This is a genomic window from Flavobacterium sp. N1719 (assembly GCF_025947045.1).
GTDB classification, from domain to species: domain Bacteria; phylum Bacteroidota; class Bacteroidia; order Flavobacteriales; family Flavobacteriaceae; genus Flavobacterium; species Flavobacterium stagni.
The window spans coordinates 1,845,487-1,903,157 of record NZ_CP109993.1 but is presented as its reverse complement, the minus strand read 5'-3'; the positions used below and the strand labels follow the sequence as shown (position 1 = coordinate 1,903,157).

Genomic DNA, 57,671 nt, shown 5'->3' with positions numbered 1-57,671 from the left:
TGTTACGGAACAACGCACGGTTATCTTCGGTCAAATAAGAGGCCCGAACATTATACCCAATGGCATTGGCGAGTTTTCCTTTTAACCCAAAATAGATATCGTATTTTTGATCGGTGGGAGCCACCACTTGTGTTGGCGACAAAAAGAAATTCTCTTGCACAAAATCGCGATACGTGTTTTGTTTTAAATTTCCTTCTGCCCCAGCATAGGCCACCATAATATCGCCCACAACTTTATAACTCGCTGTAATTTTTGGATACACAAAAAACTTACTGTCGCCGCCCTCTGTGGCCGAACTGTAGAAAAACGCCGCTCCTAAATTCACCGTAAAATCATCGCGATTGATTTGGAACGAAGGCTGCGCCCCAAAGTTGGCAAACCCGTATTTAATTCCGGTTGTGTTGAAATAATCTTTATCAAACGAACCGCCCAAATAGTCCAACACCATATCCAATTTCACTTTCTCGTCCATCACACGAAATTCGAAAGAAGGTTTGGCAACAAAACGGTTTTCTGCAGAGGAATAACTATCCGAAAAATGGGTAAATCGCAAACTGGCTTCTTTGAATGCACTTTCACTCAACTGCAAGCGACCACCCGCATAAATGGTTTGGTAGGCATTCTTGGTTTCTAAAGAATTGAAAAAAGCATCCTGTGCTTCAGGAGTCATTCCCGAATACAAATTGGAATCCAATCCATACCAATTGTAAACTTGGCGTTGATAGCCTAAATCGGCATTCCAAGCCATTTTTTGGGATTTACTGCCGTAGGTTAGGTCCAAACCCGTATTGGAAAAATTATCATCCAACTTAACATCTTTAATGCCGCCTTGCGAAGATAAGTGACGCAACATGACGCCCACATAATCACTATTTTCCAAGGTATGCGTTAGAAACAATTCGCCGTTAATATTGCCGTAATTCCCTGCCGCTAAAGTGGCATAATTATTATACAATTTCGCTTTCGGCTCCTGATCTACTCCGGCCGCTTTTCCTTTGGCTGGGGTAAATGTGGATGCCACAGGAAAAGAAAAAATATTGTATTGAATGGTTTCTCTTTTGGTCGTTTCTTCATCTTCCAAAGAGGGTGTTTCTTTTACTTTAAAAGCATCTGAAATCGTGGGTGTGTACGGCTTGACCACATTCACCACTTCGGTTCCGATGTTTTCATCTTGTTTTTGTGCCCTTAGGGTTGAACTTCCCAAAAGTACCCCTAACGTAACTGCGATATATAGATTTTGCTTTCTCATGTTGTCCCTAATTATTTGCCGTTGTTTTCAATGGAAGAATTGGTTTTCGACTCCTCTCCTTTGATGCGGTCCAATTCCGCTTTGGCTTCATCCACCACATCTTGGTATTCGGCGAAGTTGTCAATCACACTGCCTAAAATGGCGGTGGCTTGGAAACTATCTTTCATTCCATAATAATTTTTAGCCATTACGACCAATCCTTTGGCACCAAAATATTTGTACCCGGAATAGTCTTTGGCCAATTTTTGAACGATTTTATTAGAATCGGCAAATTTGCCGTCTTTGTTTTTAAAATAGGCGTCATAATACAATGCTTCCGCGGCGAGTTCCCCTTTGGCAATTTTCAACAAATTCGCATACGCCACACGGGCTTTGGCTTCATCATTGGCTTTGATGGCCGAACGGGCGATGATAATTTGTGCATCACTTTTTACCTTATTATCCGTCTTGGGATTGTTCAACACTTTATCCGCATAAACTACTGCATTCGGGTAATCTTTGGTTTCGTAATACGCACGCATCAAATTGGCTTGTGCAAAGGTTTTATTTTGTGGAAAATCCGCTTCGGCTTCCAAACGTTGCAATACCGGAGTAGCTTTGGCATAATCGTTTTTCTTCAAATGAATTTCACACAAACGCGCCAAGGATTGTTCCGTGAACTCATTTTTGGGTTGGTCAATCACAAATTCGTACTTGGGAACTGCATTTTGTTCTAATCCATCCGCATAATAGGATTGGGCCAAATAGAAATTCGCTTTCAATGCATGCAATCCATGAGGGAATTTCGCGATATAGCCGTTTAAAGAAGAAATGGCTAACTTCACATTGTTTTGTAAATACTGTTTCTCTGCCGCTTCATATGTATCGTCATCGAGTTCTTTATCGGACACTTCGACAAAACTTAACGAACGTACCCAAGTGGCATATTCATCTACACGACCATTTTCCACATAAATCAATCGGGCAGTTGTCACCGCCTCAATGGATTCAGGTGTTCCAGGAAAATCGGCAGCCACCTTTTTAAATTTGGTTAAAGCCAATTCATCCTTGTTATCGTTGTAATATACCAAGCCTTGGCGTAAAACCGCTTTGGCAGCATAAGTTCCACCTGGAAACTCTTTCAATAAATCATCATAGGTTTTAATCGCCTGATCAATTTTTCGCTCGGCTACATACGTATTTGCCAATTCGAACAAAGCATCATCGCGGTATTGCGAAGATTTGAAGGTTTGTAAAAACTTCACAAAATCTTCAATCTTTCGGTCATTTTTTGCCACAAAACCATAACTAATGGCTTTTTGATAGGCGGCATAATCGGCATCCACCACTTTCATGTCAATTGCCTTATTATAGGCATCCATAGCCGGCCAGTATTTGGAGGTTACAAATCGGCTATCCCCCAAACGCAAATAGGAATCGTTTAAACGAATTCGGTCGTCTTTGACTGCATCGATTTGCTTTTGGAAATAATTCCCCGCCTGATCGTATTCTTTTTGTTTAAAATAACAATAAGCGATGTTGTAATTGATGTTTTTGTACTCGGGAGTACCCTTGGCTTCTGCCATGCCTTCAAACTGTTTGAAACTGAGCAAGGCTTCTTGAAAATTATCAAACAGGTATTCGGTTTCGCCTTTCCAAAACGTAGCACGGGCTGTAAATCGCGCGTCTTTGGGTTCGCGCAACGACGCTTTAAACAGCACTTGTGCTTCTTTGTAATCGCCGTCGGTATACAATTCCAAACCGCGGTAAAAAGCCACTTTTTGGTAAGCACCACGGTTTTCGGGTGATTTGTTCATCTCCAACAAATACAAGGCTTCTTTGTAATTTTTGGAAGTAATATAAGAATTGATCAACAAGCCTTCGATTTCTTTTTTGTTGGGATTGTTGGGGTATTTTTTTATAAATCCGGATAGAATATCGGGCACACTTTGGTACGAGTTCCCAATATCATAACTCAACTTCGCATAATTATAAGCCGCATCTTCCTGAATTTTCACCTCAAAATTCATATCGGCTGCACTCTTAAACGCCGTTAACGCTTGGGGTTTACGATCGGTACGCATATAACTTTCACCCAAATGATAGTAGGCGTTTTGCGCAACATGGTCGTTCCCGTCAATAATTTTATTGAATTGCAAAATGGCGTTTTCGTAATCTTTTTGTTGGTAATAGGTGTACCCCAATTGGTAGTAATCGGTATTGCTCCATTTGCCTTTTTTACCGCGGTATTCTTTCAAATACGGCAAGGCTTCGGCGTAATTTTTTTGGTTAAAATAACTTTCACCAATGATCTTATTCAATTCTGATTTTTCAGCCGCAGAGGACTTCGCCATGGCCGCCTTTCCTTGTTCGATGGCTTTGTCAAAATTCCCCTGACGGAAACTCATGTCGGCTTGAAAGTAGGACAATTTTTCTTTGAACTTTTCATCGCCAGCCACCTGTTCAAAATACTTGGAGGCATCTTTAAAATTATCATTATCGTAGGCCATTACCCCCAAATAATAACGGGCTTGTGAACCGTATTTTTTGGAATTGGCAACCTTGTTGAAGTAGGCCGTAGCTTCTTTGGCTTTTTTCGCACTGAAATACGCGTAGCCTTTTTGGAAATTGAATTGGTCCAATTCTTCATAGGTGAGCGCACTTTCATCCACTTTGTCGAAATACTCCAACGCGTGGGGATAATCGCCTTGCTCGAAGTAATAGTGGGCGACTTCAATGTAAGTCTGGTTTAACTTCGTACTTGTGGGGTACTGCGCAGCAAAATCCTGTACCATGGTCGCCGCATTGGGTTGGTTTAAATGTACCGCACAACTGGCCATGTAAAAAGCACAATCGGCTTGTACTTCTACTTCTTTATTTTGCTGACTGACTTTATCAAATAGTAACTGAGCCGCCAAATATTGTTGGTCTTTATACAAGGCTACAGCACGGTCAAAATCACTCAATTGATGGGTGTATACCGCGGTTTGTTGCGCCGTAGCCACAGAGGTGATTGCCAAGCCGTTAAGCACTAAAAACAATTCTAATTTTCGCATGTTTATCCAATTTTGGTACGTATTCAAAAATACGTGTATCCCTAGTATAACGGGAGGTTAACGGGTTTTATTATAAACATTTTTCTTAACAAAAGTTATACAGCAATTCGTTCATTTAAACCCAATCCATCGCAGCCTTTTGATGGACCGAGTAGGAAATCCCGATGCCTTTAATGCGCTGACTTTTCAAACTGAACTGTAGCTTTTTCAAAATAAAAACAACTTCATTTTAACCCATATCAGCTAACACAAGGTATCCTAATTTTTAATTTAACCAAATTGTACTTCCAACCTATATGACATGTTAAGTTAACCTGAACACTAAATACTGAATACTGTACACTGTTTACTTTTCTTCTAGTTTCCTTCAGGGTTGTGCCACAGTTGTGCCACAGTTGTGCCCCTAATCGATTGGGGAAAAATAACTCGCGTTGCTTCAAAATCGAACAAAACACGAAGGAAAGTGCATGAAAGCTCCTGAGATTCTGAGAAGCTAAGCTTCTAAGCCTTCATTGAGCCGAGGCAACTATGATTATTACCTTTTATTCCCATTTACATTTTTAAACCCCTTCCGCATTTACACCCATACACTTCTACATCCCTTCCAAAAACTTACTTCCTCCAACAACTAACATCTAAAGTCCAACGTCTAACGACTATCACCTATTCCCTAAAATTTATTTTGAAAACCTACGTTAACTTTAGTACTTTTACCCCACTAACAAAATACTCTTATGTCGCAACCCGTCGTATCGTTACAAAATGCAACGATTTATCAAGAAAACCGTGTCATTTTATCCCAAGTGAATCTCGAAGTGAATCCTGGTGATTTCCTTTACATCATTGGAAAAAGTGGTACAGGAAAAAGTAGTTTGATGAAAACATTGTATGGTGATTTATCACTTACGGTGGGTGAAGGATATGTGGTGGACTATGATTTACCATCTTTGAAGGAAAAAGACATTCCGTTTTTACGTCGTAAATTAGGCGTCGTTTTCCAAGATTTTAAATTGCTTCCCGATCGTTCGGTCAACGAAAACATGTTGTTTGTTTTAAAAGCAACGGGATGGACCGACAAAGGGGAAATGCAAGACAAAATTGACGAAGTGTTGGATCACGTTGGTATGAAAGGATTTGCTTCCAAAATGCCACACCAATTGTCGGGTGGTGAACAACAACGAGTGGCCATTGCTCGTGCGTTATTAAACGACCCCGAATTAATTTTGGCCGACGAACCCACAGGTAATCTTGACCCGCAAACCAGTGCCGAAGTATTGGAATTGTTGAAGAAAATTAATGCCAACGGAAAAACCATCATCATGGCAACGCACGATTATGCCTTGTTGTTAAAATACCCTTCCAAAACTTTAAAATGTGAAGACGGAGCCATTTTTGAAGTGGTTCAGAAAACCGTATAATGCTTTCCATCCTGCTGCCAACATACGATAGGGATATGCTTCCGCTCGTGGAAGTACTACACCAACAGTGTATCGAAGCAGCCTATCCCTTTGAAATATTGGTTTTTGATGATGCATCGCATTCCCATTGGAACCCATCCAATGAAAAAATCAACAGTTGGCCCCAATGTCAATTTATTTCTCATACGGAAAACAAAGGTCGTGCAGCCAATCGAAACGCTTTGGCAACAGCGGCAAAAGGAACCCACTTTTTGTTTTTGGATGGCGATATGATGCCGCAACACGCTGATTTTATACTACGGTATTTGAAGGCGATTCAAGAACATCACATTGTATTTGGCGGCATTGCTTACCAAACTGAAAAACCGACGGCTAACTTTCGTCTGCGTTGGATTTATGGCAAAAAAAGGGAAGAAATTCCGGTTGAAAAACGTCAAATCAATCCGTATGCCACTTGCCTAACCTCCAACTTATGCATCGAGAGGAAGGTATTTGAAGCCGTGCAATTCAATCCGACGATTGCCTCTTATGGGTACGAAGATTTGCTATTTGTAAAAGGAATTGCTAGCACAGGGCAAACCATTACACACATTGATAATCCGGCAATTCACCTCGGACTGGAAGAGAACGATGTGTTTTTAGGAAAAACAAAACAAGCCTTGGAAAATGCCAAAAAAATGGTACAAAAAGGATGGATAACTTCTAAAGACATTAAGGCCTTGAAATGGCATAAACGCATTTTGCAATGGCGACTTAAACCGATACTCTACCCTATTCTACTGCTACTTGCCCCACAAATGAAACGCAATTTACGTTCCAGCAAACCCAATATTCGGATTTTCGACTTGTATAAATTATACTATTTGATGCGCAATTAACGAACTCTAAGTTCGGATAACAAATCGAACCAACGTCGCATCACAATGGATAATTCAAACTGCTGCACCGATTCTCGAGCGGCATTCGACATCTCCGCTTTAGCATAGTTGTTCGAAGCAATAGCATTCATTCTCGCTAAAAAAGTAGCATCGTCTTTATCTTGAACAAGAAATCCATTTTTGCCCTGTAATAACGAACGGGGGCCCACAGGACAATCGTAGGCCACACAGGGAATTCCGAATGCTAACGCCTCAATCATGGACATGGGCAGCCCTTCAAATCGGGAAGTCATTAAAAACATTCCGGCTTTTTGGTATACCGCTTCCATTTGATGAACCGGTTCAAAAAATCGGACCGAGGGGGTAATCCCTAATTTCGATGCCAATAATTGGTGATCTGTAGCATCTCCCGATCCATAAATATGCAATTGCCAATCGGGATGTTGCCCGGTAAATTGTTTCCAAATCGCTAAAACACGATCGATTCCTTTTTCATAACTGTGACGGGCCACCACAAGCGCAATGGGAGTGGGTTGATAGGATTGAACCGCTTCTTTAGTCACCCAATTGGGATTGGGAATAACCGTAGAATTGGGCAAATTCCATTCGGAGGCACTTGCTTCAGACAAGACCACAAATCGGGAAAATCGTTTGGCTATATGGCGCTTTACGGCCAATTCTATGCGGTACTGCATATCTTTCACCCAAGATTGATTGGGTTGAAAGACGCGGTTATAATAGGAACCATGTGATTCAAAAACACAAGGGATTTTGCGAATGAAATACGGTAGAAAAAAACCTTTGAATCCATCACAAACCATGACCACATCGGGCTGAATTTGTTGGATTAATCCTTTGACTTGCTTGATATATTGGATAAAATATCCCAACCGATTGCCTTGAAGTTTCATGTAATGCAATCGCACATGAGAATGTAAGGTATAAAAAGAAGGAGTGGGATCGTGTGTCACCAAATGCACTTCAGCCTGATGCTGTTGTACCCAATAGTTGGCTTTCATCGCGATCACACGTTGAACACCTCCCTCGCCCGACATGCGGGGTATGACATAGACGATTCTCATTTTACATGAGCCAGATATTCCTTAAAGGTGCGAATATAATCGGATTCCTCATAGACATCCGAAGCCAAAACTAAACCAACAGCACCCGCGGAGAAACTTTCCATTTCCCGCCAAATATTGTTCCGTATCAAAAGGCCGCGATCGGGACGGTTCAATGTCACTTTATGTGTCGTTCTACCGTCTTTTAAAATCACATCAAAACTCCCTGAAACGGCAATTAAAATTTGCATCAAATTCTTATGCGCATGCCCACCACGTCGCGCTCCCGAGGGAACGTCAAACAAATAGTATACTCTTTTGATTTCAAAGGGAACCACCTCTCCCTCAAGTACAGCAATGTTGCCTTTGGGGTTTTTAATTTTGGGGATATCAATAAATTCTAAATTCATCGGATTTTCGCTAGCATTTCTAACCATTTTGCGCCAATTACCTCCCAAGTAAAGGAGGCGATTGAAGCAGAAGCTTGGTCTTTACATTGTAAATATAAGGCTTTCTCGGAAATCATGCGTTCCATCGCCGTAATAAATGCAGTTTCATCTTGGTCAGGAACCAGTAAGCCATTGATTTCGTGCTGAATAATTTCTGACGGACCTGTGGGACAATCATAAGCAATAACAGGGGTTCCACAAGCCAGTGATTCCAAAAGTACAGAAGGAAATCCTTCATTCTTACTCGTCAGTACGGTAAATAGGGCTTTTTCGTAATACAATCCCGGATTGGAAACTCTACCCGGAAAATGCACGGTATTTTCAATGTTTAATGCTGATGCTAGGGCTTTATATTCAGCCAACTTGTCTCCTTCACCCAATATCACCAATCGAATACCTTGGGAAGGCAACGTGGATTGGGCATACATCGCAAGCAAACGATCGTATTGTTTGATGGCATCGTTCATCCGACCCACGGCTAAAATAAAAGGAGGTAAAAAATGCTGGGGTTCCTGGGGAAATGTGGTCACCGCTACCGGAATCGTCTGAACGTTTTGGAGTTGGTAAACCTCTCGGAGTTGGGTCGAAATTCCTTGGGAAACAGCCACAACAGCAGCGGCTTTTTGATAAATCCAACGCGCCCCCCATTTCCCTTTGGGAAGGTACCATTCGGTTCGCGCACTATGCACCATTAATACATACGGAGCGTTGTAAACCCAACGATGAATCAACCCTTCTTGCCAAAATTTCTTTTTCACACGGGTGTCAATAATCACGTCAAAACGATGGGTGCGAAAATACGACCACAGAGCTTTGAATCGTTGAATTCTCCCCCAAAAACCGGTATGCTTGTTTTTTATTAAGCCTAAATTAAAAATCGTCCCCGCATAATCGTATTCAATAGCATCCAACACCAAGACATGATGCACATCGACTTGTTGTTGGTTCAAAAAAACAGAAAGTTGTGCCGAAAAACGCTCAGCGCCACCGCCTGCCAATTGATCTGACACCAAACATACTGTTAAGTTTTTTGAGGGTACGTTCAAAATTTCCTATTTTAGCCACAACAAATATAACGAAAGTGAGAATACTACTGTTGGGCGAATTTAGTCGGCTGCACAACACCTTAAAAGAAGGACTTCAGGCTTTGGGCCATGAGGTTGTGTTAGTGAATAACGGCGACGGCTTTAAAAATTATCCCGCAGACATTTCCATTAGAGGTCGCTTTTTTAAATCCGTGCCCGGATCACTTATTCGTCGAATTTGGTTCCGACTCTTCAAAAAAGACTTGGTGATTTACGAACACGGCTTTCGCTTTTGGAAACACTTGCCGCAATTGAAAGATTTTGACGTTGTGCAATTCATCAATGAAAAGCCGATACAAACAACACCCAACTGGGAATTTAATTTAATTCAAACAATTGTCGCACAAAACGCGAATTGTTTTCTATTGAGTTGTGGCGTAGATACGCTTAACCTCGAACATATGTTGGCCAAAAAAGAACGGTACTCAATCATGAATCCGTATTTTGAAAACCAACAAACTACGTCCGCAGAATACCTTTTTATGTGGGAATACCAAACGCCGGAACATCAAAAAATTCATGCGTTTTTAATGGAACATTGTAAAGGTATCATCGCTTCTGATTTGGATTATGTGGCGCCTTTACGCAATCATCCGAAGTTCATGGGACTCATTCCGAATCCTGTCAATACCGAAAAGAATACCTTCCAACCCAATCCTGTTCACGATAAAGTGGTTATTTTTTTAGGTATCAATTCAGGAAATTACCACACCAAAGGGATTCGTTTTTTTGAAGAAGCCCTCACTATAGTAAAAGAACGTTGGGGAGATCGAGCCGAAATAATCACAACTACCGATATCCCCTATTGCGAATACCATACCTATTTTGAAAAAGCACATATCCTCTTAGATCAAGTTTTTGCTTTTGACCAAGGTTATAATGCGTTAGAGGCAATGGCCCAAGGTAAAGTGGTTTTCACGGGAGCTGAAACTGAATTTTTGAATCAATACGGATTACAAGAAAATGAAGTAGCTATTAATGCCCTCCCCGATGCCGAATATTTAGCGCAACAACTGGGTGACCTTATTCAACATCCCGAAAAGATTGAACGCATTAGTGCAAATGCACAAGCTTTTATTCGCCAACACCATGATTACATTGCTGTAGCACAACAGTATTTACAAACATGGAATTCCGTAAATTAATAGTACCGCTACTCTGTGTTGCTGCGGCAGTCTTTCTCGCCACCCAAGGAATGGACCTTTGGGACAGTGGTTATATCGTAGGGTACAGTTGGCGCATCCTAAACGGCGAAATTCCCTACCGCGACTTTTATTATAAAGGTCCGCCCGCCACCTTGTACCTTTGGGCTGGCTTGATGAAAATCACACCTTTAGTCGGGCAATTTTATATTTTAAAATTGATCAATTGGTGCCTCTTCTTTTTGCAAATCCGCTTCTGGGTCAAAGGGTTTAAATTCTTTTATCGTTGGGAAAAAACTACGGTAAGCGTACTTGCCTTGGGCGGAATTTGTTTTTCCGTTCAATTTTTCCCCATGTATCCTTGGCCAACCACGGACGGACTCTTATTCGCGTCCATCGCTTTTTATTTGTTGGGTGCATATGCCCATAAAAAAAATGCTTTTCTATGGCCCATCATCGCTTTAATGACGATTCTATCGGCCTTAACCAAACAATCGTTTTATCCCGTTCCCCTATTATTTCTTGTAGCAACGGTAGTGTATTTTGATAGTAAAAAAGGACTTTGGTTGTTTTTGTGGCAACTTTTCTTTCTTGGAATTGGCGTTTTAGCCCTGTACCTCAATCATTTACTCCCTGCTTTTATAGCACATACCACGGGAGAAACAACTTTATCCGACTTGTGGCTTTCCGGAATTCAGAATTATATTTTAGGATACAAAAACCTGGGCTTGGCTTGGATTCCTGTGGGAGTAATGGCCTTACTCATTATTATTTATGCGCTTTATCAAAAACTAACCTTCCGTCAAATGCTGCTTCAAATCGCCATTGCCGGTAGCTTATGGGCTTTGGTCTACGGATTGCTCACCACTTTTCAAGAAGGTGCTCGTTTGCTATGGTGTGTGTTATTAATTGGCATGATATCCTTTTTATCCCTCCAAAAAAAGGATTGGATGAAGTCAACACCTTTAGGGATTATTCTCGGAATCGCTTGGTGTTCGAGCATTAGTTTGGGCTATCCTTTTCCGATTTTTATGGGACTCGGACTCCTACTCGTGTTCTATTTTTTTGTTTTCGAAGGGATGCCCAAAAATTATATGCCTTTGTTCCAATGGACCACCGCTTGTTTTCTCATTACAGGGACTGTATATCACTACCAACCCTATGCGGAACGTCCGTTATCCGAATTGCATTACAATCTCGGTGTGGTCAGTGCAAAATTGGAAGGGATACAAACCAGCAAAGGGCATTTTGAAAAAATGAAAGAACTCAAAACACTGCAAGCCACTTACCCCCATAAAAAATACATTTTCGCTCCCAATATTCCCATGGGTTATTATGCGTTTTCCCTACGTAATCCATTGCCTGCCGACTGGTTATTGAATTGGGAAATTCACCGCGACCCGAAAACACTTCTAAAAATTGCTAGTCAAAAAGAAAACCTTATTTTCGTAGAGAAATCCTTCATCAAAGGGAACGAATTATTCATGCCCAAAGACCGAGCGGATTTCAGTGTGGTCACCGATTATATCGTTCGCCATTTTCACCCCATCAAGGAAACGCAACATTTCATTGTTTATAACGGATCATCGCTCAATGCACCCTTACCTCAAACTTCTAAGACCGGAACAGTACATTAAGAACGCCTTTATTGCGGCGCCGTTGTTCTTTTCGGGTGGAATCACTTGGGAACAAATGGGCAACACCTGTTTGGGCTTTATTGCTTTTTGTGCGATTGCCAGTAGTGTTTATATTTTTAATGACAGTCGGGACATCGTAGAAGATCAAGCGCATCCGGTAAAGAAAAACCGACCGTTGGCCGCTGGTGATGTATCGTTGAGTGCAGCCTATCAATTGGCCGGCATATTACTCGGAATTGGATTCGCCCTTGCCTATTATTGCCAACCCAAAATCGTGGGGGTTTTGGCACTTTACCTTTTTATTAATATTCTTTATAGTATCCGACTCAAACAAATTGCCTTGGTGGATGTGTCGATTATCGCGATCGGATTTTTGTTGCGGTTATGGGTGGGAAGTATAGCCTCATCGACCCATCTTTCGATTTGGATTATTCTGGAAACCTATCTTTTAGCTTTATTTCTGGCTTTAGCCAAACGCCGAACCGATTTCATCTTACATTTGGAAGGCGTGACCACTCGGAAAAACATCGAACATTATAATTTAGCCTTCATCGATACTTGTTTAGGAATACTAAGTGCGTTAATCACGGTGGCGTATTTGATGTATTGCATGAGTCCGGACATCCAAAACCAATACCATTCCGATTACATTTATATCTCTGCCTTTTTTGTTTTGAACGGATTACTGCGGTACTTGAAATTGGCCATAGTCGATCAAACACCTTTGGCTCCGAATACCTTGGTTTTAAAAGACCGTTATTTACAATTCACCCTTTTGGGTTGGCTACTCTTTATGGGCTTACTTTTATACGGACAAGCATGAAAAAAATCGTATTTGTAGATTTTGACGAAACCTTGTACCGCAAAGATAGCATGTTGGTATTTACACGGATTTATTTTGGCCGTTTTCGTTATTTCTTCGGAATGTTGTGTTTAAGTCCAATTTTACTCGGTTATTTGCTTCGATTAGTTTCACCTACTAAAGCCAAAACCTCTTGGTTACGTTTCTTTTTTGGGGGCATGCCAAAAGATAAATTGGCATCCATCGGTCGGCAGTTTGCTTTGCATGAAATTGATAAAGCATTGAATCGTACGCTTTTTGATTCTTTAAAAAAAGAACAAGAGCATGCCACAATTTGTGTTGTGACCGCTTCCGCGAAAGAATGGCTAGAAGCTTGGACAGAACAACAACAATTCGACCTTATTGCGACTCATTTGGAATACAAAAACAACCGACTTACCGGGAATTTACACGGAAAAAATTGCAATGCTGTAGAGAAAGTCAGACGCATTCAAGCCGTATATGATTTAGCTCAATACGATTGCATCGAAGTGCACGGCTATGGTCGCGGCGATCTAGCGATGCACGGGCTTTCCAAATCGGTAAAGCAAGGCGAGTAAGACGAAATAAATTCCGTAATTCAGCGCATAGGCTTTCATAAGTCCGACAACACCTTCGGTTTGTATGCCGTATTGGGCTAAAAAATACAAGCTGGCCAACGAAAACAATTCGGTAAAAAGGAACAATTGGGTTTGGCGATAAGCAAAAAAACGATAGCCTAAAATCAACGCCATTCCTTTTCCAAAATCACCTAGTAACTGCCATAGCAATAGGTCATTTACGGGTTCGAACGCACTGGTAAAAAACAAACGCACTACCCATACTCTGAATAGATAAATTCCAATTAAGCCTACGGTAAATACGGGCATGAGTTGATAAAAATACGATTTCAAAATGGACTTTTCTTCAGCTATTGTAGTGACTTTAGCCAATCGCGGTAAAAAATACAAGCCGATTAACGTGGATAAAAACAAAAAATAATAACTGGAGATTCGACTCAACGCTTCCCAATACCCTGCGGCATCCATCCCCGACGAAAGGATAAGTCGGTTTCGAATGGCAATAAATACCAACGGACCAATCACTGAGGAGGCAATGGCCATCAATGAATAATGGGATAAATTTTGTAAATCACTGTTATGAATTTGGAAACGGAAACCTTGTATTTGTTTTTTTAAATAAAAGACAACCGCAAAAAATTGAAGTGCTGGAGCGGCCACTACTGCTATTAATGCGCCATAGGTTTGCGTGGTTAGTACCAATCCAACGGTAAGTGCCAAACCTGCCAACATGCCAAAAATTTGGGTGTACACCACTTTTTTGTAGGCTTCTAAACCGTTGAGAATGGAGGTTAGCACCACACTCACCAAATACCATGGCAAGGCTAACGCTACATAAAAAAACACGGAGTTATAAGCGGAATCGCCTTCTAAAAGCCATGCATTCCAATACGAAGCAAAGCCGCCTATTCCGAGTGAACACAGCAGCGCCATGATAGGCAGAAACGTAAGCACCGAATTGATAAACTCTTGTTGCCGTTTGGGTTGGTCTTGGTACGAAGCGGTATATTTCACAATGCCGTTGGTGAACCCGAAGGTTGCGATATTCTCTACAGAAGTGAGAAAATTTCGCAAATTTCCCACCAATGCCAATCCGGCAGGTCCGATGTAAACCGCCAATAGCTTGGACGTGATAAATCCGGTGACCAACTTTAACCCAATGGAAAGACTGTTCAGGGACGCAATTTTCCATAAATCTTCTTTCCATATTGAACGTAGTCCGGCCATTAAAACGCGTTTAAAGTTTGGATGATGTACGATACTTCTTCATCGGTGAGGAGCGGACTCATGGGCAAACTCAACACTTCGCGGTGCAATTGTTCAGTAAGGGGTAATTGCAAATGATATAACTCGGGAAACGCACCTTGTTTGTGAGGCGGTATGGGATAATGAATCAACGTTTCAATCCCTTTTTCTAATAAATATTTTTGCAAGGCATCGCGTTGTGCACAACGAACAACATACAAATGAAACACATGACGGTTGTAATCCGCAATGCTTGGGGTTTTTATCAAAGGATGATTAATTTCGGCAGTATACCGTTTGGCAATGGCGCGACGCTGTTCATTTTCAGGTTTGACAAATGGGAGTCGCACCGACAAAAAAGCCGCTTGCAAGGGATCAAGTCGCGAATTCACACCGGGCAATTCGTTGTGGTATTTTTGGTCAGAACCGTAATTTCGGAGCTGTTTAAGTACAGTATAAAGGTTGTCATCATGCGTAATCACCGCCCCTGCATCACCAAGTGCTCCTAAATTTTTCCCAGGATAAAAACTGTAAGTTTGGGTATGATTCCCCACTTTGGGCAAACCATGACCTTGGGCCGCATCTTCAAGGAGTAGCAATTGGTGTTTCTCGGCAAAGGCGATCAATTCCTCCATGGGAGCTAATTGACCGTACAAATGAACGACCATGATTGCTCTGACTTTGGAACTTAAATACTTTTCTAAATCTTTTGTGGAGAGATTATAGGTTTCCGGATCGGGTTCTACCAAAACAGGTACCATTCCTGCTTCCCGAATTCCGATTATCGAAGCGATAAATGTATTGGCGGGCACCAACACATGATCCCCGGGTTGCAATTTTCCTAATTGTTGATACCCGCGTAACGTGAGAGTTATCGCGTCCAAACCATTTCCAACTCCGATGGCATACGGAGCGCCACAAAACTCGGCAAAGGATTTTTCAAAACGAGCTACTTCCTCACCCAATATAAATTGGCCCTGATCCAAGATATGTTGCAAACGCAAATGATAGGCTTCGTGATGCGGAGCATGGAGCGCTTGTAAGTTTAAAAATGGAATCATAGGAGTATCGAATCTAATTGAACATAAGAGGCAGTGGCCAGTTGATAAAAATGTTGAACAACGGGTTGGGCACCATAGGATTCTTTCCAAAACTGCAAGCCACTATTGATATTTTTCCCCTGGTTTTCATTCGAAATTCCAAAATCGAAAACAGCACAATCGGAATACACTTTTGTGATCAAATAATGGTATAAAAAATCCAACGCACCCGTTTCTGAACGACGGTCATCGCCCGCAATATATTGTGGATGGGCTACCCGACCTGTACAAAATACTGTGGTTCCCGCAATTAAATTTTCGCCTTCATAGACATTGAAATGGCGAATGTTTTGAGGAAAACGGCTTTGCAAAAGTGTCATTTCTTCCAGCGTATGCACCGGCTTTGCGGCATGCCGTTGGGCGAGATTCGGAATCAACAATTCGTTCCAAAAAGCGGTTAAATCCGTTTCTTCCCGTACGATCAAACCCTTCTTTTGACCCCGACGAATGCTTTCTTTTCGGGATTTTGAAATCGCCAATGGAAGTGTCAAATCGAGGGTAGAGAGCAAATCAGCTCGGGTAATTTGTGCCTGACATTGGTACAGTATATACGCTAAATCCCCATTGAAACCTTGGCAATAAAAAGAAGGGATTTCTTTTAGATGCAACGATTCAATTTTATTTTGATACAAATAGTTTAAAATGGATTGTAAAATGCCAATTACTTCGGAAACATGGGTATAAACGGGCAATACCAAGCCGCCATACGTGAGACCCCAATGGGAAAACACCGCATTATCAACACGATGGGCGGGCAAAAGGGCAACAACTTTTTCCTCTTTAACCACCAACATTGAAAAATCATGAAATCGATCTTGGTGGTATTCCATAAAATCGCGATGAAATAAAAAAGTACCGTTACGGGATTGCGCTACAAAGGCATTCCATCGCTCATAATCGGAAGGTTGGTATGGGATTATTTGGTACAAATCTGTTGATTCTCTGTGATTTCGATTGGTCCGTTTTAGTTAGACCAATTCAAATTTAACGATAATTAAAAAATAAATTACTATTTTTAGATGCAATAAAACAATTTCAATGCCAAACGTCTGTTACACAAGATTATTGTTGATTTTTTTCCTATTGGGAAAAATGTATGGGCAAAATGTAGGCTTGTACCAACAATATAATGGTCGTTACGATTTTACTTTTGTGGGCAACACCCTGAATTTGGGAGAAAATAACACCACCGCTGGTTGTGAAAATTTGATTGCAGCCGCTTCTTCGGCGACACTTACACTTTCGGGAACACAACAATTGCACCAAGCCTTTCTATATTGGGCAGGTTCGGGTACCGGCGACACTTCGGTTTCTTTAAACAACCAAACTGTAACCGCAACTCGATTATTTTCAAACATTAACAGCTCCTCCGGACTTCCCTATTTTAGTGCCTTTGCTGATGTCACTGCCCTACTCCAATCCACAGGCAACGGAATCTACACTTTAGCTGACTTAGACATTAGTAATGAACTTATAACTCAGCCCGGCTATTGTTTAAACCGAACCAATTTTGCGGGTTGGGCCTTGGTAATTGTGTATTCTGATCCTACATTACCCATCAATCAAGTGAATATTTATGACGGTTTACAAAGCATTCCATCGTCAATAAATATCAATTTAACCAACTTGAATGTGGTCGATAATATTGGGGCCAAAATTGGATTTGTGGCATGGGAAGGTGACTCCAATTTAGCCGTAAATGAAAGTTTGCGCATCAACGGAAATCTATTGAGTAATCCGCCTTTAAATCCGGCGACGAATGCGTTTAACGGCACCAATTCCATTACAGGGAGTTCGACCATGTACAACATGGATTTGGACATTTACTCCATTCAAAACAACATCCAAATTGGGGATACCTCAGCTTTGATCCAACTCACTTCGGGACAGGATATGGTCTTAATGAATGTCATAGTTACGACATTTAACAGTCAGCTCCCTGATGCCGTCATTCAAATCGATTCGGTCGATCAAAGTTGCGATTCACGGGATATTACAGTGCATTATACGGTTTCCAACCCGAATGCCACCGACCCACTCCCCGCACAAACGCCAATTGCATTTTATATTGGAGGAACGCTTGTGGGGCAAGCCCAAACCCAAACCATCCTTCCTATTAATGGAAGTGAAACGGGACAAATTACCCTTACTATTCCATCAACTGTTCCGGATACTTTTACGTTGGACGCACAAGTGGACGACAACGGATTGGGTCAGAGTACGGTGATCGAACTCATTGAAAACAATAACGCGGCATCGTTTTCCATCTCATTATGGACGAGTCCGGTAGTTCAAGCCTTAGCGCCATTGGTCAGTTGTAACCAAGGGATCACTTCCGGTCAATTTGACTTTTTCGACTATGCGAATACCGCATTTGATGCGTCATCAGCGCAATTTTCAGGCTACTATGAATCTGTGAGTGATGCGACGAATCAGGTCAATGCCATCCTTACTCCCGAAAATTACTGGGCAAATGCCACACCCAAAACCATTTACTTCCGCATTGATAATACCCATTGTTATACCATTGGTTCGTTTGAATTGCAAACCAAAAACTGTCCGCCCACGATTTACAACTATGTATCGGGTAATGGAGATGGAGCAAATGACACTTTTCATATTGACGGGTTATATAATATTTTCACCCACTTCACCCTTGAAATCTACAACCGTTGGGGCCATTTGGTATGGACAGGTAATAACAACTTACCTGAATGGGACGGATTTTCGATCGATAAAAACACCATTAGTGATTATATTTCGCCCAAAGGAACCTATTATTATGTTCTGAAATTAAACGACGATGGCTATCCTGAACCCTATGTGGGTTGGCTCTATTTCACATTTTAAGGTTTCGCCGATTTCTCGTATTTTAGCCTTCTAAATTTATTGTTTTGAAACAAATCAGTTCGACCCAAAATCCGTTCATCAAATCCCTTGTCCTTTTGCAAGAAAAAGCCAAAGCCCGAAAACAATCCGGCACATTTTTGATTGAAGGCCAACGGGAAATTGAACTGGCCTTGAAAGGTGGATACGAATTGGAAACCGTATTGTTTGTTCCTGAACTCATCGATTATTCTGAACTGCAAAAACAACTACCCGATTCTTGTGAATGGATTGAAATTCATAAAGAAGTCTATCAAAAACTGGCCTATCGCGATACCACAGAGGGAATTGTTGCGGTAGCAAAAATGAAAAATCACGAAATTGCTCGTTTAGATTTACCCAAAAACCCATTGGTTTTAGTAGCTGAAGCGATTGAAAAACCCGGGAATCTGGGTGCATTGTTACGCACAGCCGATGCCGTAGGTGCCGATGCCGTTTTGATTGCCAACCCTAAAACAGATCTTTACAATCCCAATATCGTGCGCTCCAGCGTAGGTTGTTTATTTACCAATCCCATTGCCACAGGAAGCTCTGAAGAAGTCATTACCTTTTTACAACAAAAAAATATCGCCATTTATAGCGCCACTTTACAAAATTCAAACGCCTATCACGAAAACGATTATACGGGTCCGACCGCCCTTGTAGTAGGCACAGAAGCCACCGGACTCACCGCTACGTGGCGGGAAGCGGCCACCCAAAATATCATCATCCCCATGTCGGGCACCATCGATTCCATGAATGTGTCCGTGGCGGCAGCGATCTTACTTTTTGAAGCCAAACGCCAACGTGGTTTTTAATTTAACTATTCTTCCCATGAAAAAAACACTTGTAGCTACCCTGTTCCTCATCTTTTCACTCACAACTTTCGCCCAAATGACCGAAGCCCAATTGGACGATGTGGTAGAACGTACGCGTAAAGCCTTTAACGTGCCCGGTATAGCAGTCGGAATTATCAAAGACGGAAAATTAGTAATGGCAAAAGGCTATGGAGTTACCAATATTAAAACGCAAGAAAAGGTCGATGCCAATACTTTATTTGCGGTAGCTTCCAACAGCAAAGCGATGACTGCAGCCGCGTTGGGAATTTTGGTCGATCAAAAGAAAATACAATGGGACGATAAAGTCATTCAATATTTACCCGAGTTTAAAATGTATAACGACTATGTTACAAAAGAATTCACCATTCGGGATTTGTTGATTCATAAGAGCGGACTGGGATTGGGCGCTGGGGATTTGATGATTTGGCCCGACGGACATAATTTTACCCCCAAAGACATTATCCAAAACATTCAATATTTAAAACCCGTTTCCGGCTTTCGTACGGAATACGATTACGACAATTTATTGTACATCATAGCAGGTGAAGTTGTGGCCAAAGTATCTGGAATGTCTTGGAATGAATTTGTAGAGAAAAACCTGATGGAACCGTTGGAAATGAAGCGCAGTGCGACTTCATGGAACCGACTCAAAGATACCACCAATGCCATCGTGCCGCATGTGCCTACTAATGGCAAATTGGAAGTCATCAAACGGTATAAAAACCCCATTTTTGATGCGGCGGCGGGCGTTCAAACCTCGGTGAATGATTGGAGCAAATGGGTAATTGCCCAAATGAATCGCGGCAAATACGGACCGAATCTCGAAAAGCAATTATTCAGTTTAGCTACTCATAGTGAAATGTGGACCCCTCAAACCATTATGCCGATTACGAATGTGGCGCCTTACACCTGCCATTTTAAGACCTATGGATTGGGATGGCAATTGACCGATATTAACGGCCATCTACAGGTTTCTCATACCGGTGGTTTGGACGGAATTGTAACACAAACCATTCTTTTTCCCGAAGATCAATTGGGGATTATTGTGTTCACTAACCAACAAAGCGGTTCGGCTTTCAATGCGATTTCAAACTCTATTAAAGATGCCTATTTGGGATTCAACTATCCCGATCACGTTACGGCTTTAAGTACAGAGCGCAAAGCGAAAGAAAACAATGCCGATGAAATCACTGATAAAATATGGGCGCAAGTCACGCAAAACGAAACGAATAAAATAAAAGTCGATTATTCAAAAGTGGCTGGCGAATTCAAAGACCCGTGGTTTGGGGAAGTTACGATTAGTTCGACCAAAGGCAAAACCATTTTCACTTCCCATCGTTCGCCCCGACTCACGGGAACCTTACATTGGGTGGAAGGCGATCATTATGCTGTGAAATGGTACAACCGCAGTTTATTGGCCGATGCCCACGTGTACTTTAAACGCGATTCCAGCGGGAAAATCATCGGTTTTACAATGGAAGCGATTTCGCCGTTGACCGATTTCAGTTACGATTTTCAAGATTTGAATTTTTCGAAGGTCGAATAGACAAAACCTATCTTTCCATCTTGCAGGATTGGCTGAAAATGTTGTATATTTAGCCAACCCAACGATTTCTTATGCACGAGATAGATTTAGAAGAAGAGAAAAAAGCACTCGCTAGAGAATACAAAGAACTTTTGCGCATCAGTTACCAAACCTTAAGTGTGGACGATAAAAAACTGATTCGCAAAGCGTTTGATGTGGCCGTAGATGCACACAAAGACCAACGCCGTAAATCCGGTGAAGCTTATATTTTTCATCCTATTGGGGTGGCTAAAATCGTGGCTTCTGAAATTGGTTTGGGTGCCACGGGTATCGCGGCAGCACTGTTGCACGATGTGGTAGAAGATACGCCAATCACTGTTGAAGACATCGAAAAGCAATTCAATCCAAAAATTGCCCAATTGGTGGGTGGATTGACCAAAATTGCACAGGTAAAAAAAGACATGAACATCTCGATGCAGGCGGAGAATTTCCGAAAAATGCTGCTTACGTTAAACGATGATGTTCGGGTAATTCTCATCAAAATCGCCGACCGCTTGCACAACATGCAAACGATGGATTCGATGCCGCAATACAAGCAAGAGAAAATTGCTTCGGAAACCTTATACATCTATGCGCCTCTCGCCCACCGTTTGGGATTGTACAACATCAAAACCCAATTGGAAGATTTGGGGTTGAAATATACAGAACCGACCATTTACAACGACATTGTCAGTAAAATCAAAGAGACCAAAGAAGAGCAAGATGCTTACATCAAAATGGTGTCGGATGTGTTGCGAAAATCTTTGGACGAAGAAGGGATTGAGTATATCATCAAGGGCCGACCCAAATCCATTTATTCGATTCGTCGTAAAATGATGGTGCAGCGCGTGACCTTTGATGAAGTATACGACAAATTTGCATTACGCATTATTTATAAATCCAATACCCACGACGAAAAATTCCTTGCATGGAAAATTTATTCCGTCGTAACCGACCACTATCGTCCGAGTCCGAGCCGTTTGCGCGACTGGATTTCATCACCAAAATCAACTGGTTATGAAGCCTTGCACATCACCGTCATGGGTCCGAAAGGCCGTTGGGTCGAAATACAAGTTCGAAGCGAACGCATGGACGAAATCGCGGAAAAAGGATACGCGGCGCATTACAAATACAAACAAGGCGCTACGGAAGAATCTGGACTTGAAAAATGGCTAAACTTGTTGAAAGAAGCGTTGGAAAACTCAGAATCCAATGCGGTCGACTTTGTCGAAGATTTCAAAATGAATTTGTATGCTAAGGAAATCTTCGTCTTTACACCCAAAGGAGAAATCAAATCCTTACCCAAAGGCGCGACTTCGTTGGACTTTGCCTTTAGCATTCACTCCGAAATCGGAATTAAAACGCGAGGGACAAGAGTTAACGGACGTTTAGTTCCCTTGAATCACGAATTGAAAAGCGGGGATCAGGTTGAAATTATCACTTCTTCCCATCAAAAACCAACGATTAACTGGTTGGATTATGTGACAACTTCTCGCGCGAAAAATAAAATTCGAAGTGTACTTAACGAAGACACCAAAAAAATTGCCGAAGAAGGAAAAGAATTACTGACACGTAAATTAAAACACCTCAAAATCACCCTGAATGAAGGGGTGGTCAACGAATTGGTGAACTACTTCAAACTTAAAACGAGTTTGGACTTGTTTTATCGTGTAGGAATTGGCGCCATCGAGAATCAGCAATTGAAAGATTATGCGGCGCAGAAAAGTAATACGCTGATTAATTTCTTCAAAAATAAAATCAAACGCTCGCATTCGTCCAACCCGGATGAAATCAACCGTCAAGAGCTGACGAGCAACTATGATCTTTTGGTATTTGGAAAAGAACAAGACCGCTTGGATTATAAATTGGCGTCGTGTTGTAATCCCATTCCAGGTGATGATGTATTTGGTTTTGTGACCATTAATGAAGGGATTAAAGTCCACAAAAAAGACTGTCCGAATGCCATTAGCTTACAATCCAATTATGCCTACCGCATCATGCAAGCGCGCTGGATCGACTCGACCAAACAAGAGTTCAAAGTGATCTTGAACATCACAGGAATGGACACTTTAGGATTGACCAACGAACTCACGAAAGTCATCTCCAACCAAATGCATGTGAATATTCAAAGTATTTCCCTGAGTGGTGAAGCAGGAATTTTCAACGGTCAGGTCACAGTAGTTGTGCAAAACAACCAAATCTTAAAACGCATGATCGATAACATTAAGAAAATTGATGGTATTGAAAAAGTCACGCGCGTCTATAGCTAATTATTTTAAATTCTAAATTTAAATGTGGATGGGGTTTAACAGTTTATTTGAAATCCATTTTCAATTCACCTCATTGACTCATAGGCACATTGTCTCATTGTCTCATCGACACATTGTTGCATTGCCCCATTAAAAAAACAACCACAAGTTTTGCCTCCTTTAAACAAAAAAGTATCTTTGTAGCCTATGACACAAATCGCTACGGATAACGCTAAAAATCAAGAGACCGTGAAAAACGTTTTTACGGCCTATCTTGAATCGAACGGACACCGTAAAACCCCTGAGCGCTATGCGATTCTTCAGGAGATTTACGATAGTGAAGAACATTTTGATATTGAAAATTTGTACATCAAAATGAAAAACAAAAACTATCGGGTGAGTCGGGCGACGTTATACAATACCATCGAACTCCTACTCGACTGTGGATTGGTGCGCAAACACCAATTTGGTCAAAATCAGGCGCATTACGAAAAATCCTATTTCGACAAACAACACGATCACATCATCATGACCGATACGGGTGAAGTGATTGAGTTTTGTGATCCGCGCATCCAAACCATTAAAAAAACCATGGAAGAAATTTTCGGAATTGAAATTCACAACCATTCCCTCTATTTCTACGCCAGCAAAAAATCATAATACTACACAACACAAACAACACAACAATGACTGTAGACTTACTGTTAGGATTACAATGGGGCGACGAAGGCAAAGGAAAAATTGTCGACGTACTCACCTCAAAGTATGACATAATTGCCCGTTTTCAGGGCGGACCCAATGCGGGACATACTCTAGAATTTGATGGTATCAAACACGTTTTACGAACCATCCCTTCCGGAATTTTTCATGCCAACTCCATCAACATCATCGGAAATGGCGTCGTAATTGACCCGGTGGTGTTCCAAAAAGAAATTGAAGGTTTGGCACAATTCAACATGGATGTGACTTCCAAACTGTTCATTTCGCGTAAAGCGCATTTAATTTTACCGACACACCGTTTGTTGGATGCCGCTTCGGAAACCGCCAAAGGAAAAGCAAAAATCGGTTCGACCCTCAAAGGAATTGGTCCGACCTATATGGACAAAACGGGACGCAATGGTATTCGTGTGGGAGATATCGAGTTGGCCGACTTCCAGGAACGCTACCGAAATTTAGCCAACAAACACGAGGAGATGATCAAATTTTACGACGTTTCCATCCAATACAATTTGGCCGAAATGGAAGCTGAGTTTTTTGCCTCCATCGAAGAATTGAAAAAATTGACCTTTATTGATAGTGAAGAATATTTGGCGCAAGCACAAAAAGCCGGAAAATCCATTTTATGTGAAGGCGCTCAGGGTTCGCTGCTTGATGTTGATTTTGGAACCTATCCTTTTGTAACGTCATCAAATACCACAGCCGCGGGAGCTTGTACAGGATTGGGCATTGCCCCCAATAAAATCAAAGACGTTTTCGGAATTTTCAAAGCCTATACCACGCGTGTAGGTAGCGGACCTTTCCCAACTGAATTGTTTGACGAAGTGGGAGCTACCATGGCCAAAGTGGGTAACGAATTTGGTTCGGTAACGGGCCGCCAACGCCGTTGTGGTTGGTTGGACTTAGTAGCATTAAAATACGCCATTCAAATCAATGGTGTGACCCAATTGATGATGATGAAAGGGGACGTACTTTCGGGCTTTGAAACTTTGAAAGTATGCACCGCCTACCAATACAAAGGGAAAACCATTCACCATTTGCCGTACAATATTGAAGAGGAAAATGTGACACCGATTTATACAGAATTTAAGGGTTGGAACGCCGATTTAACGGGCTTAACTACTTATGACAGTTTACCGCAAGAATTAAAAGATTATATCGCGTTTATCGAGCAAGAAGTGGAAGTGCCGATTAAGGTTATTTCTGTCGGACCCGATCGAAAACAAACGATTTTGAGATAATAAAAAACCCGCTTTAAACGAGCGGGTTTTGTTTTTTATAATTTTAAAATAAACGATTCACTACCTGCCAACTGCAGGTCAATGAATCCTAGACCTTGTTTCACTTGTAGCGTAAACGTTTTCCCGTACAACACATCTTTCACGGGATAAGAACCGTCTTTTAAATGCCAAAGGTTGATCAATTCATTGGAGATTTTCAATTTGTATTGGTGGGCATGCTCTGAATCAAAATTGGAAACTACCATCAACTTTTCCGTATCCGACCAACGCGCAAAGGCGTATTGCTGTCCGTTGTATCCTGCCGTTTGTGCATTGACTGCATGCAAATCCAAATAGTTCCCCATTAGGGCCGAACTCTTGATACTAAAATTCAATAAGCGTTTGTAGAAATCACGAAGTGCCTTTTCTTTTTCGGTCAATTGCCCTCCATCAAACTTGCCTTGGTTCATCCAACGTTGGTGGTTGGGTACACCGATATAATCAAATATACTGGTGCGTGAACGCTTTCCAAATCCGGCATCTTCATTACCCGGTTCGCCCACTTCTTGACCAAAATACACCATCGTTGGCGCCGTACTCAAAGTAGTAGAGACCACCATCAAGGGTTTGCCTCGTTCACCCGAACCGGCAAACTCAGGACTCGCTAAACGCTGTTCGTCGTGGTTGTCCAAGAAATGCAACATGTGGTGCTCGATATCTTTATTGCGTTGGCGAATATCGGTTAAACCATCTGTCGTGGTGCGCCCTTGAATTACCGCTTTTAAATGATCATAGGTTTCTACTTTATCGTACAAATAATCCATTTTTCCTTTGTGGATATAATTGCGGTATTCGTTGGGATTATATACTTCCGCCAATAAAAAGGCTTTCGGATTTTTCATTTTTATAGCCGAATTCATAAAGCTCCAAAATTCATACGGCACCATTTCCGCCATGTCATAACGGAAACCGTCGACGCCTTTCGCCAACCAATATTCGGCGATTTCACGGAACTTCCACCATGAATTGGGTACATCCTGGGTTTTCCAAAAATCATAATGCTCGGCATAGGATTTCTTTTCGAAGCCCTCGGGCAATTCGGCAAAATCCTTGGTGCCGTCGGGACGAATACCGTAGTTCACTTTGACCGTTTCGTACCAATCGTTGATATCGGGTTTGGCTAATCGCGAACCGTTACCGGTCCATTTGGCCGGATTTTCATCAAACTTTCCATCGATCATCGGATGGGCTTCCCCATTTAAGGGTTTATAATCCGGTGAGGTAGGCACTTCAAAAGCTTGCCCCGGAATGTAATAGAAATTGTTGTTGCGGTTGTATTCTTGCGTCACATCGTCGTCTGTTCCAAATTCTTTTACATAATCGGGTTTGGACGTACTCACATATTTACGCGCAATATGATTGGGAACAATGTCAATAATCACCTTCAATCCGTGTTTGTGCGCCCGATCAATCAAGGCTTGAAATTCCTCCAAACGACGAGCGGGGTCAACCGCCAAATCAGGATTCACATTGTAATAATCTTTCACGGCATAGGGCGAACCCGCGCGTCCTTTCACGACATCCGGATCGTCATTTGAAATACCATATTTTGTATAATCGCCCACCAACGCATGATGCGGCACACCCGTAAACCAAATGTGGGTCACGCCTAAATATTTAATTTCTTGCAAGGCTTTATCGGTAAAATCATTAAACTTCCCAACCCCATTTTCTTCTTTGGTTCCCCAGGGTTTGTTGGTAGTATTGGTATTGCCGAAAAGGCGCGTAAAAACTTGATAAACGACTTTTTTATGTTCCACGTTAGTTGTTTTCTTTTTGAATTGTACGTCGGATTTCTTTGCTTGGGCAGTGGCTTGAAGCGTTATCCCCAAGGCCGCAAAGAGCAGTATTTTTTTCATGATTTTGGTGTTTTAATGACCAAGAGCAAATATAGAAATTAGAATTCGAATACTGAACCTGATAAAAAAAACTTAATACCGAAATACCTTGTGCTGATTTTCATAAATTTGCCTCAAAATTTAATTTCCTTGAAACACTTTTGTTTTCTCCTTATTAGTCTAATCAGTTTGATTTCACCCGCTTTTGCCCAACGCCAACCGGGTAGAATTATGGTGGAGAATGCCGACTTTCAAGACATCAACCAATTCGAAATTCCAGATGCCGTTTTATTAACAGGTAATGTTCGGGTGCGCCACGAAGGTGTGGTCCTGACCTGTAATAAAGCCTATTTTTTTCAAAAGGAAAATTACATTAAAGCGTTTGGCGAAGTACAAATGGTACAAGGTGACACTTTGTATTTGAATAGTAAATATGCCGAATACAACGGAAATGTCAAAAAAGCCTATGCTACCGGAGATGTCGTCATGCGTTCCCCAGAATCGAGCTTGGTGACCGACACGATCCATTTTGACCGCGTGCAACAAGAAGCCTTTTACAAAACGAAAGGTGTGATCACGAATCGGGAGAATACCTTAAAAAGTAATTCGGGGACCTATTATGTCAAAGAAAAGAAATACCGTTTTTTGACAGAGGTTGAACTCAAAAATCCACAATACACCATCAAATCCAACCATTTGGATTATTATACCAATTCGGGACATTCCTATTTGTTTGGCCCTTCTACCATCACTGGTAAAGACAATTTTATTTACACCGAAAATGGCTTTTACAACACCAAAAAGAATGTGGGCCATTTTCTAAAAAAATCCTACATCAAATATAAAGACCGCTTGATTGAAGGAGACAGTTTGTATTTTGACCGCACCAAAGAATTTTCTTCGGGTACCCGCAATGTCAAAATCACCGATTCCATCAACAAAGCGATTGTTCGCGGTCATTATGCCGAAGTGTATAAAAAACAAGATTCGGTCTACATCACCAAACGCGCTAGTGTGCGCTATCAAGTTGAAAAAGACTCCATGTTTGTGCATGCGAAGAAAATTTACATGACAGGTAAAGCCGGGGAACGCATCATACGCGGGCAAAAAAATGTTCGTTTCTTCAAAACCGACATGAGTGGAAAATGTGATTCGATTCATTCGGATCAAAAAAATGCCTTGACGAAATTGATTGGGAAACCGATTTTATGGAATAACGAAAAACAGCTCACGGGCGATGTCATGCATTTGATAGGCAATAATAATACCGAAAAGCTCGACTCGCTCAAAGTACTCAACAATGCTTTTATCATTTCGAAAGATACGCTCGACGCCGGATTTAATCAGGTCAAGGGCATCAATTTGTACGGGAAATTTCGGGACAACAAATTGTATGAAGTCGATGTGGTGAAAAACAACGAAGTGGTGTACTTCATGCGCAACGACGAAAACGAGTTAATCGGAATCAATAAGAATGTGTGCAGTCGGATCAACATGCTCATGAACGAAGGAAAAATCGAAACGATTACTTTTTTTGACAAAGTCAGCGGCACCATTTACCCCGAAGAAGATTTCCCAGAAAACGCCCGAAAACTGAGAGGTTTTGTGTGGCGCATTGACGAAAAAATAAAGTCCAAAGAGGATATTTTCCCGCCTGAAGAAAACGAAGACGAGGTAAAAATCCAGGCGGCAACCGCTAAAGACAACGCCAAACCCAACCTACCGATGCCCATTCGGAAGGAAACCTTGAATTACGACAAAAAGAATACCCCCAAACCCAAAAAATAATACCGAGTTACCATGAGTAGTAAAGCGGACTTTTTTAAATACCAGGCGCAAACTTCGCCCTATCCCCTCGCTATGGAAGTTTCCCATGCCGTGGGAAGTTATATTTACGATACCCAAAATAAAAAATACTTGGATTTTGTAGCGGGCGTTTCAGCCTGTTCGTTGGGTCACCAACATCCACGCGTCAATCAAGCGATTATTGACCAACTCCACAAATATTCCCACGTCATGGTGTATGGGGAATATGCCCAACATCCGGCCACGGAGTACTGTAAGTTATTGGTCCAACATATGCATCCGTCCCTGAATAAAGTCTATTTGGTCAATTCAGGTACCGAAGCCACAGAAGGCGCGTTGAAGTTGGTGCGCCGCGTTACGGGTCGCTCACAATTGATTTCCTGTCACAATGCTTATCATGGCAATACGATGGGTTCGATGAGTGTTATGGGCTTTGAAGAACGCAAACAAATCTTCCGTCCCCTCGTTCCCGATGTGGATTTTATTACCTTTAATAACGAAGCCGATTTAGAAAAAATCACGACCAAAACAGCAGGAATTATCTTGGAGAGTATCCAAGGTGGCGCGGGTTTTATCGAACCAAAGAACGGATTCTTGACTAAAGTCAAACAACGCTGTGAAGAAGTTGGCGCCTTGATGATAGTTGACGAAATCCAACCCGGATTTGGACGCACAGGTAAACTTTTTGGCTACGAAAATTACAATGTGGTACCTGACGTAGTGATTATTGGCAAAGGAATGGCAGGCGGTATGCCTGTGGGCGGCTTCATCGCCAACGAAAAACACATGGATTTGTTGAGTCACGATCCCAAATTGGGACACATTACTACATTTGGCGGTCATCCAGTGATTGCGGCGGCGAGTTTGGCCACCTTACAAGAAGTGTTAGACCAAGATTATGCCCGTCAATCATTGGAAAAAGAAGCTTTGTTCCGCTCTTTATTGGTTCACCCGCTAATTGAAGAAGTTCGGGGCCGCGGACTCATGTTGGCTGCCATGACGGCCGATCCGGAAATAACCAACCGCGCGATTTTGAAAGCCCATGACCGGGGACTCATTCTTTTTTGGTTATTATTTGAAGGAAAAGCCATCCGAATTACACCGCCCCTTACGGTTTCTGAAGACGAAATTCGGGAAGGTTGTGCCATACTATTGGCTGTATTGGATGAGATTTTAGCTGAGGATAAAGCAGTTAACCGCTAAACCTGTTAATTAAATTGTTTAAAACAATTCGTTAAAATTTACGTTTTCCGAAAAGGGTTGTGTACCTTTAGTATGCATAACGTTAACCCCAATTGCTATGTATCTGGATCACGAAGAAGACGACTACAACTTATCGCTCAACCGTTTTGAGTCGATGCTGAAAACGAACAAAGTATTCTTCTTCGATTCGGAAGAGTTTGAGGAGATTATTTTGCACTACCTCGACATGGGGAAAACCAACTTAGCCAAAAAAGCACTGAAATTAGGATTGGAACAACATCCGAAATCGACAGGGCTTAAATTGGTTCAAGTCGAAATGTTGGTCTACGAAGACAAACTCGATGCTGCTGAGCGGTTACTAAACGAACTCTATGCGATTGAACCGCACAACGAAGAAATCTTCATTCAACGTGCCAGTATTTATTCCAAACGCGACAACCACGAAAAAGCGGTGGAGTGTTTGCAACAAGCCTTAGAATTTACCGATGATTATGCTGATGTCTATAACTTAATGGGCATGGAATATCTTTTTATGGACAATTTGGAAGCGGCCAAAGAAAGCTTCATCAAATGTCTAGAAGAAGATATCATGGATCAATCGGCATTATATAATGTGGTGTATTGTTTTGAGTTTTTAGACCAAAACAAAGAAGCGGTTGAGTACCTAAAAACGTATATCGATCGCAATCCCTACAGTGAAATCGCTTGGCACCAATCCGGTCGTTTGTATTACGGATTGAAAGATTACGAAAATGCCGTTCGTGCTTTTGAATACGCCACCTACATCGATGATACGTTTGTGGGGGCTTACATGGAAAAAGGTAAGGCCTTGGAACGTTTGATGCGCTATGAAGAAGCGATAGAATGCTACGAACAAACCATCAACCTTGATGATCCTACCTCCTACGCCTTATTGCGTATCGGAAAATGCCATGAAAAATTAGGCAATCGCGCCGAAGCGATGAAATATTTTAACCAAACGGTACACGAAGATCCGCTTTTAGACAAAGGTTGGATTGCCATCACCGATTTTTATATTCGAGAAAAAAACTACCAAAAAGCCTTGTTCTACGTGAATAAAGCCTTGGCGATTGACGATCAAAACCGCGGTTATTGGAAGCGCTATGCCACCATTAACAAAGCCATGAATTTTTACGAAGAGGCCGAATACGGCTATCGTAAAGCAGTAGAATTCGGAGATTTCGAATTGGACACTTGGTTGTTTTGGGTAGATATTTTGAATTATTTGGGCGAATACGATAATGCGGTGCTTACTTTATTGCAAGCTTCTGAATATTATACCGAAGAATTCGAAATTGAATACCGCTTGGCTGGCTTGTATTTTATGCAACATTTGGATGAAAAAGGTTTGTACCATTTAGCGAATGGCTTGCGTCAAAATTACGCACACCATACGCTCATTGAAGAATTGTTCCCCTCGATTTGGGAACGTCCAACGGTACAACATTACATCGCAAAATTCCAAAAATAATGTCCGATTCCCCCAAAAAACGCTACGGATTAATAGGCCGCAACATCGACTATTCTTTTTCCCGAACGTATTTTGGCAAGAAATTCAGTGCCGAACAGTATCAAGGATATACCTATGAGAATTTTGATCTCCCATCGATTTCCGATTTCCCTGAACTACGAGCCAATCATCTCGACATCAAGGGATTGAATGTGACCATTCCCTATAAAGAAGCGATACTTCCGTATTTGGACGAACTTTCAGAAAATGCTAAAAAGATTGGCGCTGTCAACGTCATTCGATTCAAAAAAAATGGAAAAATTAAAGGCTATAATTCGGATTGGTTTGGGTTCAAAAAAGCCTTGACGCCGCTTCTCCTTCCCCACCATAAAAAAGCCCTAATTCTAGGTACGGGTGGCGCTGCCAAAGCGGTGGCCTTTGCCCTCGAAAAAATGGGAATTTTGTATGCCTTCGTTTCTCGAAATGATTACCCCAATGCGATTCGGTACGAACATTTGAACGAAACGATTTTCGACACCTACTCCATCATCATCAATTGCACCCCGTTGGGTACTTTTCCCAACGTAGACCAATGTCCGCCCATTCCCTATACCTATTTTACTTCCCGCCATATCGCTTTTGATTTGATTTATAATCCCGAAAAAACACTTTTTCTCCAACAGGCTGAAGCCCAAGGTGCTTTGATTGAAAACGGCTATCCCATGTTGGTTTTTCAGGCCGAAAAAGCTTGGAAAATTTGGAACCGTTCCTAGGCACTCCTCACAATCCTTCTTTTTTTAATCGAATAATAACTTCAGAAACCGCTGATTTTCTTTGTATTTTGGCACTTCTTTACTATCTTTCGCCCTAAATAAGTGTATAACCCCACAACGTAATCGAATGTCAGAAGAATTGAATGATAACCTGATTCCGGAGCAAAACGGATCAGATGGAATGGAAAATCAAGAAACCGCTGCTACAGAAACACCTGCAGTTCAGGAGGAAAGTGTTGCCGAAACGGTAGAAGAAACGGTTGCTGAAACAGTTGAAGCGACTGTTGAAGAAGCGGTAACTGAAAGTCCGGTACCCGATACCGAAGTCGAAGCACCCTTAGCCGAAGAAACTCCGGTAGAAACAGAAGTGCTTTCGGGTGAAGAAGCTGATACGCCTTCTGCGGCAATTACCGAACAAGAAGCTGCTGTAAATGCCATCGCAGATGTCAATGCAGAGGAAAGCGAAGACGAAACTTTAAAAGGCCGTCACGACATTCCGATGCAGGATTACGATACCTTATCGATGGAGCAATTGGTGAACGCCTTGGAAGAATTGGTCAATGTTGACCATGTGATGTCGGTTCGCGAACATGTGGAAGAATTGCGCAAATCGTTTATGTCGAAATTCCACCATTTCATCGATGAGAAACGCGACGAATTCCATGCGGAAAACCCCGATACTACTGAAGATTTCCATTACGATTTCCCGTTAAAAAAACGATTCGATTCTTTATATACTAAATACCGTGATTTGAAAAACAACCATTTCAAATCACTTCAAAATGCGCTTAAATCCAACCTTGAAAAACGCGAGGCGTTAGTAGAGGAATTGAAAAATGTTGTCGCAAACTCGACGGGCAACATTGCGCAAGCTTTAAAACAATTGAACGATATCCGCGAACGCTGGAAAAATGCGGGACCGATACCGAAAGATAAATACAATCACGTGTGGAACAACTACCACTTCCATCTAGAAAATTTCTACGATGTGTTGCACTTGGACCGTGAAGCCCGTGATTTGGAATTCAAACACAATCTCGAACAGAAACAACGCATCATTGCGCGTGTTGAAGAATTGTTGGACGAAGCCGACATCAACAAAGCTTTCCGTGAATTGCAAGATTTACACCGCATTTGGAAAGAAGACATCGGACCCGTTTCCAAAGACGTTCGTGAGGAATTGTGGGAGAAATTTAGTGAGTTGACCAAAAAAATGCACGACAAACGCGAATCGCTTGCCGAAAGCTTCCGTCACCGTGAAACGGAAAACTTACAGAAAAAACAAGAAATCATCGCTCAATTGGAGCAATTGGCTACGGAAAAAGTAGACGCGCACCAATTGTGGGTAAATCAAATTGCCAAAGTAGAAGCCTTACGCAATGCGTTCTTTGCCACTGGTAAGGTGCCTGCCGAAGTGAATGAAGCGACTTGGGCTGCTTTTAAAAATGCAGTTCGCAATTTTAATTCGCTTAAAAATTCCTTCTATAAAGAAATCAAACGCGATCAAAGCGATAATTTAAGTCGCAAGCAAGCCTTGGTTGAAAAAGCCAAAGCCTTGAAAGACTCGGAAGATTTTGAAGGCACAACGGCCGTGATGAAACAAATTCAGGACGAATGGAAAACCATTGGTCATGTGCCACGTAAATTCTCGGATGCGTTGTGGAAAGAATTCAAAGAAGCTTGTAATTCGTACTTTGAGCGTTTAAAAGACAGCAAAAAAGAAGAAAATGCGGTGGAAATGGAAGCCTTCAACAAGAAGAAAGCCTATTTGGAACAATTGCGTAGTTTCGAATTGGTAGGTGACCACAAAACTGACTTAGATGCGATCAAAGCGCATATTGAAGCGTGGAAAGGATTGGGCAAAGTACCGTTCAACCGTCGTCATATCGAAGGGAAATTCAACAAGATTTTGGATGCCTTATTCGAAAAATTAAGCGCCAGCAAAAAAGAAGGCGAAATGAATCGTTTCACGAGCAAATTGGATGCCTTCGCTGGGGATGACAGCCGTAAGTTGGATAACGAAAAATTATTCATCATGCGCAAAATTGACGAAGTACAACATGAAATCTTCCAATTGGAAAACAACATTCAGTTCTTCCAAAACAGCAAAAACAATCCGATCGTGAATGAGGTGAAGAAAAGCATCGAACGTCACAAAGAGGAATTGCTCACCTGGAAAGACAAATTGAAACATATCAATGCGTTAATTAAACAAAATAAAGAGTCCGCCGAATAGCGGACTTTTTTTATGCATGACAATTATCATTTTATAAGGAGTGGTTTGCGCCTACCTTTGGTACAAAATTGCATAAACCCATGACTCCTTCACTCATCCAGAAATACAATGTACCCGGTCCACGATACACGAGTTATCCCACCGTTCCCTACTGGAATGAAGCGGATTTCTCCAAACCAGCATGGGAAAAGACCTTGATTCAAGCCTTCAAGGAAACGAATAGTTCGGAGGGCATCAGCCTCTATATTCACCTCCCTTTTTGTGAAAGTTTATGTACCTTCTGCGGTTGCAACAAACGGATTACCAAACGACATGAGGTCGAACACCCCTACATTGCTGCGGTGTTGAAGGAATGGAATTTATACTGCGAGTTATTACCCAAAAAACCAAATATCCGCGAAATCCACTTGGGGGGCGGTACACCTACCTTCTTTTCCCCTGAAAACCTCCGTCGGTTGATTACCGGAATCTTGAAAGAAGCGAATGTGGCTCGTGATCACGAATTTAGTTTTGAGGGACATCCCAACAATACCACGCGCGAGCATTTGCAAACGCTGTATGATTTGGGCTTTCGTCGGGTGAGTTTTGGCGTACAAGATTATTCAACTACCGTACAAACCGCTATTCACCGCATCCAACCCTTTCATAATGTGGCGAAAGTGACGTTTTGGGCGCGCGAAATTGGGTACACTTCGATTGGCCATGATTTGGTGTTCGGACTCCCCTTCCAAACCCTGGAAGATGTGATGGACACGATCGACAAAACCAAGTCGCTCCTCCCCGACCGCTTGGCGTTTTATAGCTATGCGCACGTGCCTTGGATCAAAGGCAACGGCCAACGCGGATTTAAAGACGAGGATTTGCCACAAGACGACGTAAAACGCCAATTGTACGAAGAAGGCAAAAAACGCCTCGCTACCCACCATTACCACGAAATTGGGATGGACCATTTTGCACTCTCCTCCGACTCCATGTATGAGGCGTTTCAAAACGGAACACTCCACCGCAATTTTATGGGCTATACCGTGACCAAAACCAAAGTCATGATTGGCTTGGGCGTTTCCTCGATTGGGGACAGTTGGTACAGTTTTGCCCAAAATGAAAAGAATTTAGAAGACTACTACGACCGCTTGGAACTAAACGAAATTCCGATACTTCGCGGTCATCTCTTGACGGAAGAAGACTTAGTGATCCGTCGCCATATCTTAAATTTAATGTGTACTTTCCAAACGCAATGGGAAGACGACACCTTGTATTTTAATGAAATTCCCGAAGTCATTGCCCATTTGCAAGAAATGGAACACGATGGCTTGTTGGAGTTCCACCTCAACGGACTCCAAATTACCGAAAAAGGCAAACCCTATGTACGCAACATTTGTATGGCATTTGACCTGCATTTGCAACGCGCTGCGCCACAGACCCAATTGTTTTCGATGACGGTGTGAGGTAAAGTTTCAGGTTTCAGGTTTCAAGTTATGGGTGCTGGGGAATTTGAAGTTTGGTTGATAAGGAGTGTAAAAGTTTAGAGGAGTGTAAAAAGTGTAAGGGTAACTGCATGTGTCCTGACTCATCAACAGTACACCACCTCAGGAGCTTAGGAACTCAGTATCTCAGCAGCTTTAATGTAACAGCAAGTTTCCTGACTGATCAACAGAACAACTACTCAGTAGCTTAGAAGCTCAGCGGCTCAGCAGCTTTAATTTGTTTCAAGCAAAAGTCGCCATTTAGTTGTTTAAAAAATTCAACTACCGCTGTACATCCAAAATTTAACAACTTCAGATTGTAACAATGTGAGCGTATGCTTGTCCAATGATGAAATGCTTGGATATTTCCGCTAGCTAAATCATCAATCACATGCGATCAAAAACCATTTCAATACCGAATGCAAAACGTCTTTTCATTGGGGTTTCCATTGTTTATTTGAGTATTTATTTGTTCCATGAAGGCTATGCTTTCGGACAGTGGTTGCAATCAAATCAACCCTAACCATGAAATCAGTATTTGCTTTCTTGAGTTTCCTGATAGGAACACTCTCCCTTCATGCCCAAAAAATAGAAGGTCAACTTCTGGGAACTGCCAACGAACCGCTCTCCGCAACTTCCATCTATTTAATCGGAATTGAAAACGAAGATCCACTCAAAACGACGGTTACCGATGAACAAGGGCGTTTTGAGTTCGAACGCACTCAACCGCTAGATTTTCGTATCCTAGTGCAAGCCTTAGGGTATGAAAAATACCTTTCGCCCGTCTATCATTTTGAAGCTTCGCCCCTCCAAATTCCGACGATTACGTTACAAAAAGCGACCGAAACTTTACAGGAAGTAGCGGTTGTCGGAAAGAAAAAAGCCTTTGTCGAACAAAAAATTGATCGCATTGTCGTCAATCCCGAGGTATTGATTAGCAACGCCGGACTCACCGCATTGGAAGTGTTGGAGAAAGCACCGGGTGTTCGGGTAGATATGAACGGTACCATTTCCCTCAAAGGCAAACAAGGCGTAATCGTTTATGTCGATGATAAACCTACCTATCTGGCGGCAGCCGACTTGGCCTCCTACTTACGATCGTTGCCCTCATCTTCAATTGAGTCGATTGAAGTCATCAGCAATCCACCGGCTCGGTATGAAGCCGCGGGGAATTCAGGGATCATCAATATTCGCACAAAAAAAAGCAAGTCCAAAGGGTTTAATGGCGGCGTGAATTTGGCCTACGGACAAGGCACCTATGCGCGTACCAACAACTCGCTCAATTTCAATTATCATTTGAACAAATGGAATTTCTTTTCCAATGTCGCTTTTTCTGAAAACAACACCTACCAAGACCTTACGATTACCCGTAAATACTTTGACAATTCGGGTAATTTAGCCTCTACCTTTTCCCAACGCTCGTACATCAAACCCAATAACCGCAATCAATCTGCCCGCTTGGGTGCCGATTATTATGCGAGTAAAAAAACAACGATTGGGGTTTTGGTCAGCGGTTTTTATAATCCCTCCCATCGGTCAACCACCAACAATGCCTTAATCACCGACGGCAATGGCCAAACCACCAGTACCGTCAAGGCCTACAATCCAATGGATGTGGTTTTCAAAAATGGTAGTTTGAACCTCAACCTCAACCATAAATTCAACGATAAGGGACAAGAACTCACGGTCAATACTGATTATATTGGGTACGACTCCAAAATCAACCAAGAGTTGTACAACACCCAATCGGCTCCTGATGGTAGTGTACTTAATCAATCGTTATTGCAATCCAACTTACCCTCGACCATCAAAATTGCGACGGCGAAAGCCGATTATTCGGGAATAGCGGTTGCCAAAGGTTCGCTGGACCTTGGAGCGAAAAGTAGTTATGTAAAAACCAACAACATCGCTGCCTTTTATGATGTGGTAGGTGCTACAGTGACGCCCAATTATGATTTTTCCAATGATTTCACCTACCAAGAACGCATTCATGCCGGCTATGTCAATTATGCCAAAGACTATAAAAAATGGACCGTACAAGCCGGATTGCGTTTGGAATACACCCATATTGACGGCTACCAATCAGGGAATCCAGTGGTTCGGGATTCGTCATTTGTAAAAAAATATACCAGTTTATTTCCGACACTGTATGTCCAACACCGCATCGACACCCTACAAAATCATGTGGTGGGCTTATCGTTGGGACGTAGAATCGACCGTCCTGATTACAAGGATTTGAATCCGTTTACCTATCCCATGGACCGATTTACCTACTACGGCGGGAATCCGTTTTTGCAACCAACGTTTTCGTACAATGCTGAATTGTCGTATACCTTTCGTAAGAAATACACCACCACTTTACTGTACAGTTATATCGACAATGTCATTTCAGAAACCAACGAACAACGCGGCACAACGTATTACAGTCGCCCCGGAAATTTTGCCAAACAAGTTTCGTATGGTCTAAGTTTCAATGCGGGTTTCAACTTCACCCCATGGTGGACGGTACAATGTTATGCCGAATTAATGAATAACGTGTTTGAGAGTTCGGTCTACACCGAAACCTTAAACGACTCAAAATGGAGTTGGGCCCTTGCGCCTACCTTTCAATTTACTTTGAGCAAACGTTTCACCGCCGAATTGTCGGGACAGTCCCAAAGCAAGGCCTTATCGGGACAATTTATTATTTATCCCATCACAACGTATCGCGCGGGATTAGCTGCAAAAATTTTAAAAAACAAAGGAACTTTAAAACTGAATGTTTCCGACATTTTGTATTCCAACCAAGTCCGCGGAGACATCCGTAATATCGCCAACGCACAAGCCGGCTGGTACAGCTACTTTGATTCCCGAGTGGTCACCTTATCCTTCAGTTACCGTTTTAGCAAAGGAGAAACAGCCAAACAACGTCAAACGGGCGCTTCTGAAACAGAGCAACGCCGGGTGAAGGTGTAAGGGGGTTGATTTAGTTTCAGGTTTCAGGTTTCAGGTTTAAAGTTGGCCGCTGGGTGGATTGGGGTTTAAAAGTGTATTAAAGAGTGTAAAAAGTGTAAGAGTATCTGCAAGTTTCCTGTCTCATCAACAGTACACCTGCTCAGTAGCTCAGAAGCTCAGCGGCTTTAATCAAAGTGTAAGGGTAACTGCTCGATTCACGAATACACTAACAGCACACCTACTCAGGAGCTTAGCAGCTCAGTGTCTCAGCAGCTTTAAACACAATCTTGTCATTTCGACGATTGGAGAAATCCCATTCCATTCTTCACGCAACGTTTGCTCAGAGGCTTAGCTTCTCAGCAGCTCAGCAACTTTAAACACAATCTTGTCATTTTGACGCAAGGAGAAATCCCATTCCATTTTTCACGCAACGTTTGCTCAGGAGCTTAGCTTCTCAGTGGCTCAGCAGCTTTAAACTCAATCTTGTCATTTCGACGCAAGGAGAAATCCCATCCCATTCTTCACGCAACGTTTGCTCAGGAGCTCAGCGGCTCAGCGGCTCAGCAGCTTTAAACACAATCTTGTCATTTCGACGATAGGAGAAATCCCATTCCATTCTTCACGCAACGTTTGCTCAGTGGCTTAGCTTCTCAGCGGCTCAGCAGCTTTAAACACAATCTTGTCATTTCGACGCAAGGAGAAATCCCATTCCATTCTTCACACAACGATTGCTCAGTGGCTTAGCTTCTCAGCAGCTTCAATCCTATGAAAACTATGTCCCTATGTGGTTAAATTTATTTACTACTCGGTGTTACCGCATAGTAAACTTAAAAATTCGATAGGCTTTTTTTGTTAAACCGCATAGTAACATAGTTAACATAGCTGTTGCGTGGTGTTTAATGTTGGATTCTAAGGAAGAGTTGTTGTTTACGAAGGCTCAGGAGCTTAGCAGCTCAGGAACTCAGTCACTTCCCGTTCCGACTAATCGAAACCCCTAATGCAAAATACCCTAAAGAGTACGCCTAATGCTGCGTCAATGCGGCAAAAAGCGTACTTCCAGTACGTAATGTGCGTACCCTAGGTATGCCAAATACCGACCCCGACGGGGGTACCCCCCCTCCCCGAAGTACGCATAAGGCGTACGGGAGGTACGTGATTTACGTACCCCTTCGTACCTTTTTAGTGGGTGCAGTAGGTAAAAAGCGTACCCAACCCTACCTTTTTAGTGGGGTAACGCACCCAAACACAACCCTGTCGCTGCTTAAAGCCAATACAACCTAAGTAATAACCGGGGAAGTGAAGTGTACACTATGAACAGCGAAGGGAAAAAGATTTAGGATGTAGGTGTCAGGTTACCAGCGCAACGGGAAGTGTAGGGCAAAGGATTAGGGATAATGGCTACGAAGTCGGGAGACTGTTGGAGCGGGGTTGGTTTCAAGTTTCAGGTTTAAAGTTTAAAGTTTTGTCGCCGGGGAATTTGTAGATTGGTTGAAAGGAGTGTAAAAGTGTATTTAAAAGTGTAAGAGTATCTGCAAGTTTCCTGACTCATCAACAGCACACCTTCTCAGAATCTCAGGAGCTTAGCTACTCAGCAGCTTTCATTCGTTTCAGATTGAAAATAGAATGAAAATCACTTCAATCTAGTAACTTATTTCAGTTCTTCTTTATTGCTTTTTTAATTCTAGGATAATAGACAAACAAGAGTGCCGCCGAAACCAAGTAAAAACCAATACCCGGTAATTTAAAGGAAATTGAAGTCGCATAAACTAGATCAAGCACGAATAGAATCAGACAAGTGAATACAACAATTGGGACTATAATTTTTTTAACGGTTTTCGTAAAATAAATAACACCCAATAGGCAACAAAAAATAACAATTGGTAGAATCGTATACAGTAATCCAAACTCCTTTTGGGCCGTACTTTCTATGTGAAAGAAACTTACAAAAAAGTAAAGGAGTACCAATGCAACTAAAGTAAACAGGTCTTTTCTATTCATGGTTTGTTTGGTATTGACGATAACAGTGAATTTTGAACTAAGATAACGGTTTTTGGAAAAACGTATGGTATAGATGACTAATTGGATTTACGGAACCACAAAGTCGGGAGACTGTTGCGGAGCCGTGTGCTACTAAAAACATTTGTGGAGCTGGTTAATCTTTTTCTAACCAATGTAACATTGCCTTTCTTTCACTCTCACTATGAAGAAAGAATTTTTTATAATGCAGAAAGTTTGGTTCTACATTTTTGCTGAATAATTTTGTGTGTAAGCTAATTGTTGAAAGCTCAAATCCTACAGAATTAAAATCAAGATTATAAACTTCATCATATGATGTATGACTTTTTGATGGAAAATCTAAATACTCTTTATTAAATTCAGAAGTATCAAAATAATTTATTAATGCGGCTTCTAATATCGTTATCTGCTGATCAAATGATATTGGAGTAGATTCTATTTTTAATTGATGTTCTAAATCTTCATCCATTAAATCTGGATTATAAAATGTGCGTGGATCAAAAACTGTCATTAAACTTGGTTCAAAAGTCAGACTTAAAAACCAAACTTCATAGTCTGGAAACTTGTCTTGGGTGTCAAAGTAAATTTTTTGAGCTTTCTCATGAACTTTTAACCGATCTATAGTAATTCGCTTTCCATTTTTCCCAAATGCTTGACCAACATATAAGACTTCAAGATTTAATTCATCATAGTATGTTTCATTTTGACCTGTTAGATACCTAAAAAGTAAATTTGTTTTTCCTTCAGAATGGAACTTTTTCTTTTCAGAAAAGGCTTTAAAAGTGTTATATGGATATGGACATTCTAATTCTTTGATGTGTTGATCCGGTCTATTAATGGTTGATACAATAATATCTTTTCTAATACCATTTGAATTGGTGTAGAAATTTAGTGTTATTTTTTTTTGACCAATTTCTGATTTTGTCACATCAAGTAAAATTTTTGGAGACCTACAAATCAAGTAAATGTGTAATGGGAGTTTTCTCATTTCCATTACAGTCTCTTTATTTTCAAATGAGTCTTGTTGCTGTAATATTAGATATTTAGCACTAAGATTAATGAGATTTTCCAGATTTCTATTTCTACTCATTGGTGTCAATTATTGCTGCTAACGTATTGCAGCTACCCGAAGGTGTCTATTTCGAAGCACTTCACTTTTAACCAAGCAGAGACTTTGATAGAAGCACAAAGCTTGATTTAACCACTAAACCGCCACTTTTGGGTAAGTGCTGTTATGCACAGTTATTTTTTATTCAAGTCAATATAGTCAAATTCACGAATCACTTTTGAAATCATATTTCTTGAGACATTTAAACCATATTTATTTGCCACATCCATAGCAATCATTTCTATTTCTTTTTCGGACTTTATTAAACCTTTCACTTTTACATAATTTTCAAGTTCATTGCGAATTATGGTGTAAATGTTCTTTTCCATTATTTCATTATGACGCAAGTCATTATCACTATTTAAGACCCTATTTCTTAGATATCTAAATTCTGATTGCAATCCATTGAGAGACTCAATTATATATTTTGACTCGCTAATTTCTTGTCCATCAATTTTTGCAGGAACAATTCTTTTGCCAAAGCTTTTCAGGAATGGTGAATAATTTGTGTCGGCCTTTGAAGTTTCATATGTTGCCTTAATTCGCTTAATTAACTCAGATTTGAAATTAACTATTTGTGAAAATCTCAATGATGATGGATATGGTATATGTTCAATAATACCAGTATCAAAAGAAAAACCGGTTAACTCATCTTTTATTATAATTGTAGGTTTGTCAAAAGCCAAGCGTAGTCCTAATTCAAACATTACATTAGGATTTTTGGAACTTACGTCACAGATTACAATTTCATTTGTATACAAGTTTGTAACAATTCTGTCGTGTATTAATCCAATCGCAGGGTCGTCACTTACTAATGACGGCTCAAAATCTGTTTCATTTATTGCTTCTATGAGAATGTTCAAAACGTCTTTCCAATGATCCTGAGGATAATCGCTATGTTGAGCGATTGGCATAATAATACCGCATTTCATTGTTTTACTTTGCTGACCATTGATCTTTGTTTTATCTGTCATATTTCGTGATTTTATAATTGTGCATAACGTTTCTCTAATTTCAAATCCCCTGCAAAATAAAAATTATTCTACAAATCCCACTAGGGTTTTTCCTATTTTTTGATTAGTGACTAGTGATTAGTGATTAGTAATTAGTGACTAGTGATTAAATAATCAATTGGAGTTTAAAGCTGATGACTTATGACTTATGACTTCTCGACTTACGACTTTCTGACTTACGACTTACGACTTCCAACTCATAATTCATAATTAAAAATTCATAATTAAAAAAGCACGCCTCCCAGCGTGCTTTTCTTCTAAACCCAAAAAAATTACTCTTGGAGACGGGTATAAATCTCGTCTTTCAAGTGCAGTAATTTTGCTTTCAACTCATGCGCATACTCATCAATTACCACTTCTTCTTCGGTATTGATGCGGTGGATTTGGTGCTCCAACTCGTGGTAGCTGTCAAAGAGTTTTTTGAAATGCGCATCTTGTGTTTTTAATTCGTGAATTTTATCAGTCAATTCAGGAAACTCGTGTAATAAATCGTGACGTTCCATATTCGTTTGTTTTTTGGTTACTTAATTAATGACAATTGGCTTGCGCCTGTACATACAGATTCATGGTCGAAGGCGATACATACGGGATTCCCAATCCCAACCCCCGAACGATAAAGAGGAGTCCGATACACACGGCCACCACGGGAATTAATTTTTGAATGCGTTGTCGCACGGGCCTACTGATCCACTGACTCGCATAGACCACCGCACTTAGCAACGGCACGGTTCCTATACCGTACAAGAACATATAGCTCATACTGCTCATCAAATTGGGCATGGCCAGCGCGCCAAATAAAGCGGCATACACCATTCCACAGGGTAAAAACCCGTTGAGGAGTCCGATCGTGAACAAGGCATCCACCGACTTTCTTTTGAACTGCTGTCCCAAGTGACTTTTGATCGCGGCAATGGCTTTATACACGGGTTTGGAAAAGTTGTACCGGGCCAAAACTTTTTCTGGCAGTACCGCCACCACAATCATCAACACGCCCACCGTAATGGACAAGTGTTGCTGCATTCCGGCAAGGTAAAATCCCCGTCCTAGGAGTCCGAACACCAAACCCAGCAATCCATAGGCAGTTAACCGACCCAAGTGATAGACCAGGATTTGCAATGCTTTACGGCTTGGATTGGTTCGGTCTACGGGGAGCATCAGTGCAATCGGACCGCACATGCCTACGCAATGCAGACTGCTGATGATTCCGAGAAGTAATGCCGTGTACAACATGATTTAATAGATGATGGTTTCTTTTGAAATATAGCCTACGCCGTCGCAATTCCAGTTGATGATAATGTCCCAGCGACCGTCTGCCAGGGAGCTTTTAGGTATGAGCAAATGTGGACTGGATAACGAAATCGGAATTTCGAAATCAAGCTGCTGACTAGACGGTCTGTAAAGGGACACTTTACCGTTTATTTTCGCAAAGTCAAACGACTTCGGAAAAGTTATCGTTACCCCTTCACGGGTTTGGGCAAACTGCACTTTCTCTTTCAGATTCAAGGCATTGTTTTGTTGTTCCAAATCCCGTTCAAAGGTTTGTTCTTTTAAATAATATTTTTCAACGACCAATTCGTTGTCGTATTTCGAGTTGGATTGTACCCGAAACACAAAGAAGAGTATAAAGCTCATGAACAGTGCAAATGCGATGACAATCCCTGTTCCCCAATTTATTTTCATGGTGTTTTTTTTAGAAGTTAGAATTTAGAAGTTAGAATTTAGAAGTAACTGTACACTGCGACTGCAACTGCGACTGCGACTGCCTACTAATTAAACCTCCTCGGTCCGTTGAAGTTCGTCGTAGTCGATTCAATTCTACGGTTACCGTCGTACACTTCAATATGCAAGACCTTTTTCTCATCGTTGAGTAAGGATTCAGGCAATTTGATGAAAAGCGTTCCTTCGCCTAGACTGTCGCCGGGGACCGTAATGGCATTGGCGCCCACTAATTTAATTTCACCGCCTTCGGCATCAACCAATTTAAACGTCACGTGTTGAAACGCTTCGTTGGTTTTGTTGACGACTTTGAAATTGTACACATTCACAATGCGGTTGCCTTCTTTCAAGAACATTTGTCCGGGGACTTTCAATATCGTGGCTTCCACCTGACTGCGCAAGAACAACATGCCTACAAAGATGCCGGTCAAAATCAACAACACGGCCGAATAGCCTTTCATACGGTTGGTGAATTTGAACTTTTCTTTTTTGACAATTTCGTCCTCACTCGCATAGCGTATCAATCCTTTTGGGAATCCCACTTTGTCCATGATGGTATCGCACTCGTCGATACATGCCGTACAGTTTACACATTCCAATTGCACCCCGTTACGGATATCAATTCCGGTTGGGCACACATGAATACAGGCTTTGCAATCGATACAATCGCCTTTTCCAGCGGCAACGCGGTCTTCGCCTTTAGTCAATTTGGCACGACCGTTTTCGCCTTCGCCGCGCACATGGTCATAGGAAACGTTGATGGTTTTATTGTCCAACAACACGCCTTGCAATCGCCCGTAAGGACAAGCGATGATACACACTTGCTCACGGAACCAGGCATAGATAAAGTAGAAAACAGCAGAAAAAATCAATACGGCAATGAGCGTAGAGGTATTGTGCATTGGTCCTTCTTTTACAAATTCGATCACCGTATCACTGCCTTTTAAATAGGCTAAGAATACGTTGGCAATCCCAAAAGAAATCACATAAAACACAATCCATTTGGTGACGCGTTTGCGAATTTTCTCGGCGTCCCATTCTTGTTTTTCGAGACGAATTTGTTGGTTGCGATCGCCTTCAATCCAGTATTCGATGCGGCGAAACACCATTTCCATAAAAATGGTTTGCGGACAAAACCACCCGCAGAAAATACGTCCGAAGGCTACGGTAAAGAGTGCCAACCCTACGACTCCAATAATCATGGAGATTACAAAGAGGTGGAAATCTTGAGGCCAAAAGGGAAATCCGAAGATATTAAAGCGACGTTCAAGAACGTTAAAGAGCAAAAATTGGTGGCCGTTGATTTTCACAAACGGCGCTCCGAAGAGAAACACCAACAAGAAATAACTAACAATTTTTCTTCGGTCGTAAAGTGGTCCCGAAGGTTTTTTGGGGAAAATGAAGGCACGTTTTCCTTTTTGATCGATAGTAGCTATCGTATCGCGGAAACTGTCGTCATGTAACTGACTGGCCATGGTTTTTTTATTTTTTTGGGTTTAGTAATAGGGTCCCGAGGGTATCGGGACCCGTTAACTGTTATTTAGCAGTTGCTGTAGAGTCGGCAGGTTTTGCAGCATCGGCTGTGGGAGCAGCTTCTTCTGTCCATTTATCCCCTTCGGCAGGTTTACCACCGGCAGGTTTAGTACCTTGTAAACTCAGTACATAACTGGCTACTTTTTGAACATCTTTAGAATCTAAGGTTTTACCCCAGGCGGCCATCGTTGGGTTACGTGGACTACCGTCGTGGATGACTTTAAATACATTTTTAATACCACCACCGTTCAACCAGAACTCGTCGGTAAGGTTCGGACCTACAACTCCACCTCCTTGTGGACCGTGACAGGCCACACAAACGTTTTTGAAGATTTCTTGTCCTTTGGCCAAACTTTCTTTGTCGTTAAGTAAAGTCACTTGATCAGCCGTAATCACTTCTTTTGGAGAAGCGGATTTGCTGTTTAATAATTCGGCTTCTGCCAATTCAACCTCATGTTTGAACTCTTGTTCTTGGTTGTCGCCGCCAAACATGTGGAAGCGTACCAAGTAAATTACCCCAAAGATGATGGTGATATAGAACAATTTCACCCACCACGGTGGTAATACGTTATCCAACTCACGGATGCCGTCATAATCATGGTCAAGCATCACATCGGCTTCTTGTTCGATGGCTGTAGAACGGGTTAATTTGCTCATCCACGTTTGGTAGAACTTACTTTCTGTAAACGAAACCGATTGGGCTTCTTCTAATTTTTGTTTTTGTTCGTCTGTTAATAAGTGATAGGTCACTTTATCCACAGCGCTTACCACAATTTCGATAGCGACCAATAGGAACAGAAACACTCCTAAAAACAACGCTACCATTGGGTATTTCACGAATGCCGGTTTATCCCCAGAATCGATAAAGTATTCTAATGCAACCAACACAAAGGCGAAGATTACAGGGACACGAACATATGATGGAAATAATTTTTTCATTGTTACTTGTTTTACGGTTAATTATTCTTCGTCGTTTAAAGGGAGATCACTGATTTCCTTCAAGGTCTCTTTGCTGTAGGTCATTGCCCAAACGGTAAACAACACAAAGGCAGCAAAGAAGATGGTCAAGGAAATGATGGGGTATATTTCAACCCCAGCAATGGTTTCCAAATTATGTTTTACAAACTTCAACATGTTACTTATTGTTTAGGTTTTGCAGCAGTATCGGTTCCTAGACGTTGTAAGTAAGCGATCAACGCGATGATCTCACGGTCTTTCAACGGATTGGCCGTTTCAGTACCAAACGATTTTTGAATATCGCTGTCTTTCATCAAGCTCGCTTCAATCTTTTTCGCTTGTGCTTCCAAGGTTTGTGGTGCATTTGCAATTTCTTCAGGAGTATAGGGTACACCCAAGGTCACCATCGCTTGCATTTTTTTCTGTAACAACGAGTTATCCAATTTGTCGTGGATTAACCATTGGTAACGTGGCATCAACGAACCTGCAGAAATACTTTGTGGGTCATACATGTGGTTGAAATGCCATACATCAGGACGTCCACCGTTGAATGGTTTTCCGGTTACCCCTTCACGGTGTAAGTCGGGACCAGTACGTTTAGAACCCCATAAGAATGGGTGATCGTACACATATTCTCCAGATTTGGAGTAATCCCCATAACGTTCTACTTCTGAACGGAACGGACGAATTAATTGCGAGTGACAGCTCACACAACCTTCGCGGATGTAAAGATCACGACCTTGTAATTCAAGCGGTGTATACGGTTTCACCGCAGTGATGGTTGGAATATTCGATTTCACAAAAATCGTCGGTAAGATTTGTACCACACCACCCACTAGAATGGCCAATGTAGTGTATAAAGCAAATTTCACGGGTTTACGCTCTAACCAAGCATGCCATGTTTCACCTTTCAAACGGTTTTCACTGATAGGTGCTAAAGCAGGTGCTTCCGCGAAATCATCTTCAACAGCCGCCCCTTGACGTACGGTCATGATGATGTTGTAAACCAATACCAATACCCCAACTAAGTATAAGGTACCACCGATAGCACGAATCCAGTACATCGGAATAATTTGGGTAACGGTTTCTAAGAAGTTACCGTATTGTAACGCACTTCCATCGGGTTTGAATTGTTTCCATAATGACGCTTGGGTAAATCCAGAAACGTACATCGGTAAGGCGTAGAATACAATCCCTAAAGTACCAATCCAAAAGTGGAAGTTGGCCAATTTTTCAGAGTATAATTTGGTTTTGGTCAAACGAGGAACCAACCAATAGAACATACCAAACGATAAGAAACCGTTCCATGCTAAAGCTCCAACGTGTACGTGGGCAATAATCCAATCGGTAAAGTGGGCAATGGCATTTACGTTTTTCAAGGAAAGCATCGGACCTTCGAAGGTGGCCATACCATAACCGGTAATCGCTACGACGAAGAATTTCAATACAGAATCCGTACGTACTTTATCCCAAACACCGCGAAGCGTTAATAAACCGTTGATCATACCTCCCCAAGAGGGTGCAATTAACATCACTGAGAATACTACACCAAGATTTTGTGCCCAGTCCGGTAAGGCAGAGTACAACAAGTGGTGAGGTCCAGCCCAGATATAGATGAAAATCAATGACCAGAAGTGGATGATAGATAAACGATAGGAATATACTGGACGATTGGCCGCTTTCGGTACGAAGTAGTACATCATCCCCAAGAACGGAGTCGTTAAGAAGAAGGCTACTGCATTGTGTCCGTACCACCATTGTACCAAGGCATCTTGAACCCCAGCATATACAGAATAGGATTTTAATCCTGCTACAGGTAATTCTAAACTGTTGAAAATATGCAATACCGCTACCGTAACGAAGGTCGCAATGTAGAACCAAATGGCTACATAAATGTGACGCTCTCTACGTTTGATAATGGTACCAATCATGTTGATCCCAAATACCACCCAAATCAAAGCAATCGCAATATCAATAGGCCATTCTAATTCGGCATATTCTTTTGATGTGGTGTATCCTAAAGGTAACGTAATTGCCGCTGCTACGATGATTAATTGCCATCCCCAAAAGTGGATTTTACTCAATAAATCACTGAACATACGGGCTTTTAGCAAACGTTGCATGGAGTAATATACTCCGGCAAACATGGCGTTACCCACGAAGGCAAAAATCACCGCATTGGTATGCAAAGGGCGAAGTCTACCAAAACTTAAGAACGAAATTCCACTCGTCACGTTGGGGAACAAGAACATGAAAGCCAGAAGCAAGCCGACTAACATCCCTACAACCCCGAAAACGATACTGGCGTAGATGAAATTTCGAACAACTTTGTTGTCGTAATGAAATTGTTGCATTTCCATAATTATTGTTTTTCTTCGGTTATACTAATTTGATTGTTGTTTTTTGTTTTTTTGATTAACTCATCGTCAAATAACATGCGTACTGACGGTGTATAGTCATCGTCATACTGACCTGATTTTACGGCCTTGATAAAGGCTACCAGGAAGAAAACAGCCACAACGATACTGATGCTGATTAAAAAATAGATTACGCTCATACCCTATTAATTTGAAACAAAGTTACCCCCACACTACGGGATAAAACATGACATTTATCATTCCCTAAAAAAATCTTAAAATCCGTGTACTAACGGTAGTTCCGACGTGCATACCAATTGCTCATGAGCGTCACGAAACTCACAATAGTAATCGTACTCAACGGCATAATAATCGCTGCAACAATCGGTAGAAGTTTACCCGTAACGGCAAAACTGAGTCCGACCACATTGTACAACAACGACACGCCAAAACTCATGTAGATCGTTTTCATCGCGTTGCGGGAATACTGCATAAAAAAGGCAATTTTGGAAAACTGGGTCGCATCCAATATCCCATCACAGGCGGGTGAAAACACATTCACATTCTCTGAAATCGAAATCCCAATATTACTCTGTGCCAAGGCCCCTGCATCGTTCAAACCATCGCCTACCATCATCACATTTTTGCCTTGGTTTTGGAGTGATTCGATGTAGGCCAATTTCTCCTCGGGTTTTTGATTAAAAACCAATGTGGTTCCTGTGGGCAACATTTTTTCTAAAATCTTGCGTTCCCCATCATTATCCCCCGACAAAACAACCAATTGGTACTGTGCGCTGAGTTGGTCAAACAACTGCTCCAAGCCTTCGCGGTACTGATTATTGAACACATAACTGCCCTTGTACACGCCATCAATCTCCACGTGAACTTTGGTTTTCTTGTGGGTGTTTTCACTGAGGTGTTTTAAGAATTGGGACGAACCTAATTTTATGTCATGACCTTCCACCGTGGCAAAAACACCTTTCCCAGTGATTTCCTCAAAATGGGTGACGGTCGCTTTTTCTTGGGGAGGCAAATAATCGTACAGGCGGCGACTTAAAGGGTGGTTCGAACCCCGAAGTGTATTTTTTAACAAATACAATTCCTCGCTATTGAGTTCGTTGCCTTCATACGTAATGGCCGTTTTTTTGTTGGTGGTAATCGTTCCCGTTTTATCAAAAACAATCGTATCTACTTTGGCCATTTGTTCGATCACCAAAGCATTTTTCAAATACAATTTGCGATTCCCCATGATGCGCAACACATTACCCAAAGTAAAAGGAGCGGTTAACGCCAACGCACATGGACAGGCCACAATCAAAATCGCTGTAAAGACATTAAAAGCGGTATCGACATTGATGAAAATCCAAAAAGCAAAAGAGACAAAAGCCAACAGTAGTAAAGCCGGTGTGAAATAATGGCTAATGCGGTCGGTAATGTTTTTGTGTTGGGACTCCAGTTTCTTTTGGAACACATCATTGCTCCACAGTTGCGTCAAATAACTTTGGGAAACCGAAAACAAGACTTCCATTTCGATCACTTTCCCGATTTGTTTTCCTCCGGCGTATATTTTGTCGCCCGACTTTTTCTCAATGGCTACGGCTTCTCCGGTTACGAAACTATAGTCGATCGAAGCTTTTTCCGAAATTAATATGCCGTCAACAGGAATGAGTTCTTGGTTGCGAATTAACAAGCGATCGCCTTTTTCAATGTCGTAAACTTGCACCGGTTCTTCTTCCCCATTCGGTAAGATTTTGGTAATCGCAATCGGGAAATAGGATTTATAATCCCGCTCAAAGGATAGGAAGTTGTAGGTTTTTTGTTGGAACAATTTCCCTAACAACATAAAGAATATCAACCCGCACATACTGTCGAAAAATCCCTGTCCGTAGTTCATTACAATGTCGACGGTCGAACGTACAAACATGATGATGATACCTAGGGCAATCGGAATTTCGATATTCAACATTTTGGCCCGAATGCTTTTCCATGCCGATACATAATACCCACTAGCGGAATACACCAAGGGCGGTAGTGACAAAAAGAAAATCAACCAACGGAAGAATCCGCGGTATTGATTGATCCAGAATTCTTCGACTTCAAAGTATTCGGGAAAGGATAATAACATGATGTTCCCAAACGAGAAGAACGCTACTCCAATCTTGTAAATGAGCGAACGGTCGATTTTGTGTTTGTCGCCTTCGTAATTTTCTAAACTAATGTAAGGTTCATACCCAATCGAACTCAACAATTCCACGATGGTTTTGAGGGAAATCTGTTCGGGGTTAAAGGTGATGCGAACGGTTTTCGCGGGGAAGTTTACTTGCGAGCTGCCAATACCCGGTTGCAACTTGTGTAGATTTTCCAAAATCCAAATACACGAGCTACAGTGAATATGCGGTATGTACAGTGAAACAATATGGGTGGAAGCTTCTTCAAATTCCAATAATTTTGTGACGATCTTGTCGTCTGTTAAAAAGTCGTATTTTCCATTGATGTCCGAAGGCGTTGCTCCGGGGGCACTTTGAAAGTCGTAATAACACGTCAAATCGTTCTGACTGAAAATCTCGTACACGGTTTTACATCCCGTGCAACAAAAATCTTTTTCATCAAAGCGGATGACGTCTTGCCGACTTACTTCCGTACCACAATGGAAACATGTTGATGTGTCCATAATTTTGCTCATTTTACCTGTAACAAAGGTCACACACCTACTTTTTTTAAAATATGATATTTGTCATGCGAATAATTACCTAACTTTGGTGTAACAAAAATCTTACTCCCATGAGCAAATGTGAACAGTGTATTGTAAGGGAATTTAGTTCCCTGAAGGCACTTACTAAGGACGAACTGCTCCACATGGCCGAATGCAAAACTTCCTATACCATCAAAAAGGGCGAACCTATTTTTGAGGAAGGCGAAAGTATTAATGGGGTCTTTTGTGTGAAAGATGGCGTTTGTAAATTGTCGAAATTAAGTTCGAATGGCAAAGACCAAATCGTCAAGCTAGTCAAGCCGGGCGAGCTATTGGGACAGCGTTCGTTGATTAGTGAAGAACCGACCAACTTGAGTGCAGTGGCCCTTGAAGACATGCAAGTATGCTTTATTCCCAAGTCGGAAATCATGAGTTTCTTCAACAAGAACAACAATTTCTCGATGAACATGATGCGCACGATTTGCGGCGACCTTCGCGAAGCCGACGATCACATGGTAAACATGGCACAAAAAACAGTAAAGGAAAGATTAGCAGAAACTTTATTATATTTGGAAGATAATTTCGGTAAAAACGAAGACGGTACATTGCACATCCAACTCTCCCGAGAAGAACTCGCCGGTATGATTGGTACGGCTACCGAAAGTTGCATCCGCCTGCTCTCTGAGCTCAACAAAAGCGGATATATCGAATTGATAGGAAAGAAAATAGCCTTGAAAGAAAGGCAGAAATTAAAACGAATGGCCGAGTAATCGGGCGTGCGTATATAATGTGAATTAACGACCTAAACCCTGCAGCAATGCGGGGTTTTTGGGTTTTAGGGGTTTCAAGTTTCAGGTTTAAAGTTTAAAGTTAAACCCGTGTAAATTCTTGTGAGTTTTAAATCATGACTGCCGAATTACGACTTTTTCGACTTATGACTTTTCGACTTACGACTTATGACTTTTTCGACTTACGACTAATAGACTTACGACTTTTTTTTCAAAAACAAATAATACACCGGAACACCCAAGGCCACAATACCCAAGCCCAATCCCGTGTTGCGGGTGTCGTAGATCAAAAGTGCTGTACAAATCGAAGCCGTAATCAAAATATACAACAACGGAATAAACGGATAGCCCAAAGCCTTATACGGACGTTCCGCATCGGGTTCGCGCTTGCGTAAAATAAAGAGTCCGCCAATCGTGAGCATATAAAACAACAACGACGCAAATGTCGCATAGGTCAATAAATCGCCGTATTTCCCGGTCACACACAACAACGACGCCCAAATACCTTGCACCCACAAAGCGCGTGCAGGCACTTCTTTATCGTTGAGTTCGCCCGCCTTTTTAAAGAACAAACCGTCTTGAGCCATCGCATAAAACAAACGTCCGCCACTCAAGATGAGTCCGCTATTGCATCCAAACGTCGACACCATAATTAATCCGGCCATGACCAACACGCCTACATTCCCCATAATCACACTGGCTGCTGCCGCACCTACCCGATCTTCGGACGCAAACATGATACCGCGCTCCATAACTGTTGCTCCATCGGGCGAACCGTTGAGCGGCAACAGAGATAAATACGCCACATTCGCCAACAAATAAATAATGGTTACAATTAAGGTTCCCAGAAACAAACTGCGTGGAATGTTGCGTTTCGGGTCTTTGATTTCCCCTGCAATAAAGGTCACATTATTCCAGGCATCACTCGAAAACAATGGATTGATAATGGTTGCCCCCATGACGCCCAATAAGGCCACGCCACTTAGGAATGAGATTTCCAACGTCCCCTCATGATTCACCGTTTTCTTGGCTTCCCAAAGGTTGGCGAAGTTTTGTGACAGCACATCCGACTGTAATCCGACGTACAAGCCCAAAATGATGAGCGAAAACAAAGCAATCAACTTGGCCGAGGTAAACACCAACTGAATGATTTTCCCGTTTTGTACGCCGCGGGTATTGATATAGGTCAGTAAAAAAATACTGAGTATCGCCAAAATTTGTTTGTTGGTAAACACAAAACTTTCATAGGTAAAAATCTTTTGTTCCAACACCGGAAAGAAAACCGCCGTGTAATTGGCAAACGCCACGGCAACCGCTGCAATTACGCCCGTTTGAATGACCGTAAAAACCGTCCATCCGTAGAGAAATGACACGAGTTTTCCATACGCCCGTTGGATGTACACAAACTGCCCACCGGCATTCGGCATCATTCCGGCCAACTCGCCATAACTCAGCGCTGCCGACATCGTAAGGAGTCCGGTGATGAACCACAACACCAATATCCAAGCCGCCGAACCCACATCCCGGGCCATGGCTGAAGTTACCAAAAAGATACCCGAACCAATCATCGATCCCGCCACCAAACTGGTCGCGTCAATGAGTCCGAGAGAACGTTTTAATTCGTGTTTTTCCATAGTAGACGTTAGACGTTAGACGTTAGTCGTTAGACTTTAGTCGTTAGTTGTTATTTAGTTTCAATTTCAAATTTTCAAATCATCAAATTTTCAAATCATCAAATTTTCAAATCATCAAATCATCAAATCTTCTTCGCCTCATTCCAATACACATCCATTTCCGCCAAGGTCATATCGGCAAGGGATTTTCCCATGGCGTTGACTTTGGACTCGAGGTATTGAAAACGGTGAATGAATTTTTTATTCGTGCGCTCCAAGGCGTCTTCGAGATTTACATTTAAAAAGCGGGCGTAATTAATCATGGAGAAAAGTACATCCCCAAACTCCGATTCGATGCGGTCCTGATCGCCTGTTGCGACTTCCTCCTGCAATTCTTGCAATTCCTCTTGGACTTTCTCCCAAACTTGTTCGGGTTGTTCCCAATCGAAGCCTACACCTTTGGCCTTGTCCTGTATCCTGCTTGCTTTAACCATAGCGGGCAATCCTTTGGGCACACCTTCCAGCACGGATTTCTTGCCTTCTTTCAACTTCAACTTTTCCCAATTGCGTTTGACTTCCTCTTCATCGGCGACTTCCACATCGCCGTAAATATGCGGATGACGGTGGATGAGCTTGTCACAGATTTCGTTGGCCACATCCGCTATATCAAACGATTGGGTTTCGCTGCCAATTTTCGCATAAAAAACAATATGCAAGAGTAGGTCGCCCAACTCTTTCTTCACTTCTTCGAGGTTGTTGTCCAAAATGGCATCTCCGAGTTCGTAGGTCTCTTCAATAGTCAAATGCCGCAGGGATTGCAGCGTTTGCTTTTTATCCCACGGGCATTTTTCCCGTAAATCGTCCATAATATCGAGCAATCGGTTGAAGGCTTGCAGTTGTGCTTCGCGGGTATTCATCGTAATCGTTTTGGGTAAAAATAAGAAATCCCGACCGTAAATACGATCGGGACTCCAGATATTTGGTTAGTTTAGTGAATTTTTATTCGCTTTTCTTGGTGGTTTTCTTTTTGGCTTTCACCTCTTCTACCACTTGTTCTTTGATTTCTTCTGCGTTTTCAACAGTTGGCTCTTCCTTAGAAACCATACCTTTTGCTTGCAAAATATTGTACCAGTTCAATACTTTTTTGATATCCGAAGCATACACACGGTCTTGATCGTAATCCGGTAAAACCTCTTCAAAATACGCCACTAATTTTGCATTGTCTTCTTTGTGGGATAAAGCAGGACCTTCGTTTTCTTTTATAGCGATAGCACGCATTACTTCGACCAACGGTTTTTCCTCAGTGTAGGTGTACATGGAGATTTCCGACAATAAACTTACGTTACTGCGCAATCCTACCGTGATTTTTTTACCATCTAACAAGGATTCTGCTACAAAGCCTGTACGGGTTTGCATTTTCAATTCAAACAATCCGGGTTTTCCCGAAATGGCTAATATTCTGTCAATTTTCATTTGGAATTGTATTTTTCGGTCGCAAATATATTTATTTGTTCGAATTAACGACCTTTTTTGTTATAAAATCTCATACGATAATCCGGACGGGCTTTGCCATCCATGATGTTCTGTAGCTTTTTCTTGATGAGGGTACGTTTTAAGGTAGAAATCTTGTCTGTAAACAAAATCCCTTCGATATGATCGTACTCGTGCTGAATCACACGGGCAATCAATCCGTCGTACACTTCCGTATGCTTCACAAAGTTTTCGTCGCAATATTCAATGGTAACGCGTTCGTTGCGGTACACGTCTTCACGCACATCCGGGATACTCAAGCAACCTTCGTTAAAACCCCATTCTTCACCTTCTTCTTTCAAAATCTTCGCATTGATAAAGGTTTTCTTGAATACTTTCAATTGCGCCTTTTCCTCCGCGCTGATGTCATCACCATCCGAAAACGGTTCGGTATCAATCACAAACAAGCGAATCGCCAAGCCAATTTGCGGTGCCGCCAATCCGACTCCGTACGCATTGTACATGGTATCGTACATGTTGTCAATCAATTCCTTTAACTGGGGATATTCCGGGGTGATGTCCTCACCTACTTTGCGCAATACCGGATCGCCGTAACCTACAATGGGTAAAATCATGCGTTTGTTTTTTATTTACGGGGCAAAAGTAGCACTTTTTTCTCCTTTTTGGAAGGATTTATATCATTTTGCGGGAAAGGTAATCCTGCAACAATATCGTAGCGGCGATCTCGTCAATCAAGCCTTTGTTCTGCCGTTGTTTCTTTTTTAATCCGCTATCAATCATGGTTTTAAAGGCCATTTTAGACGTAAAGCGTTCGTCAACCCGCTCAACAGGAATTTCAGGAAACTGCTGCTGAAAGGCGAGCACAAAAGCATCTACCAAAGGGGCACTCTCTGAAGGTTGCCCATTCATTTGCTTGGGTTCGCCTACCAACACTTTTGCTACCTGTTCTTTTGCAAAATAATTCTTGAGAAACACGAGCAATTCTTTGGAATCCACCGTGGTTAATCCTGAAGCGATAATTTGCAGTTCGTCCGTCACGGCAATTCCCGTGCGTTTTATTCCGTAATCGATAGCTAAAAGTCGTGGCATGGGCCAAAAGTACGAATTATTGCCCGTAAAAGACCGCTACTGTAGTTTTTGTTTTATTGAATACCAAGAGCTTGTTTTGCTTAATTTCATAGGCATCCACGGTTTCTAACACTTCAAGAAATTGCTGCTCCGAATTCCTATTCGGACACGCCATTTTGGTCGCCATTACATTCACAAAAGCCAATCCCGTCGCTGAGGGCATGACATAATTGCCCCCAATTCGGTTGCATCCCACATAAGCACTGAAACGACCATCTTTTGAATTGAGTTGTAAAGTATACGGCTTGGCGGTTTTCCCAACGGCTTTGCCACCTAAGGATTCCAATACCCAAGTGGTACCCGCCAAGCTATAAGTAACTG

At 41.8% G+C, this 57,671-nt stretch carries 47 protein-coding genes (2 of these 47 only partly in view); 21 read left to right on the top strand and 26 right to left on the bottom strand.

What is annotated here, in order from left to right; all coding sequences use genetic code 11:
• A protein-coding gene (locus tag OLM45_RS08175; protein WP_264509503.1) for a TonB-dependent receptor crosses the window boundary here: on the bottom strand, positions 1-1,249 show its 5' portion. 521 nt of this gene lie to the left of the window's left edge; 1,249 of the gene's 1,770 nt are visible here — the first part of the coding sequence; the start codon lies at positions 1,247-1,249; its stop codon lies off the left edge, out of view.
• An 11-nt stretch (positions 1,250-1,260) separates the two neighbouring features.
• Complete coding sequence (locus OLM45_RS08170; RefSeq protein ID WP_264509502.1) at positions 1,261-4,284, bottom strand: tetratricopeptide repeat protein; 3,024 nt, start codon at positions 4,282-4,284, stop codon at positions 1,261-1,263.
• Between the two features lie 734 nt (positions 4,285-5,018).
• On the opposite strand from OLM45_RS08170, the gene OLM45_RS08165 reads away from it, so the two are divergent.
• Both OLM45_RS08165 and OLM45_RS08160 read left to right on the top strand, forming a co-directional pair.
• Positions 5,019-5,702, top strand: a complete 684-nt coding sequence (locus OLM45_RS08165) for a cell division ATP-binding protein FtsE (protein WP_264509501.1) — start codon at positions 5,019-5,021, stop codon at positions 5,700-5,702.
• Entirely contained in the window at positions 5,702-6,580 is an 879-nt protein-coding gene (locus tag OLM45_RS08160; protein ID WP_264509500.1) for a glycosyltransferase family 2 protein, read from the top strand. The genes OLM45_RS08165 and OLM45_RS08160 overlap by 1 nt, the downstream gene beginning before the upstream one ends.
• Here OLM45_RS08160 and OLM45_RS08155 read toward each other — a convergent pair.
• The 3 genes from OLM45_RS08155 to OLM45_RS08145 are packed head-to-tail and all read right to left on the bottom strand — an operon-like array spanning position 6,577 to position 9,136.
• Complete coding sequence (locus OLM45_RS08155) at positions 6,577-7,662, bottom strand: glycosyltransferase (protein WP_264509499.1); 1,086 nt, start codon at positions 7,660-7,662, stop codon at positions 6,577-6,579. The two genes, OLM45_RS08160 and OLM45_RS08155, sit on opposite strands and share 4 nt — an antisense overlap.
• A complete protein-coding gene (locus OLM45_RS08150; RefSeq protein WP_129460997.1) occupies positions 7,659-8,051 on the bottom strand; it encodes a sugar 3,4-ketoisomerase in 393 nt (130 codons plus the stop codon). Before OLM45_RS08150 ends, OLM45_RS08155 begins: the two co-directional genes overlap by 4 nt.
• Complete coding sequence (locus OLM45_RS08145) at positions 8,048-9,136, bottom strand: glycosyltransferase (RefSeq protein ID WP_264509498.1); 1,089 nt, start codon at positions 9,134-9,136, stop codon at positions 8,048-8,050. Before OLM45_RS08145 ends, OLM45_RS08150 begins: the two co-directional genes overlap by 4 nt.
• A 35-nt stretch (positions 9,137-9,171) precedes the next feature.
• Here OLM45_RS08145 and OLM45_RS08140 point away from each other — a divergent pair, with 35 nt between their 5' ends.
• From OLM45_RS08140 to OLM45_RS08125, 4 genes are read left to right on the top strand one after another with little or no spacing between them, the layout of a single operon-like run.
• Positions 9,172-10,320, top strand: coding sequence for a glycosyltransferase (locus OLM45_RS08140; RefSeq protein ID WP_264509497.1), 1,149 nt, complete (start codon positions 9,172-9,174; stop codon positions 10,318-10,320).
• Positions 10,302-11,954 carry a YccS/YhfK family membrane protein gene (locus OLM45_RS08135; protein ID WP_264509496.1) on the top strand — a complete coding sequence of 551 codons (1,653 nt, stop codon included), beginning with the start codon at positions 10,302-10,304 and terminating at the stop codon, positions 11,952-11,954. The genes OLM45_RS08140 and OLM45_RS08135 overlap by 19 nt, the downstream gene beginning before the upstream one ends.
• Positions 11,911-12,777, top strand: a complete 867-nt coding sequence (locus tag OLM45_RS08130; protein WP_264509495.1) for a UbiA prenyltransferase family protein — start codon at positions 11,911-11,913, stop codon at positions 12,775-12,777. Before OLM45_RS08135 ends, OLM45_RS08130 begins: the two co-directional genes overlap by 44 nt.
• Complete coding sequence (locus tag OLM45_RS08125; RefSeq protein ID WP_264509494.1) at positions 12,774-13,355, top strand: HAD-IB family phosphatase; 582 nt, start codon at positions 12,774-12,776, stop codon at positions 13,353-13,355. Before OLM45_RS08130 ends, OLM45_RS08125 begins: the two co-directional genes overlap by 4 nt.
• Here OLM45_RS08125 and OLM45_RS08120 read toward each other — a convergent pair.
• The 3 genes from OLM45_RS08120 to OLM45_RS08110 are packed head-to-tail and all read right to left on the bottom strand — an operon-like array spanning position 13,311 to position 16,629.
• Positions 13,311-14,582 carry an O-antigen translocase gene (locus OLM45_RS08120; protein ID WP_264509493.1) on the bottom strand — a complete coding sequence of 424 codons (1,272 nt, stop codon included), beginning with the start codon at positions 14,580-14,582 and terminating at the stop codon, positions 13,311-13,313. The genes OLM45_RS08125 and OLM45_RS08120 overlap by 45 nt on opposite strands.
• Positions 14,582-15,661, bottom strand: coding sequence for a DegT/DnrJ/EryC1/StrS family aminotransferase (locus tag OLM45_RS08115; protein ID WP_264509492.1), 1,080 nt, complete (start codon positions 15,659-15,661; stop codon positions 14,582-14,584). Before OLM45_RS08115 ends, OLM45_RS08120 begins: the two co-directional genes overlap by 1 nt.
• Positions 15,658-16,629, bottom strand: a complete 972-nt coding sequence (locus tag OLM45_RS08110; RefSeq protein WP_264509491.1) for a GNAT family N-acetyltransferase — start codon at positions 16,627-16,629, stop codon at positions 15,658-15,660. Before OLM45_RS08110 ends, OLM45_RS08115 begins: the two co-directional genes overlap by 4 nt.
• Positions 16,630-16,738: 109 nt before the next feature.
• On the opposite strand from OLM45_RS08110, the gene OLM45_RS08105 reads away from it, so the two are divergent.
• From OLM45_RS08105 to OLM45_RS08080, 6 genes are all read left to right on the top strand, one after another.
• Complete coding sequence (locus OLM45_RS08105; RefSeq protein WP_264509490.1) at positions 16,739-18,550, top strand: gliding motility-associated C-terminal domain-containing protein; 1,812 nt, start codon at positions 16,739-16,741, stop codon at positions 18,548-18,550.
• 44 nt (positions 18,551-18,594) lie between these two features.
• The gene (locus OLM45_RS08100; protein WP_264509489.1) at positions 18,595-19,383 is read left to right on the top strand and encodes a TrmH family RNA methyltransferase; all 789 of its coding nucleotides are present in this window, start codon (positions 18,595-18,597) and stop codon (positions 19,381-19,383) included.
• 16 nt (positions 19,384-19,399) lie between these two features.
• Positions 19,400-20,950, top strand: a complete 1,551-nt coding sequence (locus OLM45_RS08095) for a serine hydrolase (RefSeq protein WP_264509488.1) — start codon at positions 19,400-19,402, stop codon at positions 20,948-20,950.
• Positions 20,951-21,021: 71 nt separating this feature from the next.
• Entirely contained in the window at positions 21,022-23,238 is a 2,217-nt protein-coding gene (locus OLM45_RS08090) for a RelA/SpoT family protein (protein WP_264509487.1), read from the top strand.
• A 186-nt stretch (positions 23,239-23,424) separates the two neighbouring features.
• Entirely contained in the window at positions 23,425-23,877 is a 453-nt protein-coding gene (locus OLM45_RS08085; RefSeq protein WP_129460985.1) for a Fur family transcriptional regulator, read from the top strand.
• 26 nt (positions 23,878-23,903) lie between these two features.
• Complete coding sequence (locus OLM45_RS08080) at positions 23,904-25,175, top strand: adenylosuccinate synthase (RefSeq protein WP_264509486.1); 1,272 nt, start codon at positions 23,904-23,906, stop codon at positions 25,173-25,175.
• Between the two features lie 35 nt (positions 25,176-25,210).
• On the opposite strand, the gene OLM45_RS08075 is transcribed toward OLM45_RS08080, so the two are convergent.
• Positions 25,211-27,073, bottom strand: coding sequence for an alpha-amylase family protein (locus OLM45_RS08075; RefSeq protein WP_264509485.1), 1,863 nt, complete (start codon positions 27,071-27,073; stop codon positions 25,211-25,213).
• 210 nt (positions 27,074-27,283) lie between these two features.
• Here OLM45_RS08075 and OLM45_RS08070 point away from each other — a divergent pair, with 210 nt between their 5' ends.
• The 8 genes from OLM45_RS08070 (at position 27,284) to OLM45_RS08035 (ending at position 38,959) form a co-directional block, all read left to right on the top strand.
• The gene (locus OLM45_RS08070; protein WP_264512955.1) at positions 27,284-28,840 is read left to right on the top strand and encodes an OstA-like protein; all 1,557 of its coding nucleotides are present in this window, start codon (positions 27,284-27,286) and stop codon (positions 28,838-28,840) included.
• 12 nt (positions 28,841-28,852) lie between these two features.
• Positions 28,853-30,061, top strand: coding sequence for an aspartate aminotransferase family protein (locus tag OLM45_RS08065; protein ID WP_264509484.1), 1,209 nt, complete (start codon positions 28,853-28,855; stop codon positions 30,059-30,061).
• Positions 30,062-30,158: 97 nt separating this feature from the next.
• Positions 30,159-31,553 carry a tetratricopeptide repeat protein gene (locus OLM45_RS08060; RefSeq protein ID WP_264509483.1) on the top strand — a complete coding sequence of 465 codons (1,395 nt, stop codon included), beginning with the start codon at positions 30,159-30,161 and terminating at the stop codon, positions 31,551-31,553.
• A complete protein-coding gene (locus OLM45_RS08055) occupies positions 31,553-32,305 on the top strand; it encodes a shikimate dehydrogenase family protein (protein ID WP_264509482.1) in 753 nt (250 codons plus the stop codon). Before OLM45_RS08060 ends, OLM45_RS08055 begins: the two co-directional genes overlap by 1 nt.
• A gap of 127 nt (positions 32,306-32,432) precedes the next feature.
• Positions 32,433-34,541 carry a DUF349 domain-containing protein gene (locus tag OLM45_RS08050; RefSeq protein ID WP_264509481.1) on the top strand — a complete coding sequence of 703 codons (2,109 nt, stop codon included), beginning with the start codon at positions 32,433-32,435 and terminating at the stop codon, positions 34,539-34,541.
• An 80-nt stretch (positions 34,542-34,621) separates the two neighbouring features.
• On the top strand, positions 34,622-35,986 hold the full coding sequence (gene hemN, locus OLM45_RS08045; protein WP_264509480.1) for an oxygen-independent coproporphyrinogen III oxidase: 1,365 nt from the start codon (positions 34,622-34,624) through the stop codon (positions 35,984-35,986).
• A 409-nt stretch (positions 35,987-36,395) separates the two neighbouring features.
• Positions 36,396-36,527 (top strand): hypothetical protein, encoded by a 132-nt coding sequence (locus tag OLM45_RS08040; protein WP_264509479.1) that lies wholly within the window; start codon positions 36,396-36,398, stop codon positions 36,525-36,527.
• Positions 36,528-36,529: 2 nt separating this feature from the next.
• Positions 36,530-38,959, top strand: a complete 2,430-nt coding sequence (locus tag OLM45_RS08035) for a TonB-dependent receptor domain-containing protein (RefSeq protein WP_264509478.1) — start codon at positions 36,530-36,532, stop codon at positions 38,957-38,959.
• Positions 38,960-41,090: 2,131 nt separating this feature from the next.
• Here the strand turns inward: OLM45_RS08035 and OLM45_RS08030 are convergent.
• The 11 genes from OLM45_RS08030 to OLM45_RS07980 all read right to left on the bottom strand — a co-directional run bounded on the left by OLM45_RS08030 (position 41,091) and on the right by OLM45_RS07980 (position 52,309).
• Positions 41,091-42,044: a hypothetical protein gene (locus tag OLM45_RS08030; RefSeq protein ID WP_264509477.1), complete on the bottom strand. Its 954-nt coding sequence runs from the start codon at positions 42,042-42,044 to the stop codon at positions 41,091-41,093.
• A 152-nt stretch (positions 42,045-42,196) separates the two neighbouring features.
• Positions 42,197-43,036 (bottom strand): RNA helicase, encoded by an 840-nt coding sequence (locus OLM45_RS08025; RefSeq protein WP_264509476.1) that lies wholly within the window; start codon positions 43,034-43,036, stop codon positions 42,197-42,199.
• Between the two features lie 311 nt (positions 43,037-43,347).
• The gene (locus tag OLM45_RS08020) at positions 43,348-43,578 is read right to left on the bottom strand and encodes a YdcH family protein (RefSeq protein WP_129460971.1); all 231 of its coding nucleotides are present in this window, start codon (positions 43,576-43,578) and stop codon (positions 43,348-43,350) included.
• Between the two features lie 25 nt (positions 43,579-43,603).
• Positions 43,604-44,305, bottom strand: coding sequence for a sulfite exporter TauE/SafE family protein (locus OLM45_RS08015; protein ID WP_264509475.1), 702 nt, complete (start codon positions 44,303-44,305; stop codon positions 43,604-43,606).
• A 3-nt stretch (positions 44,306-44,308) separates the two neighbouring features.
• Positions 44,309-44,755 (bottom strand): FixH family protein, encoded by a 447-nt coding sequence (locus OLM45_RS08010; RefSeq protein ID WP_264509474.1) that lies wholly within the window; start codon positions 44,753-44,755, stop codon positions 44,309-44,311.
• Positions 44,756-44,841: 86 nt separating this feature from the next.
• Complete coding sequence (ccoG, locus tag OLM45_RS08005) at positions 44,842-46,266, bottom strand: cytochrome c oxidase accessory protein CcoG (protein WP_264509473.1); 1,425 nt, start codon at positions 46,264-46,266, stop codon at positions 44,842-44,844.
• Between the two features lie 61 nt (positions 46,267-46,327).
• The gene (locus OLM45_RS08000; RefSeq protein WP_264509472.1) at positions 46,328-47,263 is read right to left on the bottom strand and encodes a cbb3-type cytochrome c oxidase N-terminal domain-containing protein; all 936 of its coding nucleotides are present in this window, start codon (positions 47,261-47,263) and stop codon (positions 46,328-46,330) included.
• 21 nt (positions 47,264-47,284) lie between these two features.
• The gene (locus OLM45_RS07995) at positions 47,285-47,458 is read right to left on the bottom strand and encodes a CcoQ/FixQ family Cbb3-type cytochrome c oxidase assembly chaperone (protein ID WP_129460966.1); all 174 of its coding nucleotides are present in this window, start codon (positions 47,456-47,458) and stop codon (positions 47,285-47,287) included.
• Between the two features lie 5 nt (positions 47,459-47,463).
• Entirely contained in the window at positions 47,464-49,641 is a 2,178-nt protein-coding gene (gene ccoN / locus OLM45_RS07990; protein WP_264509471.1) for a cytochrome-c oxidase, cbb3-type subunit I, read from the bottom strand.
• A 2-nt stretch (positions 49,642-49,643) separates the two neighbouring features.
• Positions 49,644-49,838 carry a cbb3-type cytochrome oxidase assembly protein CcoS gene (ccoS, locus tag OLM45_RS07985; RefSeq protein ID WP_129460964.1) on the bottom strand — a complete coding sequence of 65 codons (195 nt, stop codon included), beginning with the start codon at positions 49,836-49,838 and terminating at the stop codon, positions 49,644-49,646.
• A gap of 89 nt (positions 49,839-49,927) precedes the next feature.
• Entirely contained in the window at positions 49,928-52,309 is a 2,382-nt protein-coding gene (locus OLM45_RS07980; RefSeq protein ID WP_264509470.1) for a heavy metal translocating P-type ATPase, read from the bottom strand.
• 110 nt (positions 52,310-52,419) lie between these two features.
• On the opposite strand from OLM45_RS07980, the gene OLM45_RS07975 reads away from it, so the two are divergent.
• Positions 52,420-53,100, top strand: a complete 681-nt coding sequence (locus tag OLM45_RS07975; RefSeq protein ID WP_129460962.1) for a Crp/Fnr family transcriptional regulator — start codon at positions 52,420-52,422, stop codon at positions 53,098-53,100.
• A gap of 215 nt (positions 53,101-53,315) precedes the next feature.
• On the opposite strand, the gene OLM45_RS07970 is transcribed toward OLM45_RS07975, so the two are convergent.
• The 6 genes from OLM45_RS07970 to OLM45_RS07945 all read right to left on the bottom strand — a co-directional run.
• Positions 53,316-54,752, bottom strand: a complete 1,437-nt coding sequence (locus OLM45_RS07970; protein WP_264509469.1) for an APC family permease — start codon at positions 54,750-54,752, stop codon at positions 53,316-53,318.
• A gap of 122 nt (positions 54,753-54,874) precedes the next feature.
• A complete protein-coding gene (gene mazG, locus OLM45_RS07965) occupies positions 54,875-55,648 on the bottom strand; it encodes a nucleoside triphosphate pyrophosphohydrolase (protein WP_264509468.1) in 774 nt (257 codons plus the stop codon).
• A gap of 82 nt (positions 55,649-55,730) precedes the next feature.
• A complete protein-coding gene (locus OLM45_RS07960) occupies positions 55,731-56,204 on the bottom strand; it encodes a DUF5606 domain-containing protein (RefSeq protein WP_264509467.1) in 474 nt (157 codons plus the stop codon).
• Positions 56,205-56,248: 44 nt separating this feature from the next.
• Positions 56,249-56,836, bottom strand: a complete 588-nt coding sequence (gene def, locus OLM45_RS07955; RefSeq protein WP_129460958.1) for a peptide deformylase — start codon at positions 56,834-56,836, stop codon at positions 56,249-56,251.
• A 58-nt stretch (positions 56,837-56,894) separates the two neighbouring features.
• Complete coding sequence (ruvX, locus tag OLM45_RS07950) at positions 56,895-57,311, bottom strand: Holliday junction resolvase RuvX (protein ID WP_264509466.1); 417 nt, start codon at positions 57,309-57,311, stop codon at positions 56,895-56,897.
• A 16-nt stretch (positions 57,312-57,327) separates the two neighbouring features.
• Positions 57,328-57,671, bottom strand: the end of a protein-coding gene (locus OLM45_RS07945) for a copper resistance protein NlpE N-terminal domain-containing protein (protein ID WP_264509465.1). Its footprint extends 511 nt past the window's final position; 344 of the gene's 855 nt are visible here — the last part of the coding sequence; its start codon lies off the right edge, out of view — the gene reads right to left on this strand; its stop codon occupies positions 57,328-57,330.

What these genes read in the sequence shown, in the direction of transcription:
- OLM45_RS08150 (WP_129460997.1), bottom strand. Translation starts at nt 8,051, where the DNA reads ATGAATTTAGAATTTATTGATATCCCCAAAATTAAAAACCCCAAAGGC.
- OLM45_RS08125 (WP_264509494.1), top strand. Translation starts at nt 12,774, where the DNA reads ATGAAAAAAATCGTATTTGTAGATTTTGACGAAACCTTGTACCGCAAA.
- OLM45_RS08065 (WP_264509484.1), top strand. Translation starts at nt 28,853, where the DNA reads ATGAGTAGTAAAGCGGACTTTTTTAAATACCAGGCGCAAACTTCGCCC.
- OLM45_RS08025 (WP_264509476.1), bottom strand. Translation starts at nt 43,036, where the DNA reads ATGACAGATAAAACAAAGATCAATGGTCAGCAAAGTAAAACAATGAAA.
- ruvX (WP_264509466.1), bottom strand. Translation starts at nt 57,311, where the DNA reads ATGCCACGACTTTTAGCTATCGATTACGGAATAAAACGCACGGGAATT.
- def (WP_129460958.1), bottom strand. Translation starts at nt 56,836, where the DNA reads ATGATTTTACCCATTGTAGGTTACGGCGATCCGGTATTGCGCAAAGTA.
- OLM45_RS08105 (WP_264509490.1), top strand. Translation starts at nt 16,739, where the DNA reads ATGCCAAACGTCTGTTACACAAGATTATTGTTGATTTTTTTCCTATTG.
- OLM45_RS08165 (WP_264509501.1), top strand. Translation starts at nt 5,019, where the DNA reads ATGTCGCAACCCGTCGTATCGTTACAAAATGCAACGATTTATCAAGAA.
- OLM45_RS07995 (WP_129460966.1), bottom strand. Translation starts at nt 47,458, where the DNA reads ATGTTGAAGTTTGTAAAACATAATTTGGAAACCATTGCTGGGGTTGAA.
- OLM45_RS08055 (WP_264509482.1), top strand. Translation starts at nt 31,553, where the DNA reads ATGTCCGATTCCCCCAAAAAACGCTACGGATTAATAGGCCGCAACATC.
- OLM45_RS08050 (WP_264509481.1), top strand. Translation starts at nt 32,433, where the DNA reads ATGTCAGAAGAATTGAATGATAACCTGATTCCGGAGCAAAACGGATCA.
- ccoN (WP_264509471.1), bottom strand. Translation starts at nt 49,641, where the DNA reads ATGGAAATGCAACAATTTCATTACGACAACAAAGTTGTTCGAAATTTC.
- OLM45_RS08130 (WP_264509495.1), top strand. Translation starts at nt 11,911, where the DNA reads ATGCACCCTTACCTCAAACTTCTAAGACCGGAACAGTACATTAAGAAC.
- OLM45_RS08020 (WP_129460971.1), bottom strand. Translation starts at nt 43,578, where the DNA reads ATGGAACGTCACGATTTATTACACGAGTTTCCTGAATTGACTGATAAA.
- OLM45_RS08030 (WP_264509477.1), bottom strand. Translation starts at nt 42,044, where the DNA reads ATGAGTAGAAATAGAAATCTGGAAAATCTCATTAATCTTAGTGCTAAA.
- OLM45_RS08070 (WP_264512955.1), top strand. Translation starts at nt 27,284, where the DNA reads ATGGTGGAGAATGCCGACTTTCAAGACATCAACCAATTCGAAATTCCA.
- OLM45_RS08090 (WP_264509487.1), top strand. Translation starts at nt 21,022, where the DNA reads ATGCACGAGATAGATTTAGAAGAAGAGAAAAAAGCACTCGCTAGAGAA.
- OLM45_RS08135 (WP_264509496.1), top strand. Translation starts at nt 10,302, where the DNA reads ATGGAATTCCGTAAATTAATAGTACCGCTACTCTGTGTTGCTGCGGCA.
- OLM45_RS07960 (WP_264509467.1), bottom strand. Translation starts at nt 56,204, where the DNA reads ATGAAAATTGACAGAATATTAGCCATTTCGGGAAAACCCGGATTGTTT.
- OLM45_RS07970 (WP_264509469.1), bottom strand. Translation starts at nt 54,752, where the DNA reads ATGGAAAAACACGAATTAAAACGTTCTCTCGGACTCATTGACGCGACC.
- OLM45_RS08095 (WP_264509488.1), top strand. Translation starts at nt 19,400, where the DNA reads ATGAAAAAAACACTTGTAGCTACCCTGTTCCTCATCTTTTCACTCACA.
- OLM45_RS07980 (WP_264509470.1), bottom strand. Translation starts at nt 52,309, where the DNA reads ATGGACACATCAACATGTTTCCATTGTGGTACGGAAGTAAGTCGGCAA.
- OLM45_RS08170 (WP_264509502.1), bottom strand. Translation starts at nt 4,284, where the DNA reads ATGCGAAAATTAGAATTGTTTTTAGTGCTTAACGGCTTGGCAATCACC.
- OLM45_RS08000 (WP_264509472.1), bottom strand. Translation starts at nt 47,263, where the DNA reads ATGAAAAAATTATTTCCATCATATGTTCGTGTCCCTGTAATCTTCGCC.
- mazG (WP_264509468.1), bottom strand. Translation starts at nt 55,648, where the DNA reads ATGAATACCCGCGAAGCACAACTGCAAGCCTTCAACCGATTGCTCGAT.
- OLM45_RS08160 (WP_264509500.1), top strand. Translation starts at nt 5,702, where the DNA reads ATGCTTTCCATCCTGCTGCCAACATACGATAGGGATATGCTTCCGCTC.
- OLM45_RS07975 (WP_129460962.1), top strand. Translation starts at nt 52,420, where the DNA reads ATGAGCAAATGTGAACAGTGTATTGTAAGGGAATTTAGTTCCCTGAAG.
- OLM45_RS08155 (WP_264509499.1), bottom strand. Translation starts at nt 7,662, where the DNA reads ATGAGAATCGTCTATGTCATACCCCGCATGTCGGGCGAGGGAGGTGTT.
- OLM45_RS08115 (WP_264509492.1), bottom strand. Translation starts at nt 15,661, where the DNA reads ATGATTCCATTTTTAAACTTACAAGCGCTCCATGCTCCGCATCACGAA.
- OLM45_RS08080 (WP_264509486.1), top strand. Translation starts at nt 23,904, where the DNA reads ATGACTGTAGACTTACTGTTAGGATTACAATGGGGCGACGAAGGCAAA.
- OLM45_RS08015 (WP_264509475.1), bottom strand. Translation starts at nt 44,305, where the DNA reads ATGTTGTACACGGCATTACTTCTCGGAATCATCAGCAGTCTGCATTGC.
- OLM45_RS08060 (WP_264509483.1), top strand. Translation starts at nt 30,159, where the DNA reads ATGTATCTGGATCACGAAGAAGACGACTACAACTTATCGCTCAACCGT.
- ccoG (WP_264509473.1), bottom strand. Translation starts at nt 46,266, where the DNA reads ATGGCCAGTCAGTTACATGACGACAGTTTCCGCGATACGATAGCTACT.
- OLM45_RS08040 (WP_264509479.1), top strand. Translation starts at nt 36,396, where the DNA reads ATGCGATCAAAAACCATTTCAATACCGAATGCAAAACGTCTTTTCATT.
- hemN (WP_264509480.1), top strand. Translation starts at nt 34,622, where the DNA reads ATGACTCCTTCACTCATCCAGAAATACAATGTACCCGGTCCACGATAC.
- OLM45_RS08075 (WP_264509485.1), bottom strand. Translation starts at nt 27,073, where the DNA reads ATGAAAAAAATACTGCTCTTTGCGGCCTTGGGGATAACGCTTCAAGCC.
- OLM45_RS08035 (WP_264509478.1), top strand. Translation starts at nt 36,530, where the DNA reads ATGAAATCAGTATTTGCTTTCTTGAGTTTCCTGATAGGAACACTCTCC.
- OLM45_RS08120 (WP_264509493.1), bottom strand. Translation starts at nt 14,582, where the DNA reads ATGGCCGGACTACGTTCAATATGGAAAGAAGATTTATGGAAAATTGCG.
- OLM45_RS08085 (WP_129460985.1), top strand. Translation starts at nt 23,425, where the DNA reads ATGACACAAATCGCTACGGATAACGCTAAAAATCAAGAGACCGTGAAA.
- OLM45_RS08010 (WP_264509474.1), bottom strand. Translation starts at nt 44,755, where the DNA reads ATGAAAATAAATTGGGGAACAGGGATTGTCATCGCATTTGCACTGTTC.
- ccoS (WP_129460964.1), bottom strand. Translation starts at nt 49,838, where the DNA reads ATGAGCGTAATCTATTTTTTAATCAGCATCAGTATCGTTGTGGCTGTT.